The following is a 50,396-nucleotide window of genomic DNA, read 5'->3' as shown; positions in this document are numbered from 1 at the left end:
ACGCCCGGTCCCATTCCGAACCCGGAAGCTAAGCCCTCCAGCGCCGATGGTACTGCACTCGACAGGGTGTGGGAGAGTAGGACACCGCCGTACATAACATCCGAAAGGGGACCCAGTCACTGGGTCCCCTTTCGTGTTTTCATGGACAGTGCCAGTGTTGTCTTCGAAGGAGAAGTCGTGGCGGACAACAACGAAGACCGTCGTTCGTATGGAAGCGACGATCGGGATCGGCGTCGCGGTGGCGGCTCGCAGGGCGGGAACGCTCGCGGCGGCCACGCTCAGGACGGGCACCGGCGAGACAGGAACACCGGCGAGAGCCGGGACGGCGGCGGCCACCGCGGCCAGGAACGCCGATCCGAGGGCGGGTTCCGCGGCGGCGACCGCAGGCCGGACCGGCGCGCAGGTGACGACCGCCGTTCCGGCGGTGACCGATCGACCGGGCGCGGTGACACCCGCGGTGAGCGCCGGTCCGACGGCGGCTACCGCGCTGCAGGCGGCGACAACCGATCGGATCGCCGATCCGGTGGCGACCGGCGCGGTGGCGGGCCCCAGCGGCGCGGCGGCGAAGGCGCCTTCGCGCCCCGGCCCCGCGACGGCGGCGTCTACCCCGAGCGGCGGGCGGCGCGTCCGGACGAGCCGGAACTACCCGAGGACATTCAGGCGGGCGAGCTCGACCCCGCGGTCCGTCGTGACCTGCTCAGCCTCGACAAGTCGAATGCGAATACCGTCGCCCGTCATCTGGTGATGGCGAGCAAGCTGCTCGAGGACGACCCGCAGCAGGCTCTCGCCCATGTTCGCGCCGCCCGGCAGCGCGCAGGCCGGGTCGCGGTGGTCCGGGAGACCGCGGGCATCGTGGCCTACCACGCCGGCGAATGGGCGGAGGCGTTGTCGGAGTTGCGGGCGGCGCGGCGCATGGCCGGTGGGCCCGGCCTGCTCGCCGTCATGGCCGACTGCGAGCGCGGTCTCGGCCGCCCGGAACGCGCGATCGAACTCGGCCGCAGCGAGGAGGCCCGCGCACTCACGGGTGACGAGGCCACCGAGCTGCGGATCGTCGTTGCCGGGGCGCGGATGGACCTGGGACAGGCCGACCAGGCCGTGGTGACCCTCCAGACCCCGGAACTCGACGCGTCGAAGACCGGCCCGACCGCGGCCCGGCTCTTCTACGCGTACGCGGATGCGCTCGTCGCGGCTGGTCGGGTCGAGGACGGGTTGAAGTGGTTCCTCAACTCGGCCGCGGCGGACCTCGACGGCGACACCGATGCCGAGGAGCGGGTGGCCGACCTATCCGGCGACCAGTGAGCCGATCGGCACTCCGGGAGCACCATGACGTGCTGCTCCTCGATCTGGACGGAACCGTGTACGCGGGGCCCCATGCGATTCCTGGCGCCAGGGAGGCGCTGGTGGTCGACGGCGGGCCGAGGCTGTATTACGTCACCAACAACGCCAGTCGCAGTCCCGGCGAGGTCTCCGGACACCTGAACGAACTCGGTTTTCCCGCAACGGAATCCGAGGTCGTCACCAGCTCCCAGTCGGCAGCCCGGTTGTTGGCGCTGCGGGTTCCGCCCGGCTCCCCGGTGCTCGTCGTCGGGACCGAGGCGTTGGCCGAGGAGGTCCGCGTCGTCGGGCTGCGCCCGGTGCGCAGCTTCGACGACCACCCGGTCGCGGTGGTGCAGGGGCACTCACCCGACACGGCGTGGCGGATCCTCGCGGAGGCAACCCTCGCCATCAGGGCCGGGGCGTACTGGGTGGCGACCAACATCGACACCACGCTGCCGACCGAGCGTGGACTGTGCCTGGGCAACGGGTCGATGGTGGCGGCACTGCGGACCGCGTCGGGTCGCGAACCGGAGGTCGCGGGGAAGCCTGCGCGCCCACTGATGGACGACGCCGTGCGGCGCAGCGGCGCACAACGGCCACTGGTGGTCGGGGACCGCATCGACACCGACATCGCGGGGGCGAACGAGGCGGGCCTTGAGTCGCTGCTCGTGCTGACCGGCGTCAGCACCCCGGCCGACCTGCTGGCCGCGCCCCCCGCGCAGCGCCCGACCTACCTCGCGATGTCCCTCGCGGCGCTGGCCGAGGCTCCGGATGCGCTGCGCATCGCGCCGCACCCGCAGGTGCGCACCGCCGTCGCAGGCACGGTGCTCACCGTGGACGCCGCTCGCACCGTCGACGCGGTATCGGTGTTGCGTGCCGCCCTCGCCGCCGCCTGGGCCGCCCCCGAGGTGACCGAGGTGCGCGGCGTCGATCAGCTCCGCTGACCGTGCGTGGTTTTCACCCCGACCGGGGTGAAAATCACGCACGGGCGCCGCAGGCGCGCGGGGCCGGGGCGATCGGCTAGCGTTGACCGCGATGAGTACGCCGACACCGAAGCCAGGACAGCACCTGCCGGGCCCGCCGCGGACGGTCGACCCCGCGGAGATCCACGCGGAGGTCGACGGCCTTCTCGCGGAGCTGACCACGGCCTCCCTCGACAGCCCCGACGGACACCGAGCCATACCGCGGCACGCCCACGTGCTTGAGCGTGCCCACGACGTCCTGGTGCAGGCCCTCGAGACAGTGGACAAGGTCTGAGGTGGCCAGGCGCGCACGAGTCGACGCCGAACTCGTTCGGCGAGGTCTGGCTCGCTCCAGGGAACACGCCGCACAGCTGATCGCGGACGGCCGGGTACTGATCAACGGGGCGGTCGCCGTCAAACCCGCGACCGGTGTGGAAACGGGAACCCCGCTGCTCGTCACCGAGGAAACCGACGAGGTGTCGTGGGCGTCGCGTGGCGCCCACAAACTCCTCGGCGCGCTCGAGGCATTCGAGCCGCACGGGCTGTCCGTCGCGGGCAAGCGCTGCCTCGACGCGGGCGCGTCCACCGGCGGATTCACCGACGTGCTGCTGAGCCGGGGCGCATCCCGCGTGGTGGCCGTCGACGTCGGATACGGGCAGTTGGTCTGGCGGCTGCAGTCCGACGACCGGGTCACCGTCGTCGACCGGACCAACGTGCGGTCCCTCGAACCGGACCAGATCGGTGGTCAGGTCGGCGTGGTCGTCGCGGACCTGTCGTTCATTTCGCTGAAGCTGGTGCTCGGTGCGTTCGTCGCCTGCGCGGCCGACGGCGCCGACCTGGTCCCTATGGTCAAGCCGCAGTTCGAGGTCGGCAAGGAGCGTGTCGGATCCGGTGGCGTGGTGCGGGATCCGGCGCTGCGCGCCGAGGCCGTGCTCGATGTTGCCCGGGCCGCCGACGCCCTGGGACTGCGCACACTCGGCGTCGTGGCCAGTCCGTTGCCGGGGCCCTCCGGCAACGTCGAATTCTTCCTGTGGCTCCGCAAGCAGGCCGAGCCCGGTGCCGACGACGTCGCGGAGCTCGTGCGGCGCGCCGTAGAGGACGGCCCGCAGTGACCCCGCAGCGGGGCGACCGCGAGATCCTCGTCGTCGCCCACACCGGCCGCGCCGAGATCACCGACATCACCTGCCGGATCGCCCGGGTCTTCGCCGACGCCGGTATCGGCCTGCGGGTCCTCGCGTCCGAAGCCGACCACACCAGCCCGCAGCCCGCGGACCGCCCCGACCTCGGGGGGCCGGACGGCCGCCCGCCGACCGTCGTCGAGCCCGGGCCCGCCGCCGCGGTGGGATGCGAGCTGGTTCTGGTCCTCGGCGGCGACGGCACCTTCCTCCGCGGCGCGGAACTGGCGCGGGCCGCAGACATTCCGGTGCTCGGCATTAACCTGGGCCGGATCGGGTTCCTCGCCGAGACCGAGGCTGAACACCTCGAGGAGGCGCTCGGACTTCTCGTTCGCCAGGACTACCGGGTCGAACGCCGGATGACGATCGACATCGTGATCCGGGTGGACGACGTGATCGTCGACCGCGGCTGGGCGTTGAACGAGGCCAGCATCGAGAACGTCTCCCGGCTGGGGGTGCTCGAGGTGGTGCTCGAGGTCGACGGCCGGCCGGTGTCGTCGTTCGGCTGCGACGGTGTCCTCGTGGCGACCCCGACCGGCTCCACCGCGTACGCGTTCTCCGCAGGAGGCCCCATCGTCTGGCCGGAACTTGAAGCGCTGCTGGTGATTCCGAGCAACGCGCATGCGCTGTTCGCGAGGCCCCTCGTCACCAGCCCGGAATCGCTGATCGCGATCGAGACCTTCGCGGGCGGCCACGACGGGGTGGTCTTCTGCGACGGCAGTCGCACCCTGGCCGTCCCTGCGGGCGGGCGCGTCGAGGTGGTCCGTGGCGCGGACCCGGTCAAGTGGATTCGACTGGACTCGGCACCGTTCGCGGACCGGATGGTGCGCAAGTTCGACCTGCCGGTGCGGGGGTGGCGCGGCCGAGGCGGTCGCGGGGAAGGAGACAGCAGGGGTGCTCACTGAAATCCGGATCGACTCCCTCGGCGCGATCGCCAGCGCAGGCGCCCGGTTCCACGAGGGGCTGACGGTCCTGACCGGTGAGACCGGCGCGGGCAAGACGATGGTGGTCACCAGCCTGCACCTGCTCAGCGGTGCGCGCGCGGATGCGGGCCGGGTCCGGGTCGGGGCCGAGCGCGCGGTCGTGGAGGGCCGGTTCTCCACCGCGAACGTCGCTCCCGCCGCCGCCGCGGAGGTGGACCGCCTGCTCGACTCCACGGGCGCCGAACGCGACGAGGACGGAACCCTCATCGCGGTGCGCACCGTCGGCGCCGACGGCAGGTCCCGCGCGCACCTCGGTGGGCGCAGTGTGCCCGCCGGGGCGCTCGCCGAGCTGACCACCCCGCTGCTCACCGTGCACGGGCAGAACGACCAGTTAAGGCTGCAGCGCCCCGATCAGCAGCGCGCGGCCCTTGACGAGTTCGGGGGCGTCGCAGTCGGTTCCCTCCTCGACAAGTACCGGGGCCTGCGGGCGCGGTGGCTCGAGGCGCGCGCCGAACTCGACGACCGCACCCGCAGCAGCCGGGAACTCGCGCAGGAGGTGGATCGGCTCGAGTTCGCGTTGAACGAGATCGACGCGGTCGACCCGGCCCCCGGTGAGGATGCCGCGATCGTCGCGGAGGTGCGTCGTCTCGGCGACCTGGACTCGCTGCGCTCGACCGCGGCGGACGCACAGGCCGCGCTGGTCGGCGCGGCCGACCTCGGCTCGGACGTCGGCCCCGACGCGTCCGGCGCGTTGGACCTGCTCGGCGACGCCCGCGCCCGTCTCGACTCGTCCGACGATCCGGCGCTGACCGCGCTGGCGCCGCGGCTGGCCGAGGCGATCACCGTCCTCACCGACGTGTCATCGGACCTGACCGGATACCTTGAGGACCTGCCCGCCGATCCGGGTGCCCTCGACACCCTGCTCGGGCGGCAGGCGGAACTGAAGTCGCTGACCCGCAAGTACGCGGCGGACGTCGACGGCGTCCTGGACTGGGCCGCGCAGGCGAGGGAGCGGCTCGGCCGGATCGACGTGTCCGCGGACGCACTCGCCGCGCTCGCGGCCCGCGTCGACGAGGCGGCAGGCGCGGTCGCTGCTGCCGCTGCGGCGCTGTCCAAGGCGCGGGCGAAGGCAGCGGTGAAGCTGGGCAAGGCGGTGTCCGCGGAACTCGCCGGTCTCGCGATGGGCAAGGCGACGCTCGAGATCACGGTGCGTCCGATCCCCGCGACCGCCGAGGACGCGGCACCGCTCGACGTGGCCGGGGTGCGGCTGCACGCGGGCGGCGCAGGCGTCGACGAGGTGGAGTTCCGGCTCGCCGCGCACTCCGGAGCTCCGGCGTTGGCGCTCGGGAAGAGCGCATCCGGCGGCGAACTGTCCCGGGTGATGCTGGCGCTGGAGGTCGTGCTCGCCGGTGCGCAGTCCGGCTCGACGATGGTCTTCGACGAGGTCGACGCCGGGGTCGGTGGCCGCGCCGCGGTCGAGATCGGGCGTCGTCTCGCCCGCCTGGCCCGGACCCATCAGGTCATCGTCGTCACCCACCTCCCGCAGGTCGCGGCCTTCGCGGACACCCACCTCGTCGTCGACAAGGTGGACGGAGCCCGCAGCGCGGATTCCGGTGTGCGGACGCTGACGGACAGCGAACGGGTGGGGGAGCTGGCCCGGATGCTCGCCGGCCTCGGCGACACCGAAACCGGCCGGGCGCATGCCGAGGAGCTGCTCGCGACGGCGAACGCCGAGCGCACCGCGTAGCCGGTGCTCGGGTCACCCGTTCGGGTCGCCGCCAGCGTGTCGCTGATGGTGATTGTGGGACGCGTGGGGTAGGAGATTCGGCGCGCCTCCCCGGCCGGAGACCTCGTCGGCGTCATCATCGTTGGCATGAAGATGCCCGCTCTGTTGTCACGAAACACCGAATCGCTGCCGGGCGTCACCGGCATCGCCAGGGTTGACCGCAACACGGCGAAGCTGCTTCGCCGCGTCGGCCCCGGCGACATCGTCGTCCTCGACGAGCTCGACCTGGACCGGCTGACCGCCGACGCGCTGGTCGAGGCGGGCGTCACCGCCGTCGTCAACGCGTCCCCGTCGATCTCCGGCCGCTACCCCAACCTCGGTCCCGAGGTGCTCGTCGCGAACGGGATCGTCCTCGTCGACTCGGTCGGGGAGGAGGCGTTCAAGAAGGTCAAGGACGGCGCGAAGATCCGCCTCCACGACGGCGACGTCTACACCGGTGAACGGCGCCTGGTCGGCGGTGTCGAACAGTCCGAGGCGGAGATCTCGGACCTGATGATCGAGGCCAAGACCGGTCTCGTCGACCACCTCGAGGCGTTCTCCGGCAACACGATCGAGTTCATCCGCACCGAGAGTCCGCTGCTGATCGACGGTGTCGGCGTTCCCGACGTCGCCGTCGACCTGCGGGACCGGCATGTCGTGGTGGTCGCGGACGGGCCGGACCACGCGGCGGACCTGAAGAACCTCAAGCCGTTCATCAAGGAGTACGCGCCGATCCTGATCGGTGTCGGTGCGGGCGCGGACACGCTGCGCGCCGCCGGGTACCGGCCCGACCTGATCGTCGGCGACCCGGACCACGTCAGCGCGGCCACCCTCAAGTCCGGCGCCGAGGTGGTGCTCCCCGCGGACCCGGACGGGCACGCCCCCGGCCTCGAACGCATCCAGGACCTGGGCATCGGTGCGATGACCTTTCCCGCCGCCTGCGCGCCAGCCGACCTGGCGTTGCTGCTCGCGGACCATCACGGTGCCTCGCTCATCGTCACCGTCGGCAGCACCGTCTCGCTCGACGAGTTCTTCGACCGGGGACGGCGCGACGCCAATCCGGCGGCGTTCATGACCCGGCTGAAGGTGGGGCCGAAACTGGTCGACGCCAAGGCGGTCGCCACCCTCTACCGCAGTCGGGTGTCCGGCGCCGCGATCGCGCTGCTCGTGCTGGCGGCGCTGACCGCGGTGATCGTCGCGCTGGTCGTGTCGAACATCGGCGGCGAGGCCCTGGACTGGGCGGTGAACACCTGGAACAGCTTCGCGCTGTGGATCCAGGGATTCTTCAAGTGATTTCTGCGCGTCAACACGCGATCTCCATCGCGGCGATCTTCCTGGCACTGGCGATCGGCGTCGTGCTCGGGTCGGGCACCCTGTCCGATTCGCTGCTGTCCGGGCTGCGCGACGACAAGTCGCAGATGCAGGACCAGATCAACGACCTGCATCAGTCGAACAATCAACTGGGGGAGCAACTCTCGGCCGCCAACGGGTTCGATGCCGCGGTCGGATCCCGGGTGGTCCGGGATGCGCTTGCCGGGCGCACGGTGGTCGTGGTGACCACCCCCGACGCGGACCCGGGCGACCTCGACGGGCTGACCCGGCTGATCGGGGCCGCTGGCGGCAGCGTCACCGGACGGGTCGCGGTGACGGAGGCCTTCGTCGACGCAGCCAACGGCGACCAGCTGCGCACCATCGTGACCAACGTGATCCCGGCGGGCATCCAGCTGCGCACCGGCGCCGTCGACCAGGGCAGCCTCGCGGGCGACCTGCTCGGGTCGGTGCTGCTGCTGAACGCGCAGTCGGCGCAACCGCAGAGCACCCCCGAGGAACTGGCGCTGGCCCTCGACGCGCTGCGCGCGGGCGGGTTCATCGCCTACGACAACGGCGCGGTGGCGCCAGCGCAACTCGCGGTGGTGCTGACCGGTTCCGGTGCCGATGCGGACGGCGGCAATCGGGGCTCGATCGTCGCGCGGTTTGCCGGGGCACTCGACAGTCGGGGAGCGGGTGCCGTCCTCGCGGGCCGCCCCGGCTCCGCGGCGGGCAACGGACCCGTCGCCGTGGTGCGATCGGACACCGCGCTGTCGGCAGGCGTGTCCACCGTCGACGATGTGGATCGCGAGTCGGGACGGATCACCACGGTGCTCGCGGTGCAGGAGCAACTCGGCGGCGGATCCGGACGGTACGGGACCGGTCCCAATGCGATGGCGGTCACGGTCGGGGCGCCGATCGGCTGAGCATCACACGGGCCCGCGGCCCGGTAACGGGTGCGGCGTGCAGAGGTTCGGCCGCACAGGTGTTACCGTGAAGTCCCGTGGGTCGGCAGGCCCCAGCTATACCCTTGGTCAAGTCCTGCAAGTCGTCACGGGAGTCCTTCTTGCCACTGTCACGCAGTCACACGCGTACCGCCACCAAGCACATCTTCGTCAGCGGGGGCGTCGCGTCCTCGCTCGGCAAGGGCCTGACGGCGTCCAGCCTCGGGCAGCTGCTCACTGCCCGTGGCCTGCGGGTGACGATGCAGAAACTCGACCCCTACCTCAACGTCGACCCGGGCACCATGAACCCGTTCCAGCACGGTGAGGTGTTCGTCACCGAGGACGGCGCGGAGACCGACCTCGACGTCGGCCACTACGAGCGGTTCCTCGACCGCGACCTCAACGCGTTCGCGAACGTGACCACCGGGCAGGTGTACTCCTCGGTGATCGCGAAGGAGCGGCGCGGCGAGTACCTCGGCGACACCGTCCAGGTCATCCCGCACATCACCGACGAGATCAAGTCCCGCATCCTCGCGATGGCTGGCGCGGACGCCGACGGCCAGGTGCCGGACGTCGTGATCACCGAGATCGGCGGCACCGTCGGCGATATCGAGTCGCAGCCCTTCCTCGAGGCGGCCCGCCAGGTGCGGCACGACGTCGGTCGCGACAACTGCTTCTTCCTGCACGTGTCGCTGGTGCCGTACCTCGGTCCGTCCGGGGAGCTCAAGACCAAGCCGACGCAGCATTCGGTGGCGGCGCTGCGCAACATCGGTATCCAGCCCGACGCGCTGATCCTGCGCTGCGACCGGGACGTGCCGCAGGCGCTGAAGGCGAAGATCGCGCTGATGTGCGACGTCGACGTCGATGCCTGCATCTCCACCCCCGACGCCCCGTCGATCTACGACATCCCGAAGGTGCTGCACAGCGAGGGCCTCGACGCCTACGTGGTGCGTCAGCTCGGCCTGCCGTTCCGGGATGTCGACTGGACCGTGTGGGGCGACCTGCTCGAGCGGGTGCACAACCCGCGCGAGACGCTGCGCGTCGCCCTCGTCGGCAAGTACGTGGACCTGCCCGACGCCTACCTGTCCGTCACCGAGGCGCTGCGCGCCGGCGGCTTCGCGCACCGCGCGAAGGTCGAGATCGACTGGGTGCCGTCCGACGTGTGCGAGACCGAGGCGGGCGCACAGCAGGCGCTCGGCGAGGCGGACGCGATCCTGATCCCCGGTGGGTTCGGCATCCGCGGCATCGAGGGCAAGCTCGGGGCCATCCGCTACGCCCGCACCCGCAAGCTCCCGCTACTGGGCCTGTGCCTCGGCCTGCAGGCCGTCGTCATCGAGGCCGCGCGGTCGGTCGGCCTCGACGACGCCAACTCCGCCGAGTTCGAGCCCGACACCACCCATCCCGTCATCTCCACGATGGCCGACCAGGAGGACATCGTCGCGGGCGAGGCCGACCTCGGTGGCACCATGCGTCTCGGCGCCTACCCGGCGGTGCTGGCGAAGGGGTCCGTCGTCGCGAAGGCGTACGGCAGCGAGACCGTCTCCGAGCGGCACCGGCACCGCTACGAGGTGAACAACGCCTACCGGGACCGGATCGCGAAGTCCGGCCTCAAGTTCAGCGGCACCTCCCCGGACGGGCACCTCGTCGAGTTCGTCGAGCTGCCCGCCGACAAGCACCCGTTCTTCGTTGCCACGCAGGCGCATCCGGAGCTCAAGAGCCGGCCGACCCGCCCGCACCCGCTGTTCGCCGCGTTCGTCGGGGCGGCCCTGAAGTACAAGGCGGCCGAGCGGCTAGAGGTCGACGTGCATCCCGAGGACTCGGCGGCGCAGGCCGACGGCGTCGACGCGCCGACCGCGGGCTGACCGTGCGATGAGCCGTCCGGGAGAGCACGACTTCGCCACCGTCAGCAGCCGCACCGTGTACGAGGGCGCGATCGTCGCGTTGCGGGTCGACGAGGTGGCGATGCCGGGCGGCACGACCGCGCACCGCGAGGTGGTCGAGCACCACGGCGCGGTCGCGGTGGTCGCGGTCGACGAGCGGGACCGCCTGGTGCTGATCAACCAGTACCGGCACCCGCTCGGGCGGCGGCTGTGGGAACTGCCCGCCGGGCTCCTCGACGCGGCAGGCGAGGACCCGGTGGACGCCGCCCGCCGGGAACTCGTCGAGGAGACGGGTCTGACCGCCGACCGGTGGTCGGTGCTCGTCGACGTCGCCGCGTCGCCCGGCTTCACCGATGAGGTGATCCGGGTGTACCTGGCGACCGGACTCACCGAGGTGGACCGGCCGGACCCCGAACACGAGGAGGCCGACCTCGAGATCGTGCGGCTCCCGGTCGCCGAGGCCGTCGACCGGGCGCTGGCGGGGGACATCGTGAACGCGACCGCGCTGTCCGGGATCCTGGCGTTGGCCGCGTCCCGTGCCCGCGGGGACGGCCGCGGCCGGCCGGTCGACGCAGACTGGATCGACCGGCCCACCGCGTTCGACCGGCGAGGGCACGGCGCCTGAGGTGCTCGGGACGCAGGTGTCGAGTTACCTGGCGCACCTCGCCGTCGAGCGGGGCGTCGCCGCGAACACGCTGTCGTCCTATCGCCGGGACCTGGAGCGGTACAGCGAGTACCTCACCTCGCGGGGGATCGACGACCTCGACCGGGTCGCGGAACGACACATCACCGACTTCGTGGTCGTGCTGCGCCGCGGCGACACCGGCAACGGGGTGCGTCCGCTGGCGCCCGCGTCGGCGGCCCGTGCCCTGATCGCGGTCCGTGGGCTGCACAAGTTCGCGACCGCGGAGGGTTTCACCCGCGCCGACGTCGCGCACGCCGTGAAGCCACCTGCGCCGAGCCGACGGCTCCCGAAGGCGCTACCGGTCGACCAGGTGATCGCCCTGATCGAGTCGACTGGCGGCGAGGATGCGGCCGATCAGCCGCGGGCACTGCGGGATCGGGCGCTGCTCGAGGTGCTGTACTCGACCGGCGCCCGGATCTCCGAGGCCGTCGGGCTGGACCTCGACGACGTCGACGTCGTCGACCGCGCGGTGCTGCTGAGAGGCAAGGGCGGCAAGGATCGCGTCGTCCCGATCGGCCGCCCCGCCCTCGCCGCGCTTGAGGCGTACCTGGTGCGCGGCAGGCCCGCGCTCGTGGTCCGCGGAGGCCCCGCCGTCTTCCTCAACTCCCGCGGCGGCAGGCTGACCCGGCAGAGTGCCTGGCAGGTGCTGCGCTCGGCGGCCGACCGGGTCGGACTCGCCGACGGGGTGTCCCCGCACACCCTGCGGCACTCGTTCGCCACCCACCTACTCGACGGCGGCGCCGACGTGCGCGTCGTGCAGGAACTGCTCGGCCACGCCTCGGTCACCACCACACAGATCTACACCCTGGTCACGATCGGCTCGCTGCGGGAAGTGTGGGCGGGCGCACACCCCCGCGCGTAATCACAGGCCGCGCTGGCGATCCCGCGCAGCAGTAACGTCGCATCGCACCCGAACGACAGGTGGGGTAGCTGCTACTGGAGGGGAACTCAATGGGAAGCACACTTCTCGCGGCTGCCCGCGCGACGGCCGTTGCCGTGTCAGGGTTGGCGTTCGCGGGTGTCGTCGGCTCCGGCACCGCCCAGGCCGACCCCGCCCCGTGTGTCGTGCAATGGGACGCATTCACCGCGGCGGCCACCTGCCATGACACCGGTGCCCCGCCCGGCAGGGAGTATGCCCTGGTCGTCGACTGCTGGGGTCTGCACGGGATCCCCAACGCCTTTCCGCTCTATGCGATCGGCCCCTACAGCCAGTCCAGTCCCTCCTTCGCGCCGACAGGCCAGGCGACGGGGGCATGCGGCACGAACTGGGGCGCCCCTTCGATGAACCTCGGTGTGATCACCGGCGCCCACGTGGCGACCTATCGCTGATCGTTGGCCGCTACCGGTCCACGACCGCCGCGAGGAGTCGGTGCCCGGCGTCCGCGATGTAGGCCGCGAACTCGTCCGATTCCTCGATGGTGAAGCCGAGGCCGGAGAGGACTAGCACGGTGGCGAGCCACTCGCAGGAATCGACGTGGGCGGTGTACCGACAGCGCGAACCGTCGATCGGTTCGAGAGACCCGTCGATGCGGTGGAGACGTGTCGCGGCATCGCGCGCGTCCGTGTGCAGGGTCAGCACGACCCGCAGGGACGCCGGCCCGCGGTACCGATCGCCGACGTGACCCGCGACATCGTCGGTCGGTAGCGGCCGGGGGCGGAACGTGGCGTTCGCCGGAATCGGCGACGAGATCCGGTCGAGTCGGAAGCTTCGCCAGTCGGCACGGGTGGTGTCCCAACCGAACAGGTACCAGCGTCCCCTGACGCGCACGATCCGATAGGGCTCGACGGTCCGGCTGCTGCTTCGTCCGCCGCGCGCGTGGTCGAAGGTGACGCAGGTGTGCGTCGTGATGCTGTCGGCGAGCCGGCGCACGGTGTCCGAGCTGGGCTGCGGGTGGCGGGTGGCCTCGATGTCGATGGCGGCGAGCAGGTGGTCCGTTCTCAGCCGCAGGGCCCTGGGCAGGAGGCGGCGAAGCTTCGTGATCGCGCGGTCGGCGGCGTCGGACTCAAGGTCGACGCCTGCCCCGCCCGCCGTGACGAGCCTGAGCCCGAGCACCACGGCGACGGCCTCGTCGTCGTCGAGCATGAGGGGCGGGAGCGCCGCTCCGGCGACGAGCCGGTAGTGGCCACCCGGTCCGCGGGTGCTCACCACCGGATAGCCCTGTTCCCGCACGTGCTCGATGTCGCGGCGCAGGGTGCGCGGGGTTGTCTCCATCGCGGCGGCCAGGTCGGCGGCGGACCAGTGGCGGCCCGACTGCAGTAGGGACAGCAAGCGCAGCATCCGTTCCCGCGTGGTCCCCATCATCGGCCTCCTGATCTGACAGCCCCCGTAATTGTGGTCAGAATACGACCACAATGGATTGTAGCGTCGAGAGCATGAATCGGGATGCGGGTGATGGTCCGGGCCGTGATCGAGGATTGTGGATCACGGCCCTGGGTGCGCGGACGAACAACCTTCGTGACCTGTCGGTGCGCGTGCCCAAGCACGTCCTGACGGTGTTCACTGGCGTGTCCGGGTCGGGGAAGTCGTCCCTCGCGTTTGACACGATCGCGGCAGAAGCGCAACGGTTGGCCGCCGAGAGCTACCCGGTGTTCGTGCGCAACCGGCTCCCACAGCATCCGCCGGCCGATGTCGACCTCGTGGACGGGTTGACGTTCACCACGATTGTCGACCAGCGCCGCTTCACCGGTAACGCCCGTTCGACCGTCGGCACCGCCAGCGACATCGCACCCCTGCTGCGTCTGCTGTTCTCCCGGCTCGGGGAGCCCTCGGCAGGATTCTCGCCCTCGTACTCGTTCAACGATCCGAGCGGAATGTGCCGGACCTGCGAGGGCATCGGCACTGTGGACGACATCGATCTGACGCGACTGCTCGACACCTCGCGGAGTCTGCGGGAGGGTGCGGTGCGGTTCCCGTCCTTTGCGCCGGGCACCTATCGGTGGAAGCGATTGGTCCATGCCGGCCTCGTTGACCCGGACCTCCCGCTCACCTCTCTGCCGTCGGCGGAGCTGGACAGCCTGCTGAACGCGCAGGGACTGCGCCTGACGAATCCGCATCCCGAGTACCCGGAATCGCGGATCTTCGACGGAATCCTGCCGAGGCTACGGAACTCGTATCTCCGCAAGCGGCCAGCGCGGCTCACCGACGAGGAGAAGGCCGCACTGGACCACATCGTCACCCGGCGTACCTGCCTCGACTGCGGCGGCACGCGACTGAACGCCCGCGCCCGCGCGAGCCTGATCGACGGTCGTTCGATCAGTGACTGGTCGGCTCTGCCGGTCAGCGACCTGCGTGAGGTAGCCGCGGGGGTGCGGTCGACCGCGGTCGCCCCGCTGCTCCGGGCCGTCGGAGACCGGCTCGCCGCCCTCGACACGGTCGGCCTCGGCTACCTCAGCCTTGACCGGGACTCGAGTTCACTCTCTGGCGGTGAGGCGCAGCGCGTGAAGATCGTCCGTCACCTCGGCAGCGCGCTCAGCGACGTGACCTACGTCTTCGACGAGCCAAGCACCGGTCTGCACCCGCATGACGTGCACCGACTGCTCGAACTGCTCGCGCGGCTCCGCGACGCGCACAACACGGTCCTGGTGGTCGAGCACCATCCCAGTGTCATCGCTGCCGCCGATCACATCATCGACCTCGGGCCGGGCGCGGGCACGAACGGCGGCACCATCCAATACGAGGGCGACCCCACCGGGCTGCTGCAGGCGGACACCGACACCGGCCGCATGCTGGTCTCGCTGATCCGCGTGCGGGACCGGATCAGAACGGTCCGTGGGTCGGTGACGATCGAGAATGCCCGCACCCACAACCTGCGTGACGTCACGGTCGAGGTTCCCCTCGGTGTGCTCACCGCCGCCTCCGGCGTTGCGGGCTCCGGGAAGAGCACACTGTTCGCTACCGAGCTGCCCCGGCAGCATCCGGGCTTCCTGGTCGTGGACCAGGCGCCGTTGAGGGGTGGCGTTCGCTCGACGCCCATCACCGTTCTCGGTGTCGCCGAGTCCATTCGTAGCGTCTTCAGTGCTGCCACAGGTCTTCATCCATCCTGGTTCAGCGCGAATGGGCGCGGGGCCTGTCCGGTTTGCAAGGGCAAGGGCAGCATCGTCACCGACCTCGCGTTCCTCGACGACGTGCAGACCGCGTGTGACGCCTGTGGCGGGTCACGCTTCAACACCACCACGTTGGCCGCAACCTTCCACGGCCACACGGTGGCGGACCTCCTCGCGATGAATCCGGCCCGGGCGATCGAACTGCTTGCCGAGCGCCCCGACATCGCCGACCGGCTCCGCTGGATCGAACGCGTTGGGCTCGGCTATCTCTCGATCGGCCAGAGTCTCGACACCTTCTCCGGTGGTGAGCGTCAACGGCTGTTGCTTGCCCGGCACCTCGGGGACGGCACGGACGTCAGCGAGCTGAGAATCGTGCTGGATGAGCCGACCGCCGGCCTGCACGGCACCGATGTCGACCGCCTGCTTCATCTCTTCGACGAACTCGTCGACGCCGGAGCAACGATCGTCGTCATCGAGCACAACCTGCGGGTCATCGCGCACGCCGATCACGTCATCGACATCGGCCCCGGTGCAGGCCACCACGGTCGCGTTGTCGTGTTCCAGGGCAGCCCTCACGAGCTGATCCGCTCCACCGCATCGGTCACCGGCCGCTACCTCAGGCAAGCCGCAACTCGATCCTCCGGGGCATCCGAACGGATCGGGTCGTGAAACACCTTCGTGCCCAGCATCATCCGGCGCTCGCGTGCACGGCGAACGCATCGTCTCCGGGAGCCGCCCCGACACGACCGACCGATCACTGCTCCGTCAGTGTCGCGGAGTCAGGTAGCCGCGGGAGAACGCCGTGGCAACGGCGGCCGCACGGTCATTGACACCGAGCTTCGCGTAGACGTGCAGCAGGTGTGTCTTGACCGTCGCCTCGCTGATGAACAGTTGCCTCGCCGTGTCCCGGTTCGTCGAGCCGCCAGCGATCAGCTCGAGCACCTCGAGTTCACGCCGCGACAGCGGCTCCCGTGCCGGTTGCCGCAGCTGGCCGACGAGCCGGGTCGCGACGGCTGGAGAGAGCATCGCCTGACCCTGGGCCGTCGCCTGCACCGCCCGGAACAGTTCTTCCCTCGGCGCGTCCTTCAGCAGGTAGCCCGTCGCGCCGGCCTCGATTGCGGGCAGCACGTCGCTGTCGGTGTCATACGTGGTGAGCACCAACACCCTGGCGGGCACCCCCCGCTCGGCGAGCTCCCTGATGGCGGTGACGCCGTCGGTCCCGGCCATCCGCAGATCCATCAGAATCACGTCCGGTCGGATCCTGGTCGCGGCGGCGACGGCCTCCGCGCCGTCGGCGGCTTCGCCGAGAACCTCGAATCGGGGGTCCGCGCTGAACATGCTCCGCAGCCCGTCCCGCACGACCGGGTGATCGTCGACGATCAGCAGGGAGATCACTGCCCGCCGCCAGCCGGGATCGCCGGTACGGAGGCCGAGATCGCGGTGCCCGCGCCAGGCTCGGACTCGATGTCGAGTCGGCCGCTGAGGCGCTGCACGCGTTGCCGCATGCCTGCGAGCCCGAATCCGCCGTTCGCGGCGCCGTTCACGCGGGCGGCGCGGGGATCGAAACCGACACCGTCGTCACGCACGTCGAGGGTCACCAGGTCCTCCATGTAGGACAGGGTCAGGCCGACCCTGGCGGCGTCGGCGTGCTTGGCGACGTTGGCGAGGGCCTCCTGCGCGGCCCGCAGCAGTGTCACCTCCACATCGGTGTGCAGGGGTCTGGGGTCACCGGTGACCGTCAGGACCGCGCGGATGTCGTTGGTCTCCGACCAGCCCCGGGCCACGTCGCCGATCGCGTCCGGGAGCCGGGAGTCCGCGAGCACCTGCGGTTCCACCGCGTGGACCGTCCGACGCGCGTCGATCATTCCACCTCGCGCCAGGTCCATCGCTTTCGCAACACGTCGACGCGACGCCGACGGGCCGTCCATCGTCTGCTCGGCAGCCTGGAGTTGGGTGACGATGCCCGCGAGGCTTTGGGCCAGCGTGTCGTGGATCTCGCGCGCCATCCGCTGCCGCTCGTCCAGGACGCCTGCCTCGCGTGCCTGCGTCACCAACCGGGCGTGCAGCGCGGCGTTCTCGTCCAGTGCCGCCTCCAGCCTGGCGTTGGCGTCATGCAGGTCGGCGAGTGCCCGCGCCTGCCGGTGACCGTGCTGCTCGGTCGTGTCGGCGAAGTAGAAGAAGGTTCCGGCCAGCACGATGCTGACCACGCTGATCGCGACCCACACCCCCAGGTCGTCGGGGGTGATCCTGGACAGTCCGCCCAGGTAGGTCACCGTCATGATCAGGGACGTGGCGACAACACCGACGTACCGCCACGGGCCGGTCAGGAACAGGAACGCATGGACGTATCCGATGAAGGCGAAGATGCCGTACCAGGGCGCGAGTGCCACCAGGCAGGCGCACAGCACCATGAGCCCGGCGTAGTACACGCCGATCACCGGCCCGGCGGAGCGCGATCGGTTTAGGAGGCGAGGCCAGAGCAGCCAGACGGCGGCCACGAACGTGAGACCCAGAGCGGCCGACAGGTGCACCGAACCCGTGTGCAGCACAGTGATTGCGGTGCTCGATGCCAGGAGAAGGTACGGAAGAACCACGATGACCACGGTCTCCCGGCGCTCCGCCCGCTCGCGCCCTGCCCGCGGCGCCACCTCGTTGCTCATGATCTACTCCCACCGGAAGTACCGCGCGGCCAGTCCGCCGGCCACGATCGTCCATCCCACCATGACCGCGAGATGGAGCGGTTGCGGCCAGTGCCCGGCGGTGGCGTCCTGAAGGGACTGTACGCCCGAGCCCAACGGGGTGAAGTCGCTGATCGTGCGGAGGACGTCGTTCATCGCCTCGCGCGGTATCCACAGGCCGGCGAAGAATATCAGCGGGAAGAACAGCACCAGCCCGATCGCGCCTGCGCTCGTGGCACTGGGCGCCAGCGACGCGACGAGGAGCCCGATCGTCAGCATCGCCGATGCCGTCAGCGCGAACGCGACCGGATAGGCCAGCAGGTTCCGTGGCAGGGTCACGGCGAACACCAGTCGGCCGATGACGAGCACGAGCATCGTTGTCGCAGTTGCCATGATCGTGGACATCAGTAGTTGCGCGGCAAGCATGACGGTGGGCTTGACCGGCGTGATCCGCATCCGCCGCAGGACGCCCTTCTCCCGGTAGGCGGCGAACTGTTGGGGCAGGCTGCTGGTCGCCAGCGTCGTGACGGCCAAGGCGACGACGATGGGCGAGTACAGGTCGATGATCCGTAGGCCGCCGAGGACCGGGTCGGGCTCCCGGAATGACGGGATCGCACCGAGGACGACGAGCAGGAGTGGTGGGAGCACGAGCGCGAAGATCACGCTGATCGGCTCGCGGAAGAAGAGCCTGGTTTCGGTGGCGGTGAGCCGCAGCAGGGCTGGCATGTCGGCCTCCTCAGTTCTCGACGCGGTGGCCGGTCAGCGCGACGAACGCATCGTCCAGGGAGGTCTGCTCGACCCGCAGGTCGGCTGCGGTGATGTGATGGCCGGCGAGCGCGGTGACCACGGCCGACAGGACATTTCCGGTGCCCGTCACCACGACCTGATGTCCGGCCAGCCCCACCGAGACGACCTCGGGCAGTGTGGTCAGCACCGCGGGGTCCAGTGGTTCGGACGGCCGGAACCGGATCCGCTGACGGTCCTCGACCTTCGCGACCAACCCGGCCGGGGTGTCGAGCGCGACGAGCCGGCCGGCATCGATCACGGCGATCCGGTCGCAGAGCCGCTCGGCCTCCTCCATGAAGTGGGTGACCAGCAGAACGGTGACGCCTCGGTCACGGATGCGCTCGACGAGCTCCCACGCGTCGCGACGGGCCTGCGGGTCCAGGCCGGTCGTGAGTTCGTCGAGCACAGCCACCCGTGGGTTGCCGATGAGCGCGAGCGCGATCGACAGCCGTTGCTGCTGTCCGCCGGACAGTCGCCGGTGCTGCGTGTTCAGTTTGTCGGTGAGCTTCAGTGCCCCTGCCAGCTCCCGCCAGTCGGCGGGTTCACGGTAGAAGGAGCTGTACAGATCCATCGCCTCACCGACGGTCAGCTTGCCGGGCAGCCCGCTCTGCTGCAGTTGCGCGCCGAGCAGTTGCCGCAGCTCGTCGGAGTCGTCCCGCGGGTCGATACCGCAGACGCGAATGGTTCCGCCGTCCGGGGTGCGTAGCCCCTCGATGCACTCGACGGTGGTGGTCTTGCCTGCCCCGTTGGGGCCCAGGATGCCGAAGATCTCGCCGCGCTCGACGGCGAAGCCGACACCGTTCACGACGGTGTGGTCACCGTAACGCTTGACGAGGTCGTCTACCTCGATGATTGCCATGACTCGAGCCTGCCCGTCCGCGCACCGTCGCCGAATCGACTGTGCAGCCAGCGTTGGCGCGCGATCCGGTTGATACCGCAGTCAACCGATCGGTTGATGCCGGGTGCGCCGACACCCTCGCCATGTAGCCCCGGTTCGGTGTCCATCCGAGCCGCCCCGGCCGGGGCACTCCGACGCGACGTCCGATTCCCGCCAGCGCGCACTGCCGTCAGGCAGCAGCCTGATGGAGGCGCCGATCCCGTACCCACCCCGAAAGGACTCAACGATGTCTGCACGACTGGAATCCAAGGTCTTCGTCGTCACCGGCGGATCGTCCGGAATCGGCCTCGCGGTGGCTCGTCGCCTCACCGCCGACGGCGCCAGCGTCGTCATCGGCAGCCGACGCAAGGATGTCGGTGAGCAGGCGGTCGAGAGTCTGCGGGACGCAGGCGGCACGGCGATCTTCGTCCCCGCCGACGTGTCCGTCGAGGACGATGCCGCGCTGCTCGTCACGACCGCCATCGCCGAATTCGGTCGCCTGGACGGCGCTTTCAACAATGCAGGCGGGGTGAACGCGTCGGGCCCGGTCTCGACGATCGAGGCGGACGCCTGGAACGCCGAACTGGCGCAGAACGTGACGAGTGTTTTCAACTGCCTCAAGCACCAGATTCCGGCGGTACTCGAGGCCGGTGGCGCGATCGTCAACAACGCGTCCAACCTGGGTGTTGTTGCGCTGCCGGAGGTCGCACCCTACGTCGCCGCCAAGCACGCGGTCGTCGGGCTGACCCGCTCGGTGGCGCTCGAGGTGGCCGCACGGGGCGTGCGGGTCAACGCCATCACGACGGGCGGCGTGGACACCCCGCTGCAGCGGAGTTCGATGTCCACCACCGACGAGGCGCTCGCCTACGTCGAGTCGCTGCACCCGGTGAACCGCATCGCGCAGCCCGCCGAGATCGCGCCGCTCGTCGCCTTCCTCCTCAGCGACGAGGCGTCGTTCATCACGGGTGCCGCGCTCGCCATCGATGGCGGATTCACCGCCCGTTGACCCTGGTTCGACGATCGCGGCCGGGCGGGGTCCGCCGCGGTGCCCGCGAGGGCCGCGTCCGGGATCCCACCGGTCCGCGGCCGGTACGCGGGTGGCGCCGCGCGTGTCCGTGGCGGCTTCGCGCGGCCAGACGGTAGCGTCTTGGTCGAGCAGCGCGAGCGAGAAAGGGGCCGTCGGATCGTGATGACACCTCAGCCACCCATCGGCGTGGTGGCCGCCGACACCGACCGGCCACTCGGCCCGACCGGGCGTCCCCTGCGCGAGATCCCCGATCCGTTGCCCGTCGCAGCGCACGGGCCCGCGAAGGTCATCGCGATGTGCAATCAGAAGGGCGGCGTCGGCAAGACCACCTCGACGATCAACCTCGGCGCCTCGCTTGCCGAGTACGGCCGCCGGGTGCTGCTCGTCGACCTCGACCCGCAGGGCGCGCTGTCCGCGGGTCTCGGCGTCGCGCACCACGACCTGGACCTGACCGTGCACAACCTGCTGGTGGATCGGAAGGTCTCCATCGACGACGTGCTGATGCGCACCCGCGTCGAGGGCATGGACCTGCTGCCGAGCAACATCGACCTGTCCGCCGCCGAGATCCAGTTGGTCACCGAGGTCGGCCGCGAGCAGACCCTCGGCCGGACGCTGTACCCGGTGCTCGACCGCTACGACTACATTCTGATCGACTGCCAGCCGTCGCTCGGGTTGCTCACCGTCAACGCGCTCGCCTGCGCGGAGGGGGTGATCATCCCGATGGAATGCGAGTACTTCAGCCTGCGCGGGCTGGCGCTGCTGAACGACACTGTCGAGAAGGTTCGGGACCGGCTCAACCCGCGGCTGCAGATGTCGGGCATCGTGGTCACCATGTTCGACGCCCGAACCCTGCACGCCCGTGAGGTGATGACCCGGGTCGTTGAGGTGTTCGGGGACCTCGTCTACGACACCGTCGTCAACCGGACGGTGCGGTTCCCGGAGACCAGCGTCGCCGGGGAGCCGATCACCACCTGGGCGCCGAAATCCGGTGGTGCGCAATCGTATCGGTCACTGGCCCGCGAGGTCATTGCGAGGTCCGGCAGGTAGATGGACGCGGAGCACACCGTCCGGACCGAGTCAGAGGAGGACGCAGGCGCCGGCGGATTCCGGGTTCGGCTGCGCAACTTCGAGGGACCGTTCGACCTGCTGCTGACCCTGATCAGCCAGCGCCGACTCGACGTCACCGAGGTGGCCCTGCATCAGGTCACCGACGACTTCATTGCGTACACGCGCGAGTTGGGCGCCGAGATGGAACTCGACCAGACCACCGAGTTCCTTGTCGTCGCGGCGACCCTGCTCGACCTCAAGGCCGCTCGGCTGCTGCCGTCCGGTGAGGTCGACGACCCGGAGGACCTGGCGTTGCTCGAGGCCCGCGACCTGCTGTTCGCGCGCCTGCTCCAGTACCGCGCCTACAAGCAGATCGCGCAGCTGTTCGCCGAACTCGAATCGGTCGCCCTGCGCCGGTATCCGCGGTCGGTGGCGCTCGAGGACCGCTACCTCGGTCTGCTTCCTGAGGTGACCCTCGGCGTCGACGCCGCCGCGTTCGCGGACATCGCGGCCGCCGCGTTCGCGCCGCGCCCGGTGCCCACCGTCGGGCTCGGTCACCTACACGCCCCGGTGGTGTCGGTGCCCGAGCAGGCCGCGCTGCTGCTCGACCTGCTGCGGGACCGCGGGCAGGGGGAGTGGGCCGGATTCGCCGACCTGATCACCGATTGCGAGATGACCGTGCAGATCGTGGCACGATTCCTGGCGCTGCTGGAGCTGTACCGGCAGCGCGCGGTCGCGTTCGACCAGCCCGAACCGCTCGGCATGCTGCGGGTCAGCTGGACCGGGGAGGGCGGAGTCGACGGACACGCCATGGCGAGTGCGGAGGATTACGGGTGAGCGACGTCGACACCACAGACTGCGACCTCAGCGAGAACGGGGACCTACCCGTCGACGACAGGGCCGACGACCGGCTCGACGATGCGGCCGACGACCGGCTCGACGACGACGAGCTCGCCTCCGCGCTGGAGGCGATGCTGCTGGTCACCGACGCCCCGGCGCAGGCGGCGTCGCTGGCATCCGCGGTCGGGGAGCCGCCGAAACGGGTGGAGGGGATGCTGCGCCGGATGTCGGCGGCCCTGACCGCGCGTCGCAGCGGAATCGACCTCCGCTACGCGGGCGACGGGTGGCGGATGTACACCCGCAACGAGTACGCGCCGTACGTCGAGCGACTGCTCCTCGACGGGGTCCGATCGAAGCTCACACGTGCCGCGTTGGAAACCTTGGCGGTTGTTGCGTACCGTCAACCTTTGACCCGTGCGCGGGTGAGCGCGGTGCGCGGAGTGAACGTCGACGGCGTCATGCGCACCCTGCTCGCCCGGGGTCTGATCGCGGAGGCCGGGCCCGACCCCGACACCAACGCGACCACCTATGCGACGACCGAGCTGTTCCTGGAGCGGCTCGGGCTGGCCTCGCTGGCGGACCTGCCCGCGCTGGCCCCGTTGCTGCCCGATGTCGACGTGATCGACGACATCAGCGACGACATGGAGTCCGATCCGCGGTTCGCGAAGCTGCGCAGGCGGGTGGACACCGGTCCCGTCGTCGACACCCGAGTCGACGACGAGGACACCTGACCGATCGACTGAACGGAACCGTTCAGTCGATCAGATCGACTGAACGGTTCCGTTCAGTCGGACGAGATGAAGTGACAAGGGAAGAAAAGTGAACAGATCCGCTCGCCGTGATGGCACACCGGACAGGGGCAGGGGAAACCCGGCCCGCAGTGCCTCAGACAAGAGGGCAACTGACAAGAGGGCAACTGACAAGAGGGCAACGGGCAAGAAGGACGCTCCCGGCGCGGGCCGGTCCGGCGGCGCACCCAAGAAGCCACACCGCGGCCAGGCGAACACCGCCGCAGTCGCCACCAACAAGCGCGGCAAGCCGAAGCAGGCGAAGCCGCAGCGCCAGCAGGTGGAGGCGAACCCGACGATCAGCAACGCCAAGCCGGCGCGGCACCAGTACGTCCAGAGCGCCGGGCCGGTCAAGCTCGCCGCGGGCGAGGGCATGCGACTGCAGAAGGTGCTCGCGCAGGCAGGTGTCGCCTCCCGACGGGCCGCCGAGGAGCTCATCGAGCAGGGCCGGGTCGAGGTCGACGGCCACATCGTGGTGGAGCAGGGCCTGCGCGTCGACCCCGAGAACGCGGTGGTCCGCGTCGACGGCGTCCGCGTCGTCGTCAAGAAGGACCTGGTGCACATCGCGCTGAATAAGCCGCGCGGCTGGCAGTCCACGATGTCCGACGACCTGGGCCGCCCGTGCATCGGTGACATCGTCTCCGAGCGGGTGTCCGCCGGGCAGCGCCTGTTCCACGTCGGCCGCCTCGACGCCGACACCGAGGGCCTGATCCTGCTGACCAACGACGGCGACCTGGCGCACCGGCTGATGCACCCCTCCTTCGAGGTGCCCAAGACGTACCTCGCGACGGTCAACGGGGTCGTCGAGCGCGGCCTCGGCAAGACCCTCAAGGCTGGTGTCGAACTCGAGGACGGACCCGCGAAGGTCGACGCGTTCACGTTGCTCGACGTCAACGGCAAGCAGTCCCTGGTCAAGGTCGTGCTGCACGAGGGTCGCAAGCACATCGTGCGCCGACTGCTCGAGGCCGTCGGGCATCCGGTGAAGCGGCTGGTCCGCACCGACATCGGCCCGGTGGCGCTCGGTGACGGGCGTCCCGGCACGCTTCGCGTGATCGGCCCGGGCGAGGTCGGCGCGCTGTACAAGGCGGTCGGCCTGTGACCGACACCGTGGCCGTGCCGCTGGTCGTCGCGATGGACGGCCCGTCCGGCACCGGCAAGTCCAGTGTGTCCCGGCGCCTGGCCGATGCCCTCGCCGCCCGCTACCTCGACACCGGTGCCATGTACCGGATCGCGACGCTGCACGTGCTGCGGTCCGCGGTCGACGTCGCCGACGTGGACGCCGTCGCCGCGGCAACCGAGGCGCTCGACCTGTCGATCGGCACCGACCCGGCGTCCGACCGGGTGCTGCTGGCCGGGGAGGACGTCACCGACGAAATCCGTGGCGCCGCCGTCACCGGGGCGGTGTCCGCGGTGTCTGCGGTGCCGCGGGTGCGGGAACTTCTCGTCGACAAGCAGCGGGCGTTCATCGCGCAGCACCCGCGGATCGTGGTCGAGGGCCGCGACATCGGCACCGTCGTGCTTCCCGACGCGGACGTGAAGATCTATCTCACCGCGTCCGCGGAGGCCCGCGCGCAGCGGCGCAACGCGCAGAACGTCGCGGAGGGCCGCGGCGACGACTACAGGGCGGTGCTCGCCGACGTGCAGCGCCGCGACCACCTCGACTCGACCCGCGCGGTGTCCCCGCTGCGGCCCGCCGAGGACGCGGTGATCGTGGACACCAGTGAGATCGGAATCGACGACGTGATCGGCCGGCTGCTGCTGGTGGTCCGCGACAGGACTGGAGTGGTGCAGTGAGCGACGCATTCGAATTCGGCGGCGACGCCTACGCCGGTGACGGCACCTGGAATGAGGAAACCGACTGGGAGCTCGCCGAATTCGCCGGGGAGGAGGGCGACGAGGAGCAGCTCGCCGTCCCGACGCTGGCGATCGTCGGCAGGCCCAATGTCGGCAAGTCGACGCTGGTGAACCGGATCATCGGCCGCCGCGAGGCCGTCGTCGAGGACATTCCCGGCGTCACCCGTGACCGTGTCTCCTACGACGCGACGTGGGCCGGCCGCCGGTTCCTGGTGCAGGACACCGGCGGCTGGGAACCGGACGCCAAGGGACTGCAGCAGTCCGTGGCCCGGCAGGCCGAGCTGGCGATGCGCACCGCGGACGCCATCATCCTCGTCGTCGACACGGTGGTCGGCGCGACCGCAACCGACGAGGCCGTCGCGAAGGTGCTGCGCCGCTCCAAGACCCCCGTCCTGCTGGTGGCCAACAAGGTCGACGGCGAACGGCTCGAGGCGGAGGCGGCCGCGTTGTGGTCACTCGGGCTCGGGCAGCCGTACCCGGTCTCCGCCATCCACGGCCGCGGCACCGGCGACCTGCTCGACGAGGTGCTCGCGGTGCTGCCGGAGACCCCGCGGGAGGGTACCGGCGGACAGGGGCCGCGTCGCGTCGCCCTGGTCGGCAAGCCGAACGTCGGCAAGTCCAGCCTGATCAACAAGCTCTCCGGCGACGAGCGGTCGGTCGTGCACGACGTCGCGGGCACCACCGTCGACCCGGTCGACTCGCTGGTCGAGCTCGGCGGCAAGGTGTGGAAGTTCGTCGACACCGCGGGCCTGCGGAAGAAGGTGAGCCACGCCAGCGGTCACGAGTTCTACGCGTCGCTGCGCACCAAGTCGGCGATCGAGGCCGCCGAGGTCGCGATCCTGCTGATCGACGCGTCCCTGCCGATCACCGAGCAGGACCTGCGGGTGCTGTCGATGGTCGCCGAGACCGGGCGGGCGCTGGTGCTGGCGTTCAACAAGTGGGACCTCGTCGACGAGGACCGCCGGTTGATGCTGGAGAAGGAGATCGACCGCGAACTGGTGCGGGTGCCGTGGGCGCAGCGGGTCAACATTTCCGCGCACACCGGCCGCGCGGTGCAGAAGCTGGTGCCCGCGCTGGAGACCGCGCTGGAGTCGTGGGACAAGCGGATCCCCACCGGCCGGCTCAACAACTGGCTCAAGGAGGTTGTCGCCGCGACCCCGCCGCCGATGCGGGGTGGCCGGCTGCCGCGCGTCATGTTCGCGACGCAGGCCGGGACGCGGCCGCCGACGTTCGTGCTGTTCACCACCGGCTTCCTCGAGGCGGGCTACCGCCGGTTCCTCGAGCGCAGGCTGCGCGAGGAGTTCGGATTCGATGGCAGCCCGGTCCGGATCTCGGTGCGGGTGCGGGAGAAGCGGGACCGCAAGAAGCGCTGATCACCTCCCCGTCGGGTGCCTGACCAGCCGATTCGCGGTAGCGAGTGCCACTGATGTAATCTCATCGAGCACTCGAAAGAGCGCGGGCGGGCTGTGGCGCAGCTTGGTAGCGCACCTGACTGGGGGTCAGGTGGTCGCAGGTTCAAATCCTGTCAGCCCGACAGTGGTCGAAGAAAAGGTGGTTCCTCGCTCGCGAGGAGCCACCTTTTCTCGTTTCACACCCCTGTCCCCGGGTACATCCAGGTATCCGATCCGCAAAGGAGTCACCGTGGTCGACCTCGCCTATGTCATCGCCGGTTCGGAAGCGACCGGCGGCGCCGGCCTGCAGGTGGACCTGAAGACCTTCCAGGAACTCGGCGTCTACGGCGTCGGCACCGTCACCTGCATCGTCTCGTTCGACCCCGCCGCGGGCTGGGGGCACCGCTTCGTCCCGATCGCGCCCGAGGTGATCGCCGACCAGATCGAGGCAGCGACCGCCGCCCACGACCTCGACGTCGTCAAGATCGGCATGCTCGGCACCCCGGCCACGATCGACGCCGTCGCCGCGGGCCTGCGCCGCCAGCCGTGGCGGCACGTCGTGCTCGACCCGGTCCTGATCTGCAAGGGGCAGGAGCCGGGCGCCGCGCTCGACACCGACACCGCGCTGCGTGCGCAGATCCTGCCGTTGGCCACCGTCGTGACCCCGAACCTGTTCGAGGCCCGGACCCTGTCCGGGATGGACGCGATCGACTCCGTCGACGACCTCGTCGAGGCGGCCCGCCGCATCCACGACCTCGGACCGCGGTACGTGATCGCCAAGGGGGGAGTCGAACTCGCTGGCGACGATGCCGTCGACGTGCTCTTCGACGGCACCGACGTGACCATCCTTCGGGCACCGAAGGTCGGCAGCGAACGGGTCTCCGGTGCGGGCTGCACCCTCGCCGCGGCGATCACCGCCGAACTGGCCAAGGGCGTCGACGTCGCGTCGGCGGCGGAGTTCGCGAAGGAGTTCGTCACCGCGGGCATCGCGGGCCGCGTCGCCGCGCACACCCCGTTCGACACCGTGTGGCAGGGCGCCTACGTCGACGCGCTCGGCTGACCGCGCCGGATCACCGGGTGACGGCGGCGATGACCTGGGTTGCCGCGTTGGCATGGCCCGCGGCGTTCGGGTGCAACGGAATCGGTGCCGTCAGCGAGGTCGGGACCGCCCCAACGATCCACCGGTCCGCAGGCGCCGCGCACGCGTCGTGGCCGCGGGTCGACGGCTCCAGGTCGACGAAGGTCGCGCCCGCGGTGCTCGCCGCGGTCGCGGCAACCGTGTTCAGTCGGGTGATCAAGCCCTGGACATGGTCCGCGTCGACCGGCCAGATCGGTTGCACGCCGGGGCATCCGCCGGGCCGGATCGCGTCCGGGTAGCCGACAAGGACGATGCGTGCATCCGGTGCCCGCCGCCGGATCTCCTCGACGATCCCCACGTAGGTCGGGGCGAGACCGTCGATCCGCTCGGCGTAGGCGGCGGTGTCGGTGGTGGCGGCACAGGACCGGCCCAGCGGCGGCGGCGCCACGTTCAGGCACTCGGTGGTCAGTGACACCAACCCGATGTCGTTGGCGCCGATGCCGACGGTCACCAGCGTGGTATCCGGGCTCAACGCGTCGAACTGCGGTGCGGTCTGGGGGAGTTGGCGGTCGGACAGGTTCGCGGTCGTGGCTCCGCTGCACGTGACGTCCCGGAAGGTGGTGGCGCGCACGGCCGCCGCGACGAGGTGCGGATAGTTCACCTCGGACCGGAGGCAGTCCCCGAGCGACCCGTTCGGTGCGATCCCGGCCCCGGAGGAAAACGAATCGCCCAGTGCGACGTACCCGACCGGCGGCGGGGACTCGGCCTGGGCGGCGGTCGACGCCCCCAGCGGGGCCGGGGCGGTGAGAACGAGTGCGGCAGCGACGGCCGCAACCGGTGACATGCGGTGCTCGGTTTCGTCGGGGTCGGGCGTGCATCAGCCAAACTACCCCCGATTCCCGGCCCGCGGAACGGGTGGATCGCGTGGGCAGGCGGCTACCCTCGAGCGATGGCGGCGGACACGGCGAGACCGACGACGGGGCAGGCCAGCCCGGAACTGACCCGGCAGCGCTGTGCGGCCGCGTTGACGGGATTCGCGGTCGAGGCGGCGCCGGAGGCGGGTGGCCGCCGCGCCGCGGTGGCGCTCGCGCTCGTCGAACGGGACGACGGGCCGGTGCTGCTGCTGACCCTGCGGCCCGGCCGAATGCGCGCCCACCCCGGGCAGTTCGCGTTGCCGGGAGGCGGCATCGACCCCGGCGAGACGCCCGCGCAGGCCGCGCTCCGGGAACTCGACGAGGAGGTCGGGGTGACGGCGCCCGACGACGCGGTGCTCGGGGTCCTCGACGACTTCGTCACCCGGTCCGGGTACGTCATCACCCCGGTCGTGGTCTGGGTGGGTTCACTGGCCGCGCCGCTGCGGCCCAACCCCGGCGAGGTGGCGATGATCTTCGAGGTCACGGTGCCGGAACTCGATGTCGACCCGGTGCTGCGCCCGCTGCCGGGTGGCACCGAACCGCTGCTGCGCTGGCCGTTTCGGGGCGAGCACCTGTTCGCCCCGACCGCCGCGATCATCCACCAGTTCCGGGAGGTGGTGCTGCACGGACGGGCCACCCGGGTCGCCGATTGTCCGCAACCGGACTTCGCGGCCCGCTGACCTCGCGGCGGATGCCCGCCTCCCGGCACCGGTCCGCCGCGTGTGACAGGCTGGACGCCGATCGCCGTGAGCAGGCGAACCGGCGAGCGATGTGGGAGTGAGATGGACAGCGGAGACCTGCCGCGCGCACAGGTCGGCGCGACGGCCGATCCGGTGCCGACCGATCGGGTGCTGACGGTGCCGAACGTGCTGAGCCTGGTGCGGTTGCTCGGGGTTCCGCTGTTCGCCTACCTGTTGCTCGGCCCGCAGGCGGACGGCTGGGCGCTGCTGATCCTGATGCTCAGCGGATTCACCGACTGGGCCGACGGGAAGCTCGCCCGGCTGCTGAACCAGACGTCGCGGCTCGGTGCGCTCCTCGATCCGTTCGTCGACCGCCTCTACGTGGTCACCACGCTGGTCGCGTTCTCGCTCCGCGGGATGATCCCGTGGTGGGTGACCGCGCTCCTGATCGGTCGCGATCTGCTGCTCGCCGCGACGCTCCAGGTGTACCGCCGCCGCGGGCTGCCGCCGCCGTCGGTGCTGTACCTCGGCAAGGCGGCGACGTTCGCGCTGATGATCGCGCTGCCGCTGGTGCTCGCCGCACAGCTGAACTGGGCGTACGCGAACGTCGCGCACGCGTTCGGGTACGCGCTGCTGGTGTGGGCGACCGGCCTGTACGTCTGGACCGGGCTGCTGTACCTGCTCGCTGCCCGCAACATCGCCCGCGCCGTCGCGCCCGTCGGTGCCGGTCGTGGGGCCGAATCACCGTGAGCGCCAACGATGTTCCCGCGTCCACCGGCGCGCCACGGGTGCGACGCAACCCGACGCCGTCGCTGCTGACCGCGCTGCTCGCGGAGGGCCTCGACCCCGGCTACGCCGCGGCAGCGGAGGATCGCGCCCGCGGACACTCCCTGCACCGACCGCTGCACGCGGGGGTGTGGTGTGCGGGGGGCGCGCTGGTGCTCGGGCTGATCTTCGGGATCGCGTTCGCGCAGGCGGCGGACCGCGCACCGGGCACCGAGCAGGTCCGTGCCGACATCCTCACCCAGGTCGACGCGGCGGAAGCGCGGGGCGCGGACCTGGCCCGCGCCCGCGACGACCTGAGCGATGGCATCGACCTCGCCCGCACCCGGGCGCTCGCCGGGGACGCGCAGGGCGCCGCGGTCCTCGACCGGATCGGCGTCCTCGAGCACGGCGCCGCGTTGGTTCCGGTGCACGGGCCCGGCATCACCGTCACCCTCACCGACCCGGCGGCCCGGCCGGACCTGTCCGATCGCTCGCGGCCCGGCGCCGCCGCCACCCCGGTGCTGATCGACCGCGACCTGCAGGCGGTGGTCAATGGCCTGTGGGGGGCCGGGGCGGAGGCCGTTGCCGTCGGGAACGTCCGGATCGGACCGGGGGTGACGATCCGGCAGGCCGGGGGTGCCATGCTGGTCGACAATCAGCCGGTCCCGTCGCCCTATGTGGTGTCGGCGATCGGCCAACCGGCCCGGCTGCAGACCGGGTTCGTCGTCAGCGACGCCTACCAGCGGATGTCCGGGGTGGCCCAGCTGTACGGCGCCGGATTCACCATCGCCGAGAACGACGACATCAGCCTCCCTGCCGCGACGGCACGGGAGATCCGCAGCGCACGAGAGGTGATGGGGCAGTGAAGTCGGTCAAGCCACTGCAGGCGGCACGGAACGGGTACGCGATCTACGGGGTGCTCGCGCTGATCGTGGGCATCGTCGCGGGTGTGGTGTTCCGCCCGGAGGTGCCGGACGCGATCCAGCCGTACCTGCCGATCGCGGTGGTCGCCGCCCTCGACGCCGTGTTCGGCGGTCTCCGCGCCTATCTCGACGAGATCTTCGACGCGAAGGTGTTCGTCGTCTCGTTCGTGTTCAACGTGCTCGTCGCCGCCCTCATCGTCTGGCTCGGCGACCAGCTCGGGGTCGGGACGCAGCTCTCGACCGCCATCGTCGTCGTCCTCGGAATCCGGATCTTCGGGAACGCGGCGGCGTTGCGCCGCAGGCTGTTCGGGGCGTGAGGAATGGCACAGGAAGGCAGGCACGAGTGGCACCGTGAGGCCCCGTCCGCGGCCCGTCGCTCGCGCGTGGTGTTCGGAGTGCTCGCGGTGCTGCTGATGGCGGCGCTCGGCGTCGCGATCGCCACCCAGGTCCGGGACACCGGGTCGGGCGACACCCTCGACTCCGCCCGTCCCGCAGACCTGTTGGTGATCCTCGACAACCTCAATCAGCGCGAGGCTGCGCTGCGCGCGGAGATCACCACCCTCCAGGACACCCTGGGGACCCTGCAGCGCAGCGGCGGCGGCTCCGACGCGGCGCTCGCGGAGGCGAACGCGCGACTGACCGCCCTGTCGATTCAGGTCGGTGCGGTTCCCGCGACCGGACCCGGCGTGCTGCTCACCGTCACCGACCCGGCCTCCGGGGTCGGTTCCGACGTGATGTTGGACATGATCCAGGAACTGCGCGCCGCCGGGGCCGAGGCGATCGAGGTCCGGGGCGGCGACGGCCAACCCGTCCGGATCGGGGTGAACTCGTGGGTGCGCGGCACCGCCGGAAAACTGCAGCTGGACGGGACGGACCTGGCCGCGCCGTACACCGTCACCGCGATCGGTGACCCGCCGACGCTGGCCGCAGCGTTGAACATTCCCGGTGGTGTCGTCGACACCGTCGCGCGCAGCGGCGGTCGGGTCACGGTCGAACAATCGGGGCAGGTCACGATCGCCGCCTTGCGAGAGGTGAAACCACGCCAATACGCTCAGCCGGGAAACTGAAATTCCGCCGCCGCACAGAAATTCCTGTGAGCGGCGTCGGAGGTCGTCGAAAGGACCACACGGTGAGCGAGACCAACATCCCGGCCGAACTGCACTACACGGCCGAGCACGAGTGGGTGCAGCGGACGGGATCGACGACCGTGCGGGTGGGCATCACCGATTTCGCACAGTCACAGCTTGGTGACGTCGTGTTCGTGCAACTGCCGTCCGTCGGCGACGAGATCGCGGCCGGTGACTCGTTCGGTGAGGTCGAGTCGACGAAGAGCGTCTCCGACATCTACGCACCGCTCACCGCGAAAGTTGTTGCGGCGAACGAGAACCTGGACGGCAGCCCGGAGCTCGTCAACTCCGCGCCCTACGGCGACGGCTGGTTGGTCGAACTCGAGATGGCCGACGAGGCAGCCCTCGACACCGCGCTCGCCGGAATGCTCGACGCGGGCGCATATCGAGAGGTAGCGGGGGGATAACCCCGACGCGCCCCGTTGCGTGAGCGCCTACGCGGACCGGCATCGGCAGGGTACGGTCGTGGGGAAGGGCATTCGCCGTGTCGGGGCGCAGATCCGGATCGGTTGTGATTGTCTCTACAGATTTGTTCGGGGGTTCCCGAATCGATCGGACTGAGGAGGAGAAACGGTGAGCGACAACGACAGCGACGCGGCCTACGGGGAGACGCCCGCGGAGACCACGTCGGTCTTCCGAGCGGATTTCCTCAGCGAACTGGACGGTGCCACGGCCGCGCCGACCGAGCAGCCCGTCTCCGGTGTCGAGGGCCTGCCCGCCGGTTCCGCGCTGTTGGTCGTCAAGCGGGGGCCGAACGCGGGCTCGCGATTCCTGCTCGATCACCCGACCACGTCGGCCGGCAGGCACCCCGACAGTGACATCTTCCTCGACGACGTCACCGTCTCCCGCAGGCACGCGGAGTTCCGCCGGGAGCAGCACGAGTTCCAGGTCGTCGACGTCGGCAGCCTCAACGGCACCTACGTCAACCGGGAGCCGGTCGACTCGGCGACCCTGGCCAACGGCGACGAGGTACAGATCGGGAAGTTCCGCCTCGTGTTCCTGACGGGTCCGCGCGGCGGTGCCGGCGACTCGCCTGCGGGTGCGGGTAGCTGATGACCGCGGTCGGGCAGCGGAGCCAGGGTGCGGGCGGGATGTCGATCGGCTCCGTCCTCGATCGGCTCCGCCCCGAGTTCCCGGACGTCACGATCTCGAAGATCCGCTTCCTCGAGGCGGAGGGACTGATCCGTCCGGAACGCACCCCGTCCGGATATCGGCGGTTCTCGGTCGCGGACTGCGAGCGGCTGCGGTACGTCCTCACCGCGCAGCGTGACCAGTACCTGCCGCTGAAGGTGATCAAGGAGCAGCTCGAGGCGATCGACAGCGGCGTCGCGGTCGTCGCCGCGCCCGACACCGCCCCGCGCCGCCCCCGGATGCTCGCGGTGGCGCCGGGTGAGGTGTCCCCGGAGGAGTTTCGCCCCGACCGGGAGATCCGGATCAGCCGCAGCGACCTGCTGGCCAGGTCCGGGGTCGACGAGGGGTTCCTTGCCGAGCTGATCCGGGCCGGGCTGATCGTGCCCGGCTCCGCCGGATTCTTCGACGAGGGCGCGATCACGCTCGCGCGCACCGCGAAGGCGATGTCCGGGTTCGGCCTCGAGGTGCGGCATCTGCGGGCGTTCAAGCTGGCCGCGGACCGCGAGGCCGGCCTCGTCGCGCAGATCGCCGGACCGGTCGCGAAGGGCCGCGACGCCGGCGCCCGCGATCGGGCCGAGGAGATGGTCCGGGAACTCGCGGCGCTGTCGCTGACCCTGCACACCTGCCTGGTGAAGTCGGCCGTCCGGGGCGCACTCGATCGGTGATCCACCGGGGACGGGTCCCGGCGCGGCGCGCCTTCGGAGGCATAGAATCGGTCGAAGCAACGGTTTTCACGGGAGGCGGGCGCGATGAGTGAGATGCGTGTGATCGGGATCCGTGTCGAGCAGCCGCAAAACTCGCCCGTGCTGTTGCTCAGGGAGGCCAGCGGAGACCGGTACCTGCCGATCTGGATCGGGCAGACGGAGGCGACCGCGATCGTCCTCGAACAGCAGGGGGTCGAGCCGGCCCGGCCGCTGACCCACGACCTGATCACCACCCTGATCGGGGCCCTCGGTCATCGCCTGCTTGAGGTGCGGATCGTGGATCTGCAGGAGGGCACGTTCTACGCCGATCTGGTGTTCGACCAGAACATCACCGTGTCGGCCCGGCCGTCGGATTCGGTGGCCATCGCGTTGCGGGCGGGTGTGCCGATCCACGCGGAGGAGTCGGTGCTCGCGGAGGCCGGGCTGGTGATGCCGGACGAGCGCGAGGACGAGGTGGAGAAGTTCAAGGAGTTCCTCGAGTCGGTGTCGCCGGATGACTTTAAGGCGACCGACGGCTAGCGACTGCCCGTGGGCATCGGAGGTCTCGATCGGGTCTCGTCTGGCCGGTTCTGCCGAATCTGGGGCTAAGCTCTGGTCGTTTTGGGCGTGTTGCGTTGACCGCACGACCGTCGGCCCATAACGTCTGGCCGTCATGAATACGCACCATGTGATTCATCGGGGCGTGCACCGGGCGCTACCGGCGTACCCTTCAAGTGAATCCCTGGTCTGGATTTGCGTGCGAGAGGGAGCAGTCAGTGGTAGATCAGCCGCAGGACGCGAATGTTCGTCAACGCGTCGATGGGCAGTCGCTGGCCGGTGAGGTTGCCGACGGCGAGGGCGTGCAGCCGGGGCTGTTCCCTGACGACTCCGTCCCCGACGAGCTGGTCGGCTACCGCGTCCCGATCGCCTGCCAGATCGCCGGAATCACCTACCGGCAACTCGACTACTGGGCGCGCACCTCGCTGGTCGTTCCGTCCATACGCGGCGCGGCGGGGTCGGGCAGTCAGCGCCTGTACTCCTTCAAGGACATCCTGGTCCTCAAGATCGTCAAGCGGCTTCTCGACACCGGCATCTCGCTGCAGAACATTCGGGTCGCGGTCGATCACCTGCGCAATCGCGGGGTCGCCGACCTGGCCAGGATCACGCTGTTTTCCGACGGCGCCACCGTCTACGAGTGCACCTCCCCGGAGGAGGTCGTCGACCTGCTACAGGGCGGCCAGGGCGTGTTCGGGATCGCGGTCAGTGGCGCGATGCGGGAACTGACCGGCACCATCGCGGACTTCCCCGCGGAGCGGGCCGACGGCGGCGAGAGCGAGCAGAGCCCCGAGGACGAGCTCGCGTCGAGGCGCCGCAGCCGGGGCAGCCGCAAGATCGGCTGACCGGCCCCGGCCCCGGTATCGGGGTGGTGCTGACCACAGTGCGGACGGCGGGCGCGGCATTGCCGGGAACGTCGCCTAGAATTCGAGGTGCGTCGTCGTCGCGCGGGAGAGTTCCGGACCGGGAGTGTTCGCCGGTCCGGGCGCCGAAGGAGCAGCACCTCCCCGTCAATCTCTCAGGCACCCGGGACCGTGCGGGCATCGGCGCCTCTGGAAAGCGGTGGGAGCACCCACCCGCCCACGGGGAAAGGGATCGGCCGACGCGTCCACGACGCGGGGGTCACCCCGAATCTCTCAGGCGCTCCGACGAGCAGGCGACAGAGGGGGAGGAACGCACCGCGATGTGAGCGCGGTGTGACCTCGAGAACCTTCAGCCGCGGGAGTTGCCTTGACCGATCACCCCTTCACCTTCGTCGATCGCCACATCGGACCCGACGCCGCCGAACTCGAACGGATCCTGCACGTCGTCGGTGTCGACGACCTGGAGATGCTCGCCACGAAGGCGGTCCCGGCGGCCATTCTGGATGCGGCGTCGGCGCCGAGTGGTGCGGGGGGGAAGGCGACCGTCGGCGTCGGCGCCGGGCTGGAGACGCTCCCCGAACCGCTGTCCGAGCACGACACGCTCGCCGAACTGACCGCGCTCGCGCGGCGCAACACGGTCGCCACGTCGATGATCGGCCTCGGCTACTACGACACCCTCACCCCGCCGGTGCTGGTGCGCAACCTCATCGAGAACCCGGCCTGGTACACCGCGTACACGCCCTACCAGCCGGAGATCAGCCAGGGCAGGCTCGAGGCGCTGCTGAACTTCCAGACGATGGTCTCCGACCTCACCGGGATGGAGGTCGCGAACTCGTCGATGCTCGACGAGGCCACCGCCGCCGCCGAGGCGATGACCCTGCTGCGCCGCGCAGGCCGGTCCAAGTCCGCGCGTTTTGTCGTCGACATCGACCTGTTCCCGCAGACCCGCGCGGTGATCGAGACCCGCGCGACGCCGCTCGGCATCGAGGTCGTCGAGGCGGACCTGGCGCAAGGGCTGCCCGACGGCGAGTTCTTCGGCGTCCTCGCGCAGGTGCCGGGCGCGTCCGGCCGGATCGTCGACCACTCCGCGCTGATCGCCGCCGCGCACGAGCGCGGTGCCCTGGTCGCGGTCGGCGCCGACCTGCTTGCGCTGACCCTGCTCACCCCGCCCGGCGAGCTGGGTGCCGACGCCTGCTTCGGCACCACGCAGCGGTTCGGCGTCCCGATGGGCTTCGGCGGCCCGCACGCCGGCTACCTGGCGGTGCACTCGAAGCTCGCCCGGCAGCTGCCCGGCCGCCTCGTCGGCGTCTCCGTCGACGCCGACGGCAACAAGGCGTACCGGCTCGCACTGCAGACCCGCGAGCAGCACATCCGCCGGGAGAAGGCGACCTCCAACATCTGCACCGCGCAGGTGCTGCTGGCCGTGCTCGCCGCGATGTACGCGAGCTACCACGGCGCCGAGGGCCTGACCGCGATCGCGCGGCGGGTCAACGCATCGGCCCGCACCCTGGCGGCCGGCCTGCGCGCGGGCGGCGTCGAGGTGGTGCACGCGGAGTTCTTCGACACCGTCCTCGCCCGGGTGCCGGGCCGGGCCGCCGACGTCGTCGCGACCGCGAAGGGCTGGAACGTGAACCTGCGCCTCGTCGACGCCGACCACGTCGCCGTGGCCTGCGACGAGGCCACCACCGACACCCATCTGCAGTCCGTGCTCGCGGCCTTCGGTGTGGCAGCAGCCGAGGTTGTCGACGCGGCGCCGTCGCTGCCCGCATCGCAGACGCGCACCTCGGCGTTCCTCACCCACCCGGCGTTCACCAGCCACCGCACCGAGACCGCGATGATGCGCTACCTGCGCAAGCTGTCCGACAAGGACATCGCCCTGGACCGCAGCATGATCCCGCTCGGCTCGTGCACGATGAAGCTGAACGCGGCCGCCGAGATGGAGGCCATCACCTGGCCGCAGTTCAACTCGCTGCACCCGTTTGCTCCGGCCGGTGACAGCGACGGCATCCGTGCGCTGATCGCCGACCTGGAGTCGTGGCTGTCGTCGATCACCGGCTACGACCGGGTCAGCCTGCAGCCGAACGCGGGCAGCCAGGGCGAGTACGCGGGCCTGCTCGCGATCCGCAACTACCACCTTTCCCGCGGCGACGACCACCGCGACACCTGCCTGATCCCGTCCAGCGCGCATGGCACCAACGCCGCGTCGGCGGTGATGGCGGGCATGCGCGTGGAGGTCGTCGCGTGCCGCCCGAACGGTGACGTCGACGTCGACGACCTGAAGGCGAAGATCGCCGACCACGCCGAGCGGCTCGCGGCGATCATGATCACCTACCCGTCCACGCACGGTGTGTACGAGCAGGAGGTCGGCGAGATCTGCGCGGCCGTGCACGACGCGGGCGGGCAGGTGTACGTGGACGGTGCGAACCTGAACGCGCTCGTCGGCCTTGCCCGGCCGGGCCGGTTCGGCGGCGACGTCAGCCACCTGAACCTGCACAAGACGTTCTGCATCCCGCACGGCGGCGGCGGCCCCGGCGTCGGCCCGGTCGCGGTGCGTGCGCACCTGGCGGCGTTCCTGCCCGGTCATCCCCTCGCCCCGGAGCTCGGGGACGGCCCGACCGTGTCCGCCGCCCCGTACGGCAGCGCCTCGATCCTGCCGATCACCTGGGCGTACATCCGGATGATGGGTGCGGCCGGGCTGCGGGCGGCGTCGCTGACCGCGATCGCCTCGGCCAACTACATCGCCCGCAGACTCGACGAGCACTTCCCGGTCCTGTACACCGGCGAAAACGGGATGGTCGCGCACGAGTGCATCATCGACCTGCGGCAGATCACCAAGGACACCGGCGTCACCGTCGACGATGTCGCGAAGCGGTTGGCGGACTACGGTTTCCACGCGCCGACGATGAGCTTCCCGGTCGCGGGCACCCTGATGATCGAGCCGACCGAGTCGGAGAACCTCGCCGAGATCGACCGCTTCTGCGACGCGATGGTCGCCATCCGCGGCGAGATCGACCGGGTCGGGTCCGGGGAGTGGCCGGTGGACGACAACCCGCTGCGCGGCGCCCCGCACACCGCGGCCTGCTTGGTCGGGGAGTGGACCCACCCGTACTCGCGGGAACTGGCCGTCTTCCCGGCGGGCACCGCGGACAAGATCTGGCCGCCCGTGCGCCGCATCGATGGCGCGCACGGCGACCGCAACCTGGTGTGCTCGTGCCCGCCGATCGAGGCGTTCAGCGGCTGATCCCGCTGCCCCGGGTTCCCTGATGTCACACCGGATATCGCCAAGTGAGCCGGTGTGACATTGGGGAACTAGCGGGTGAGCTCGAGGATCGTGATCTCCGGTGGGGCGCCGACCCGGACCGGGGGACCCCACGCCCCCGCGCCGCGGCTGGTGTAGAGGACGGTGTCGCCGAACCGGTCGAGGCCGGTCACCGACGGCTGCTGCAGCGGGACCACGTAGCCCAGCGGCCACATCTGCCCGCCGTGCGTGTGCCCGGACAACTGCAGGTCGACGCCCCACTCGGCGGCCTCGGTCACCTGCTTCGGCTGGTGGGCGAGCAGGATCACCGCGCGGTCGCGGTCCCGGCCCGCCAGTGCGGCGGGCAAATCGGGCTCGTACGGGGCGGGCGAGCGGTAGTCGTGCACGCCGGCGAGGTCGATGACCGCATCGCCGCGACGCAACTCCACCCGGGTGTTGCGCAGCGTGTGGATGCCGAGCCGCTCCCACAGATCGAGCCAGCGGCCGCCGTCCCCGGCATAGAACTCGTGGTTGCCGCTCACCCCGAACACGCCGAGCGGGGCGTCGAGGTCGGCGAGCGGCGCCAGGTCGGCGCCGACCTTCGCGACCGTGCCGTCGACGAGATCGCCGCCGAGCAGGATCAGGTCCGGCCGTTCGGCGCCGACGGCCGCGACGACCCGCCGGGTGAACGCCGCGCCGCGGGCGGGCCCGACGTGCAGGTCCGTCACGAGCGCGATGCGGGTCCCGGCAAACTCGGCGGGAAGCCGCCGCAACGGAACCCGCACCCGCACGATCCGCGGCGCGGCCGCCTCCGCAACGCCGTATCCGACCGCACCGACCGACGCCAGCACGACCGCCGCGGCCGCCCCGCGCAGCAACCGCCGCCGGGTCGGATCCGCCGGGCCGGGCGGTAGCGGATTGCCCGGGCCGGGCGGTGCCGGTCGGTCGGTCGCCCGCCGCGGTCCGCGTCGGACCCGGCGGGCGAGGGCGGCGAGCACCGTGAGGATCCCGAGACCGAGCGTCAGGTACAGCCCGGCCGCCAGCCAGACCCAGCCGACGACGGCGGGCCCCCGCGCCCAGGCCGGGTCGAACACCTCCCCGCTGCCGACCCCGATCAGCGCGGCGGCCCCGAGCAGGCCCAACCCCCACCCGAGGACGCGGCGGCCGACCGACGACAGTTCCAGCAGCCGGGTCATCCGGCGGTACAACCACCAGCTGAGCAGCGCGAGGAGGACGGCGAACAGCAGAATGCGCAGCACCGGTCAGCGCACCAGCGGGGTGAGCGACTCGGTGAGCGCGGGCCCGTCCGAGCCGGGGACCGCGACGAACGTGCCGCCCGTCCGGTCCGCCAACGCGGTCAGCGTCGCGGCGTCGGAGTTCTCGCCGATCGTCACGACATCCACCCGGACCGGGGTGCCCTCGGCGCCTGCCGAGGCGATCGACGCCAGGAACTGGCTGCTTCCGATGCTGGTGTCGTCGTTCGGGCCGTCGGTGACCAGGAGCACCGAGTTCGGCCGGTCCGGGTCGGCGCTGCGCGCCGCACTGTTGTACGCGGCCTGCACGGACGGGTAGGTGGACGTCGCGGTCGCCGGGCTCAGCGACGCGAGTGCGGTGCCGATCGCCTCCCGGCGGGGAACTCCGCCCACCGAGTCGGTGACCGGCCCGGTCGGGACGAGGACCCGGTACGCCTTCGACCCGTCCAGGCCCCGCGAGTACACCCACAGACCGACCTCGGACTCGTCGGGGACGGCCGCGACCGCGGCGGTCAGGGCGGCGACGGTGTTCGCGAGCCGGGTGTCCCCGCCCTCCACCGTGCGCATCGACCCCGACACGTCCACCAGCAGCGTCGTACGCCCCGGCCGGGTCGGCAGTGTGACGATCCGGTGCAGCTCCGCGGACACCTCCGGGGCGGGCGGGGCCAGTTCGGTCGCGATCGGGGCGTAGGGCACCGCCGGGGACGGGGCCGGGGTTCGGTCGCCGGCCCGGAACCCGGCGGCCACGAACGCGTCCGCCTGCTCGGGTTGGCGGAGGAAGTCGGCGAACTCGGCCGCCGCGCGGCGGTGCGTCTCGTCGGTCCAGTCCGTCGCGAGCACCACGCCGGGATGGTCGGCGACCGGGGTGGCCCCGGTCGGCGTCACCCCCCGCAGCTCGGCGCCCCCGGCGATCGCGGCGGCCAGCTGCTGCTCGGTGGCGGGCGCGGCGTGCAGAGTGCCGTCGCGGGGGTCGTCCTGCGCACCGAGCGCGCGCAACGCGTCGGCGGTGGTCGCCGGGGAGTGCGGGACGGCGGCGGATCCGCGAGCGAGGGTGGTCAGGGCCGCGTCGACCGCCGGATCGGAGACCTGCTCTGCGGTCACCGGTCCCGCGCCTGCGCCGGCGGTCGCGGCCGCAACGGCCTCCGCCGCGGCGGTCGTCGCCGCCGAGTCCGGGGGCATCGCCAGCCGCAGCGTGCCCCAGTTCGGCAGCCCGCCCGCCGCCAATCCGTCCGGGTCGGTTTGCAGCCGCGGCAGGTCCTGCCATCCGACGAGGGGCCGGGACATCGCCTGCGCGACCACGGTCGGGGCGGCGATCACGATCGCCGCCGAGGCGAGGGAGCGGGGTTGCCCGTCGATCATCCCCGCGGTGGCGAGCAGGGCGGACAGCGCCCGGCTCGACTGCGGAATCCACAGGGCGGGGGCGGGTGTCGTGCCGGTCCACGCCCCGCCCGCGCTCGCGGTGAGGGCCTGGGCGGTCACCGCGGACGGCTCGTCGGTCACGGTGACGGTGATGCAGTGGTCGCGGACGACCGGCGCGGTCGCCGCGTAGCGGGCGCCGAGGTCGCGGATCACCGGCGCGATGTCGGGGTCCGCGGTCACCGCCAGCGCGGCCTCGCCCTCCACGCAGGTACGCGCCGCCTGGGTGCCCTGGTCGGAGATCCTGTCCCGCAACTGAACCCAGCCGAGCACGGCGAGGACGAGGACGATCACCGACGCGACGGCGATCACCGGGCCCTTGCTGACCCCCCGGAAACCCCCGTTGCCACTGCCGTTCGCTTCGCCGCGATGTTGACCCACGGCGGCCAGTCTACGGATCGGCCGGGACCGGCCCCGGCATGCACGACGCCGCCCTGCCTCGCGGGCCGGGCGGCGTCGTCGCGGTGTGCCTGCCGGTCAGGCGTTCGCGGCCTTGTACTCCCGGCGGCGGCGGTGCAGGATCGGCTCGGTGTAGCCGCTCGGCTGGGTGCCGCCCTCGAGGATGAGTTCCTTGGCTGCCTGCCAGGCGATGTTGGTGTCGAAGTCCGGTGCCATGTTCCGGTAGGTGGCGTCACCGGCGTTCTGCCGGTCCACGACCGGGGCCATCCGCTCCAGGCTGGCGACGACGTCGGCCTCGGTGACGACGCCGTGCCGGATCCAGTTGGCGAGCAGCTGGCTCGAGATCCGCAGGGTCGCACGGTCTTCCATCAGGGCAACGTCGTGGATGTCGGGAACCTTGGAGCAGCCGACGCCCGCGTCGATCCACCGCACCACATAGCCGAGGATGGACTGGCAGTTGTTGTCCAGTTCCTCCCGCTTCTCGGCGTCCGACCAGTCGGTCGACGGGGCGAGGGGGATGGTGAGGATGTCGTCGACGGTGGCGCGGGGCGTGCCCTTGAGCGCGTCCTGCACCGCGAACACGTCCACCTGGTGGTAGTGGGTGGCGTGCAGGGTGGCGCCGGTCGGGGACGGCACCCACGCGGTGTTCGCCCCGGCCTTCGGGTGACCGATCTTCTGCTCGAGCATGTCGGCCATCAGGTCCGTCATCGCCCACATGCCCTTGCCGATCTGCGCCCGGCCCTGCAGGCCCGCCGCGAGGCCGGTGTCAACGTTCCAGTCCTCGTACGCGGCGATCCAGCGCTGCTTCTTCATCTCGGCCTTGCGCACCATCGCGCCCGCCTCCATGGAGGTGTGGATCTCGTCGCCGGTGCGGTCGAGGAAGCCGGTGTTGATGAACACGACCCGCTCGGACGCCTCCTTAATGCAGGCGGCGAGGTTGACGGTGGTGCGGCGCTCCTCGTCCATGATGCCGACCTTGATGGTGTTCGCGGGCAGGCCGAGGACCTGCTCGACGCGGCCGAACAGTTCGGAGGTGAACGCGACCTCGTCGGGGCCGTGCTGCTTCGGCTTGACGATGTAGATCGAGCCGGTGCGGCTGTTGTCCAGCGGGCCGTTGTCGTCGCTGCGGGTCAGGCCGTGCACGGCGCACAGGCTGGTGATCAGGGCGTCGAGGATGCCCTCGGGGACCTCGTTGCCGTCGGCGTCGAGGATCGCCGGGTTGGTCATCAGGTGGCCGACGTTGCGGACGAACAGCAGCGAGCGGCCGTGCAGGGTCAGGTCGGAGCCGTCGACCGCGGTGTAGCTGCGGTCGGCGTTCAGCGTGCGGGTCAGGGTCGCGCCGCCCTTGTCGAACGACTCGGACAGGTCGCCGCGGTTCAGGCCCAGCCAGTTGCGGTAGCCGACGACCTTGTCATCGGCGTCGACGGCGGCGACCGAGTCCTCGAAGTCCATGATCGTGGTGATCGCCGATTCGAGGACGACATCCTTGACGCCCGCCGCGTCGGTGGAGCCGATCGGGGACGTCGCATCGATCTGGATTTCGGCGTGCAGGCCGTTGTTGCGCAACAGAATCGAGGTGGGGGCGTCCTGCTCGCCGAGGTAGCCGACGAACTTCTCCGGCTGCGCCAGGGTGGTGACAACCTCGGAGCCGAGTTCGACCTTGAGGTCGGTGCCGTCGATGAAGTAGCGGCTGGCGTCGGCGTGGGTGCCCTTGGCGAGCGGTGCGGCGGTGTCGAGGAAGTCGCGGGCCCAGGCGATGACCTTGTCGCCGCGGACCTTGTTGTAGCCGGGCTTTCCTCCGGGCGCCTTCTCGGCGCCACCGGCCTCGGAGATCGCATCGGTGCCGTACAGCGCGTCGTACAGCGAGCCCCAGCGGGCATTCGACGCGTTGAGCGCAAAACGGGCGTTGAGCACGGGCACCACCAGCTGCGGTCCCGCGGTGGTTGCGATCTCGGCGTCCACGTTGGCGGTGGTCACCTCGAACGGTGCCGGGGTCGGCAGCAGGTAGCCGATCTCCTGCAGGAACGCCTTGTACGCGGCGGCGTCGTGCTGCTGGCCCGCGTGCTCGCGGTGCCAGCCGTCGACCTGAGCCTGCAGTTCGTCGCGGCGGGCGAGCAGGGCCTTGTTCTTGGGGGCCAGGTCCTCGATCACCGTGACGGCGCCCGCCCAGAAAGCGTCGGCGTCGATGCCGGTGCCGGGCAGGGCCTCGGTGTTCACGAAATCGTGGAGCACCTTGGCGACCTGAAGACCACCGACCTGCACGCGTTCAGTCATGAACTGCCTCATTTCTCTGGGTTTGCGCACTTTCAGACCGCACCAATGTTACTCGCAGGTAATCAGCTAGCGGATTGTCGAGGTGGCGGGCGCGGCGGGGGAGATGAAGATGCCCTCGGCCTCGATGGTGACGCCGTCCCGGTCGGAGAGGGTGCCGCGGACCGTCGCCTTCCGGCCCTCCACGCTCACGACCCGGGCCTCCGCGTACAGCGGCCCGAGCGGCGTCCCGCGCCGATAGCGCAGCGTCAGCGTGCCGGTCAGGCGGCGCTCGGCGGCGCTGCCGGTGACGCCGAGCAGGTGGTCGAGCACCAGTGCCCCGATGCCGCCGTGCACGTGCCCGGGCGGGCCCTCGTATGCGGCGCCGAGGGTGACATGCGTCCAGTGCCTGCCCGTGTCGTCCCGCTCGATGACCAGCGGCGGCGCGACCGCGTTGCGCAGCCCGACCCCGGCGTTGCCCCAGGAGAACGTCTCCCCGGTCGTGGTCCGGCGCATCCCGAACCCGCCGTCGACCTGCCTGGCCCGCAGCTTCGCGGTCGCCGCCGCGACCTCGGCCTGCACCTCACGGATCACCTCGTCGTCGACCTCGGTGCGGATCGTCGCGTCGATCAGCTCCCGGACCGCGGCAGTGAGCGGCCCGTACAGCGCCTTGCGCCGCTCAAGCTCGTCGCGGTCGATGCCGGCGTCGGTGATGCGTTCGTGGGTGACCTTCATCGGCGCTGCCTCCACTGTCCGGGGTCTCGGGTGTCCGGCCCGATTATCGCGGACCGGGCCGCGCCGCCGCGCCCATCCGGCGTGCCAGCGCGTGATCCTCCGGGGCGGCCGAGGCGGCCAGCCGCTCGATCACCGCCCGCCGGTTCGGTTCGGGCTGATTCTGGCTGAGCTTCGCCTTGCCAACGACCCGGTCGATGGTGACCTCGACCCCGACGATCGCGCGCAGCATCGCCGCCACGCTCGCCTCGGCGACCTCGTCCGCCCGCCACGGCTGCTCGCGGCCGCCTTCGTGCTCGTCGGTCAGGGCCGTGACATGGCCGAGCAGCCAGTCGGTGTCGTCGTGGACGACGAGCCTGCCGTGCACCGTCAGCGTCTCGTAGTTCCAGGTCGGCGCCATCCGGGTGGTCGACGCGGTCGCCGGATACCAGCGCGGCGAGACGTACCCGTGCACCCCGGCGAAGATCGCGACGGACGGCGCGCCGTCCCCGGCCCGCCAGTGCGGGTTGGCCCGCGCCACGTGCCCGACCAACGAGTGCCGCTCCGGGTGGTACAGCAGCGGCAGCGAGGTGCTGTGCAGGTCGGCGTCGCCGCCGGTGACCAGGTGCGCGAACCCGCCGCGGCGCAGGGCGGCGGCGGTCTCGTCGTCGGTCAGGGCGAACGCGGCGGGAACGTACACGCGGTGAACCCTAGCGGCCGAGCAGGTCGCGGCAGCGGGCAAGGAGTTCGGCGCGCAGCGGCGCCGCACGGTCGGCGAGCGCGGACTGGGCGCGGACGTAGTCGGCCCGCCCCGCAGGCGTCTCGATCGGGACCGGGTCGTAGCCGAGTGCCCGCAGATCGTAGGGGCTGGCCCGCATGTCCAGCTCCCGTGCCGCCATCGCGGACTCGAAACAGCGCAGCAGCAGGTCCGAATCGACCAGCGGCAGCAGTTTGTAACACCACTTGTACAAGTCCATGCCCGCGTGCAGGCAGCCCGGCTGCTCGCGTCGCGGCTGCTCGTCCCGGCTCAGCGGTGTCTCGTTGCGGCCCACCGCGTCCGCGGTGAAGAACCGGAACGCGTCGTAGTGGGTGCAGCGCAGGCTCATCGACTCGACGACGGCGTCGGTGCCCGCCGGGCCGAGCCGCAGCGGGGTCCCGGCATGCCGGACCGCCTCCGCGCCGCCGCGATAAACCATCGCCCACTCGTGCAACCCGAAGCAGCCCAGCTGCGCGGGGCGTGACGCGGTGCCGGCGAGCACCGCCGCGGTGAACTCCAGCATCGACCGCCGCTTCACCAACAGCGCCGGGTCGGCGCCGACCCCGTCGCCGAGGTCCCGGTAGCCGGAGAACCGGGCGTACTCGCCGGCGCCGGGGCCGGTGAGCAGCACCCCGTAGCCGGGATGCCAGCGCCGCAGCTGCGCGGGCCGCAGGCTGTAGTAGGTGAACAGGAAGTCGACCACCGGATGCGGCACGCCGTGCGACTGCCGGTCCAGGTGCGAACCGAGCAGCGCGTCGACGCGCGCCTGGTGGGCGTCGCGGCGCGCGCCCCACTCGTCCCCGGCGAGGACGAGGGGGGCGCCGCCGGTCGCGGGTGCCGTCGTCACGGCGTGCGCTGGCCGGGGACGGCGTCGGTGATCCGGTGCGTGCCGTCGCGGACGGTGCCGACGAACTCCTCGACGAGGTCCTCGAGCGCGACGATGCCCAGGCATCGCCCGTCGTCGTCGACGACCTCGGCGAGGTGACTGCTCGCCCGCCGCAGCACCGCAAGCGCCTCGTCCAGCGGCGTCTGCACCTGCACCCGCGGCCACGGCCGCACATCGGCGCGGGGCACCACCGTGTCCGGGCCAGCGGCGTCGTCGAGCACCTCGTCGAGCACGTCCTTCAGGTGCAGGTAGCCGACCAGGGTGCCGTCCGGCAGCGCCGCCGGATACCGCGAGTACCCGGTTTCGACGACCGCCCGTTCGATCGCCCCGAGCGTGGTGCCGCGGTCCGTCAGCGGGACCGTGCGGACCTTGTCCAGGGGGATCAGCACATCCGAGACGGTCCGTCCGGTGGTGTGCAGCGCCTGCGTCAGCCTGCGATGCTCCTCGGCGTCGATCAGGCCCTCCGAACGGGACTCGCCGATCATCTCCGTCAGCTCGATCTCGGAGACGGTGGTGTCGAGCTCGTCCTTCGGTTCGACCCGCAGCATCCGCAGCACCGAGTTCGCGCACCAGTTGTAGAACGCGATCAGCGGCTTCGCCAGGGTGATGAACCGGAGGTGGATCGGCACCAGCAGCATCGCGGCCCGCTCCGGTCCGGCGATCGCGATGTTCTTCGGGACCATCTCGCCGAGCAGGATGTGCAGCACCACCACCAGTGCCAACGCGATCGTGAACGCGATCGGGTGCAGCAGCTGGTCGGGCAGGCCCACCAGGTCGAGTGGCCGCTCGATCAGGTGCGCGATGGCGGGCTCGCCGACCCGGCCGAGCAGGATCGAACAGATCGTGATCCCGAGCTGCGCGGCCGCCAGCATCAGCGACAGGTTCTCGCCGGCCCGGATCACCGTCCGTGCCCGGTCCTTGCCCTGCGCGACGAGGGCCTCGAGCCGGTCCCTGCGCGCGGAGATCAGGGCGAACTCGGCCGCGACGAAGAACGCGTTACCGGCCAGCAGGGCGACCGTGAGGACGACACCGAACAGGTCACTCATTGCCGGCCTCCTCGCGGGCGCGGTGGGCGTGTTCGGCGATCGCCGCCGCCGGGACCGGGGTCAACACGACCCGGTCGATGCGGCGGCCGTCCATCCCGGCGACCCGGGCGATCCAGCCGCCGTGCGCGCCGTCGAGCCCGGACGACCGTCGCTCATCGGCGCCGTCCGGGTCGGGAAGGACCACCTCGTCGCCCACCTCCGGGATCCGGCCGAGCCGGGCCAACACCAGCCCGCCGAGCGTGTCGTACTCGCCCTCGGGGGCCGCGTATCCGGTCGCCTGCCGCACCTCGTCGATGCGCAGCAGGCCCGCGCAGATCCAGCTGTCCCCGCTGCGCTGCACGTCGATCTCGGGGGCATCGTGTTCGTCGCGGACATCGCCGACGATCTCCTCGATCAGATCCTCCATCGTGACCAGGCCCGCGGTGCCGCCGTATTCGTCGACGACCAGCGCGACCTGCATGCCGTCGGAGCGGACCTGCTCCATCAGCGCGTCGCCGTCCAGGCTGGACGGCACAACGGGCACCCGCTGCGCGAGCACCATCAGTTGGGTGGTCGCGCGGGATGCGGCGGGCACCGTGAATGCGTGCTTGACGTGCACGACGCCGACCGTGTCGTCGAGGTCGCCATCGACGACCGGGAAGCGGGAGTACCCGGTGCGGGACGCGGCATCGATCAGGTCGGCGACCGTGGCGTGCAGGTCCAGGGTTTCGATCTTCACCCGCGGGGTCATCAGCTCCTCCGCGGTGCGCTCCCCGAACCGCAGCGAGCGGTCCACCAGCAGCGCGGTGCCCGCGTCGAGGGTGCCGCTGCGGGCGCTGATCCGGACCAGCGACCCGAGTTCCTGTGGGGAGCGCGCCGACCGCAGCTCCTCCGCGGGTTCGACGCCGAGCCGGCGCACCACCCAGTTCGCGGTCCCGTTGAGCCCGTTGATCGCCCACCGGAAGGCGGTCGAGAACCAGGCCTGCGGACCGGCCGTCGCGCGGGCCGTCGCCAGCGGGCGGGAGATCGCCAAGTTCTTCGGCACCAGCTCGCCGAACACCATCGACAGGCTCGTCGCGATGATCAGCGCGAGGGCAAGGGAGATGCCCGCGGACACCGACTCGGAGGCGCCGACGGCCCGCAGGCCGGGGGTGATCAGCTGCGCGAGCACGGGTTCGGCGATGTAGCCGGTGATCAGTGTGGTGATGGTGATGCCGAGCTGCGCGCCGGACAGCTGGAAGGAGAGGGTGCGGTGTGCGTGCTGCACCTGGCGGGCGCGTCGGTCGCCGCCGCGGGCGTGGGCGTCGACGGTGCTGCGTTCCAGTGCGGTCAGCGAGAATTCCGCCGCAACGAACACCGCGGTTCCCGCGGTCAACGCGAGGAACCCGAGCAGGCTGACGATCGTCACTGCGATCTGCATGAGCTATCGCCCCCGAACAGGGGACGGGGCGGGGGCGCCGGGTTTGTCACCCGGCTCGGTAGAGGAGCCCTCCGTAGTGGAACTGTCGTCGCCGGACTCGGCGTCGTGCGTCGCTATGGGTGCCTCGGGCACCTTGGTCCTTTCGTCGTGCCCGGACGAGACCGCCGGGCGCAGAGTGGTCGAAACAATCATTCTACCGACCGTCGCCGAAATGTCCGGTCCGAGCCGGGCGGCATCGCGGTCACCACCCGGCGGGCAGGGGCCTGCCCTCGGCGAACCCGGCCGCCGACTGCACCCCGAGCACCGCCTTCTCGTGCAGTTCCTCGATCGTGCCTGCTCCCGCGTACGTGCAGGTGCTGCGGACCCCCGAGCAGATCCGGTCGATCAGGTCCTCGACGCCCGGGTGCAGCGGGTCCAGACGCATCCGGGAACTGGAGATGCCCTCCTCGAACAGGGCCTTGCGGGCCCGGTCGAAACCGCTGTCGGTCGCGGTGCGGGCGGCGACGGCCCGCTTGCTCGCCATCCCGAAGCTCTCCTTGTACGCGTTGCCGTCCTCGTCGAATCGCAGGTCGCCCGGCGACTCGTGGGTGCCTGCGAACCAGGACCCGATCATCACGTTCGACGCACCCGCCGCCAGTGCCAGCGCGACATCGCGGGGATGCCGCACGCCGCCGTCCGCCCACACGTGCGCGCCGAGTCGCCTTGCCGTGTCGGCGCATTCGGCGACCGCGGAGAACTGCGGGCGCCCGACACCGGTCATCATCCGGGTCGTGCACATCGCGCCGGGACCGACCCCGACCTTGACGATCGTCGCGCCCGCCGCGATCAGGTCCCTGGTCCCGGCGGCGGAGACCACGTTGCCCGCCGCCAACGGCACGCCGAGGCCCTGCGCGGCGACCGCGGACAGCGCCTCGAGCATCTTCTCCTGGTGCCCGTGCGCGGTGTCCATCACCAACAGATCGGCGCCAGCGTCGGCGAGGGCGCGGGCCTTCGCGGCGACGTCCCCGTTGATGCCGACCGCGGCCGCGACCCGCAGTCGCCCGTCCGCGTCGAGCGCGGGCGTGTAGATCCCCGCCCGGATCGCGCCGGTCCGGGTCAGCACCCCGGCGAGCCTGCCGTCCGCGTCGACGACAACCGCGAGCGGGTCGTGCCGGGACTCGAGCAGCTCGAACACCTCCCGCGCCGACGCGGACACCGGCGCCGTCGCGAAGTCGGAGACCAGGACCGCGCTGAGCCGGGTGAACCGGTCCACGTCCGCGCACGCCGCCTCGGTCACCACCCCGATCGGCCTGCGCTCCCCGTCGACGACCACCACCGCGCCGTGCGCCCGCTTCGGCAGCAGCGCCAGCGCATCGGACACCGACGCATCCGGGCCGAGCGTCACCGGGGTGTCCGCGACGAGATGCCTGCTCTTGACGAACGCCACCGTCTCCGCCACCGCGGACGCGGGCACGTCCTGCGGGATGACGACGAGCCCGCCGCGGCGGGCGACCGTCTCGGCCATCCGGCGGCCCGCGACCGCGGTCATGTTCGCGACCACGATCGGGATGGTGGTGCCGGAGCCGTCCCTGGATGCCAGGTCGACGTCGAACCGGGAGGTGACGTCGGTGCGGTTCGGCACCAGGAACACGTCGTCGTAGGTCAGGTCGTAGGGCGGGGTCTGCCCGTCGAGGAAGCGCACACCGGCGACGCTACAACCCGGCCCGGCCGCTGTCCGGGTACCGCGACGTCGCGTCCGGCGTGTTCGGCCCCCGCTGCGCCTGGGCGCGGGACAGCGCGACCGTCGCCACCACCATCACGGCCACCGCCGCGGCGACGACGACCCCACCCGCCGCATCGACCCGCAGCCGCTCGCCGAGCACCGCGAACCCGAGGAACGCGGCAACCAGCGGTTCCCCGATGGTGATCGCGGGCAGCGACGCCGCGAGCGACCCGGCCTGGAACGCCCGCTGCTGCAGGTAGAAGCCGGTGCCGCCCGCCGCAACCAGCGCCACCGGCTCCCACCCGGCGAGCGCCGCGACCGGTCCGTGC

The 50,396-nt window shown here is 71.1% G+C and carries 48 protein-coding genes, 1 tRNA gene, 1 rRNA gene and 1 riboswitch (1 of these 51 cut by a window edge); of the genes, 34 read left to right on the top strand and 16 right to left on the bottom strand.

All coding sequences use genetic code 11. From position 1 onward, the window contains the following. From rrf to ACFWQG_RS09060, 13 genes are all read left to right on the top strand, one after another. Positions 1 to 93, top strand: a 5S ribosomal RNA gene (gene rrf / locus ACFWQG_RS09120); the annotation flags it as partial. Between the two features lie 84 nt (positions 94 to 177). Continuing rightward, positions 178 to 1,299, top strand: coding sequence for a hypothetical protein (locus ACFWQG_RS09115; protein WP_378507270.1), 1,122 nt, complete (start codon positions 178 to 180; stop codon positions 1,297 to 1,299). Next, positions 1,296 to 2,261: an HAD-IIA family hydrolase gene (locus ACFWQG_RS09110; RefSeq protein WP_378507269.1), complete on the top strand. Its 966-nt coding sequence runs from the start codon at positions 1,296 to 1,298 to the stop codon at positions 2,259 to 2,261. Before ACFWQG_RS09115 ends, ACFWQG_RS09110 begins: the two co-directional genes overlap by 4 nt. Positions 2,262 to 2,352: 91 nt before the next feature. Beyond that, positions 2,353 to 2,574: a hypothetical protein gene (locus ACFWQG_RS09105; RefSeq protein WP_378507268.1), complete on the top strand. Its 222-nt coding sequence runs from the start codon at positions 2,353 to 2,355 to the stop codon at positions 2,572 to 2,574. 1 nt (position 2,575) lies between these two features. Continuing rightward, positions 2,576 to 3,391, top strand: a complete 816-nt coding sequence (locus ACFWQG_RS09100; protein WP_378507267.1) for a TlyA family RNA methyltransferase — start codon at positions 2,576 to 2,578, stop codon at positions 3,389 to 3,391. Then, entirely contained in the window at positions 3,388 to 4,359 is a 972-nt protein-coding gene (locus ACFWQG_RS09095; RefSeq protein WP_378507266.1) for an NAD kinase, read from the top strand. Before ACFWQG_RS09100 ends, ACFWQG_RS09095 begins: the two co-directional genes overlap by 4 nt. Beyond that, a complete protein-coding gene (recN, locus tag ACFWQG_RS09090; protein WP_378507265.1) occupies positions 4,349 to 6,124 on the top strand; it encodes a DNA repair protein RecN in 1,776 nt (591 codons plus the stop codon). The genes ACFWQG_RS09095 and recN overlap by 11 nt, the downstream gene beginning before the upstream one ends. 126 nt (positions 6,125 to 6,250) lie before the next feature. Next, entirely contained in the window at positions 6,251 to 7,435 is a 1,185-nt protein-coding gene (gene steA / locus ACFWQG_RS09085; protein ID WP_378507264.1) for a putative cytokinetic ring protein SteA, read from the top strand. Continuing rightward, a complete protein-coding gene (locus tag ACFWQG_RS09080; RefSeq protein ID WP_378507263.1) occupies positions 7,432 to 8,376 on the top strand; it encodes a copper transporter in 945 nt (314 codons plus the stop codon). The genes steA and ACFWQG_RS09080 overlap by 4 nt, the downstream gene beginning before the upstream one ends. A 140-nt stretch (positions 8,377 to 8,516) precedes the next feature. Next, on the top strand, positions 8,517 to 10,256 hold the full coding sequence (locus ACFWQG_RS09075; protein WP_378507262.1) for a CTP synthase: 1,740 nt from the start codon (positions 8,517 to 8,519) through the stop codon (positions 10,254 to 10,256). Positions 10,257 to 10,263: 7 nt separating this feature from the next. Next, complete coding sequence (locus ACFWQG_RS09070) at positions 10,264 to 10,899, top strand: NUDIX domain-containing protein (protein ID WP_378507261.1); 636 nt, start codon at positions 10,264 to 10,266, stop codon at positions 10,897 to 10,899. A 1-nt stretch (position 10,900) separates the two neighbouring features. Next, positions 10,901 to 11,821, top strand: a complete 921-nt coding sequence (gene xerD, locus ACFWQG_RS09065; protein ID WP_378507260.1) for a site-specific tyrosine recombinase XerD — start codon at positions 10,901 to 10,903, stop codon at positions 11,819 to 11,821. Between the two features lie 89 nt (positions 11,822 to 11,910). Further along, positions 11,911 to 12,288: a hypothetical protein gene (locus tag ACFWQG_RS09060; protein WP_378507259.1), complete on the top strand. Its 378-nt coding sequence runs from the start codon at positions 11,911 to 11,913 to the stop codon at positions 12,286 to 12,288. Positions 12,289 to 12,298: 10 nt separating this feature from the next. Here the strand turns inward: ACFWQG_RS09060 and ACFWQG_RS09055 are convergent, their stop codons facing one another. Then, positions 12,299 to 13,261 carry a helix-turn-helix transcriptional regulator gene (locus tag ACFWQG_RS09055; RefSeq protein WP_378507258.1) on the bottom strand — a complete coding sequence of 321 codons (963 nt, stop codon included), beginning with the start codon at positions 13,259 to 13,261 and terminating at the stop codon, positions 12,299 to 12,301. Positions 13,262 to 13,332: 71 nt separating this feature from the next. Between ACFWQG_RS09055 and ACFWQG_RS09050 the strand changes: the two genes are divergently transcribed. Continuing rightward, positions 13,333 to 15,672 carry an ATP-binding cassette domain-containing protein gene (locus ACFWQG_RS09050; protein ID WP_378507257.1) on the top strand — a complete coding sequence of 780 codons (2,340 nt, stop codon included), beginning with the start codon at positions 13,333 to 13,335 and terminating at the stop codon, positions 15,670 to 15,672. Between the two features lie 96 nt (positions 15,673 to 15,768). On the opposite strand, the gene ACFWQG_RS09045 is transcribed toward ACFWQG_RS09050, so the two are convergent. Genes ACFWQG_RS09045 through ACFWQG_RS09030 form a run of 4 tightly spaced genes read right to left on the bottom strand, consistent with a single transcriptional unit; the run spans position 15,769 to position 19,326 of the window. Next, a complete protein-coding gene (locus ACFWQG_RS09045) occupies positions 15,769 to 16,398 on the bottom strand; it encodes a response regulator (RefSeq protein ID WP_378507256.1) in 630 nt (209 codons plus the stop codon). Next, complete coding sequence (locus ACFWQG_RS09040; protein ID WP_378507255.1) at positions 16,395 to 17,663, bottom strand: sensor histidine kinase; 1,269 nt, start codon at positions 17,661 to 17,663, stop codon at positions 16,395 to 16,397. The genes ACFWQG_RS09045 and ACFWQG_RS09040 overlap by 4 nt, the downstream gene beginning before the upstream one ends. Positions 17,664 to 17,666: 3 nt before the next feature. Further along, the gene (locus ACFWQG_RS09035; RefSeq protein ID WP_378507254.1) at positions 17,667 to 18,407 is read right to left on the bottom strand and encodes an ABC transporter permease; all 741 of its coding nucleotides are present in this window, start codon (positions 18,405 to 18,407) and stop codon (positions 17,667 to 17,669) included. 10 nt (positions 18,408 to 18,417) lie between these two features. Next, positions 18,418 to 19,326 (bottom strand): ABC transporter ATP-binding protein, encoded by a 909-nt coding sequence (locus ACFWQG_RS09030; RefSeq protein WP_378507253.1) that lies wholly within the window; start codon positions 19,324 to 19,326, stop codon positions 18,418 to 18,420. Between the two features lie 265 nt (positions 19,327 to 19,591). Here ACFWQG_RS09030 and ACFWQG_RS09025 point away from each other — a divergent pair, with 265 nt between their 5' ends. The 9 genes from ACFWQG_RS09025 to thiD all read left to right on the top strand — a co-directional run bounded on the left by ACFWQG_RS09025 (position 19,592) and on the right by thiD (position 27,351). Then, a complete protein-coding gene (locus ACFWQG_RS09025) occupies positions 19,592 to 20,350 on the top strand; it encodes an SDR family NAD(P)-dependent oxidoreductase (RefSeq protein ID WP_378507252.1) in 759 nt (252 codons plus the stop codon). Between the two features lie 183 nt (positions 20,351 to 20,533). Beyond that, entirely contained in the window at positions 20,534 to 21,418 is an 885-nt protein-coding gene (locus tag ACFWQG_RS09020) for a ParA family protein (RefSeq protein WP_378507288.1), read from the top strand. Beyond that, on the top strand, positions 21,419 to 22,255 hold the full coding sequence (locus tag ACFWQG_RS09015; RefSeq protein ID WP_378507251.1) for a segregation and condensation protein A: 837 nt from the start codon (positions 21,419 to 21,421) through the stop codon (positions 22,253 to 22,255). Next, positions 22,252 to 22,989: an SMC-Scp complex subunit ScpB gene (gene scpB, locus ACFWQG_RS09010; RefSeq protein ID WP_378507250.1), complete on the top strand. Its 738-nt coding sequence runs from the start codon at positions 22,252 to 22,254 to the stop codon at positions 22,987 to 22,989. Before ACFWQG_RS09015 ends, scpB begins: the two co-directional genes overlap by 4 nt. 88 nt (positions 22,990 to 23,077) lie before the next feature. Further along, complete coding sequence (locus tag ACFWQG_RS09005; RefSeq protein ID WP_378507249.1) at positions 23,078 to 24,145, top strand: pseudouridine synthase; 1,068 nt, start codon at positions 23,078 to 23,080, stop codon at positions 24,143 to 24,145. A gap of 32 nt (positions 24,146 to 24,177) precedes the next feature. After that, complete coding sequence (gene cmk, locus ACFWQG_RS09000) at positions 24,178 to 24,840, top strand: (d)CMP kinase (RefSeq protein ID WP_378507287.1); 663 nt, start codon at positions 24,178 to 24,180, stop codon at positions 24,838 to 24,840. Then, on the top strand, positions 24,837 to 26,273 hold the full coding sequence (der, locus tag ACFWQG_RS08995) for a ribosome biogenesis GTPase Der (protein WP_378507248.1): 1,437 nt from the start codon (positions 24,837 to 24,839) through the stop codon (positions 26,271 to 26,273). The genes cmk and der overlap by 4 nt, the downstream gene beginning before the upstream one ends. Positions 26,274 to 26,360: 87 nt before the next feature. After that, positions 26,361 to 26,434: transfer RNA gene (locus ACFWQG_RS08990), tRNA-Pro, on the top strand. A gap of 107 nt (positions 26,435 to 26,541) precedes the next feature. Continuing rightward, on the top strand, positions 26,542 to 27,351 hold the full coding sequence (thiD, locus tag ACFWQG_RS08985; protein ID WP_378507247.1) for a bifunctional hydroxymethylpyrimidine kinase/phosphomethylpyrimidine kinase: 810 nt from the start codon (positions 26,542 to 26,544) through the stop codon (positions 27,349 to 27,351). Between the two features lie 10 nt (positions 27,352 to 27,361). Here the strand turns inward: thiD and ACFWQG_RS08980 are convergent, their stop codons facing one another. Continuing rightward, entirely contained in the window at positions 27,362 to 28,213 is an 852-nt protein-coding gene (locus ACFWQG_RS08980; RefSeq protein WP_378507246.1) for an SGNH/GDSL hydrolase family protein, read from the bottom strand. Between the two features lie 105 nt (positions 28,214 to 28,318). On the opposite strand from ACFWQG_RS08980, the gene ACFWQG_RS08975 reads away from it, so the two are divergent. The 11 genes from ACFWQG_RS08975 to gcvP all read left to right on the top strand — a co-directional run bounded on the left by ACFWQG_RS08975 (position 28,319) and on the right by gcvP (position 38,251). After that, on the top strand, positions 28,319 to 28,963 hold the full coding sequence (locus ACFWQG_RS08975) for an NUDIX hydrolase (protein WP_378507245.1): 645 nt from the start codon (positions 28,319 to 28,321) through the stop codon (positions 28,961 to 28,963). A 102-nt stretch (positions 28,964 to 29,065) separates the two neighbouring features. Next, positions 29,066 to 29,713: a CDP-alcohol phosphatidyltransferase family protein gene (locus tag ACFWQG_RS08970; protein WP_378507244.1), complete on the top strand. Its 648-nt coding sequence runs from the start codon at positions 29,066 to 29,068 to the stop codon at positions 29,711 to 29,713. Beyond that, on the top strand, positions 29,710 to 30,594 hold the full coding sequence (locus ACFWQG_RS08965) for a DUF881 domain-containing protein (RefSeq protein WP_378507243.1): 885 nt from the start codon (positions 29,710 to 29,712) through the stop codon (positions 30,592 to 30,594). Before ACFWQG_RS08970 ends, ACFWQG_RS08965 begins: the two co-directional genes overlap by 4 nt. Then, positions 30,591 to 30,968, top strand: coding sequence for a small basic family protein (locus ACFWQG_RS08960; RefSeq protein ID WP_378507242.1), 378 nt, complete (start codon positions 30,591 to 30,593; stop codon positions 30,966 to 30,968). Before ACFWQG_RS08965 ends, ACFWQG_RS08960 begins: the two co-directional genes overlap by 4 nt. A gap of 3 nt (positions 30,969 to 30,971) precedes the next feature. After that, positions 30,972 to 31,718 (top strand): DUF881 domain-containing protein, encoded by a 747-nt coding sequence (locus ACFWQG_RS08955; protein ID WP_378507241.1) that lies wholly within the window; start codon positions 30,972 to 30,974, stop codon positions 31,716 to 31,718. A 62-nt stretch (positions 31,719 to 31,780) separates the two neighbouring features. Then, positions 31,781 to 32,185 carry a glycine cleavage system protein GcvH gene (gene gcvH / locus ACFWQG_RS08950; RefSeq protein WP_378507240.1) on the top strand — a complete coding sequence of 135 codons (405 nt, stop codon included), beginning with the start codon at positions 31,781 to 31,783 and terminating at the stop codon, positions 32,183 to 32,185. A gap of 166 nt (positions 32,186 to 32,351) precedes the next feature. Next, positions 32,352 to 32,831 (top strand): glycogen accumulation regulator GarA, encoded by a 480-nt coding sequence (gene garA / locus ACFWQG_RS08945; protein WP_378507239.1) that lies wholly within the window; start codon positions 32,352 to 32,354, stop codon positions 32,829 to 32,831. Next, on the top strand, positions 32,831 to 33,574 hold the full coding sequence (locus ACFWQG_RS08940; protein WP_378507238.1) for a MerR family transcriptional regulator: 744 nt from the start codon (positions 32,831 to 32,833) through the stop codon (positions 33,572 to 33,574). Before garA ends, ACFWQG_RS08940 begins: the two co-directional genes overlap by 1 nt. Positions 33,575 to 33,658: 84 nt before the next feature. Beyond that, on the top strand, positions 33,659 to 34,132 hold the full coding sequence (locus tag ACFWQG_RS08935) for a bifunctional nuclease family protein (RefSeq protein ID WP_378507237.1): 474 nt from the start codon (positions 33,659 to 33,661) through the stop codon (positions 34,130 to 34,132). Between the two features lie 236 nt (positions 34,133 to 34,368). Then, positions 34,369 to 34,992, top strand: a complete 624-nt coding sequence (locus ACFWQG_RS08930) for a MerR family transcriptional regulator (protein ID WP_378507236.1) — start codon at positions 34,369 to 34,371, stop codon at positions 34,990 to 34,992. Between the two features lie 93 nt (positions 34,993 to 35,085). Then, positions 35,086 to 35,192: riboswitch (glycine riboswitch) on the top strand. A 185-nt stretch (positions 35,193 to 35,377) separates the two neighbouring features. Beyond that, the gene (gene gcvP, locus ACFWQG_RS08925) at positions 35,378 to 38,251 is read left to right on the top strand and encodes an aminomethyl-transferring glycine dehydrogenase (RefSeq protein ID WP_378507235.1); all 2,874 of its coding nucleotides are present in this window, start codon (positions 35,378 to 35,380) and stop codon (positions 38,249 to 38,251) included. A gap of 68 nt (positions 38,252 to 38,319) precedes the next feature. Here gcvP and ACFWQG_RS08920 read toward each other — a convergent pair whose 3' ends face one another. From ACFWQG_RS08920 to ACFWQG_RS08875, 10 genes are all read right to left on the bottom strand, one after another. Next, entirely contained in the window at positions 38,320 to 39,507 is a 1,188-nt protein-coding gene (locus ACFWQG_RS08920) for a metallophosphoesterase (RefSeq protein WP_378507234.1), read from the bottom strand. 3 nt (positions 39,508 to 39,510) lie between these two features. Next, the gene (locus ACFWQG_RS08915; protein ID WP_378507233.1) at positions 39,511 to 41,298 is read right to left on the bottom strand and encodes a substrate-binding domain-containing protein; all 1,788 of its coding nucleotides are present in this window, start codon (positions 41,296 to 41,298) and stop codon (positions 39,511 to 39,513) included. Positions 41,299 to 41,394: 96 nt separating this feature from the next. After that, on the bottom strand, positions 41,395 to 43,590 hold the full coding sequence (locus tag ACFWQG_RS08910) for a malate synthase G (RefSeq protein ID WP_378507232.1): 2,196 nt from the start codon (positions 43,588 to 43,590) through the stop codon (positions 41,395 to 41,397). 66 nt (positions 43,591 to 43,656) lie between these two features. Beyond that, positions 43,657 to 44,301 carry a PaaI family thioesterase gene (locus tag ACFWQG_RS08905; protein ID WP_378507231.1) on the bottom strand — a complete coding sequence of 215 codons (645 nt, stop codon included), beginning with the start codon at positions 44,299 to 44,301 and terminating at the stop codon, positions 43,657 to 43,659. Positions 44,302 to 44,344: 43 nt separating this feature from the next. Continuing rightward, positions 44,345 to 44,977 carry an FMN-binding negative transcriptional regulator gene (locus ACFWQG_RS08900; protein ID WP_378507230.1) on the bottom strand — a complete coding sequence of 211 codons (633 nt, stop codon included), beginning with the start codon at positions 44,975 to 44,977 and terminating at the stop codon, positions 44,345 to 44,347. Positions 44,978 to 44,987: 10 nt separating this feature from the next. Further along, positions 44,988 to 45,881, bottom strand: coding sequence for a 3-methyladenine DNA glycosylase (locus ACFWQG_RS08895; protein WP_378507229.1), 894 nt, complete (start codon positions 45,879 to 45,881; stop codon positions 44,988 to 44,990). Beyond that, the gene (locus tag ACFWQG_RS08890) at positions 45,878 to 46,966 is read right to left on the bottom strand and encodes a hemolysin family protein (protein WP_378507228.1); all 1,089 of its coding nucleotides are present in this window, start codon (positions 46,964 to 46,966) and stop codon (positions 45,878 to 45,880) included. Before ACFWQG_RS08890 ends, ACFWQG_RS08895 begins: the two co-directional genes overlap by 4 nt. Beyond that, positions 46,959 to 48,365, bottom strand: a complete 1,407-nt coding sequence (locus ACFWQG_RS08885) for a hemolysin family protein (protein ID WP_378507227.1) — start codon at positions 48,363 to 48,365, stop codon at positions 46,959 to 46,961. Before ACFWQG_RS08885 ends, ACFWQG_RS08890 begins: the two co-directional genes overlap by 8 nt. A 241-nt stretch (positions 48,366 to 48,606) precedes the next feature. Continuing rightward, positions 48,607 to 50,046, bottom strand: coding sequence for a GuaB1 family IMP dehydrogenase-related protein (locus tag ACFWQG_RS08880; protein WP_378507226.1), 1,440 nt, complete (start codon positions 50,044 to 50,046; stop codon positions 48,607 to 48,609). 10 nt (positions 50,047 to 50,056) lie between these two features. Then, positions 50,057 to 50,396, bottom strand: partial view of a DMT family transporter gene (locus ACFWQG_RS08875; RefSeq protein ID WP_378507225.1) — the 3' portion only. The gene runs 563 nt beyond the window's last position; 340 of the gene's 903 nt are visible here — the last part of the coding sequence; its start codon lies beyond the right edge, outside the window; the stop codon is at positions 50,057 to 50,059.

Source organism: Rhodococcus sp. NPDC058532 (assembly GCF_042719255.1).
Lineage (GTDB): Bacteria > Actinomycetota > Actinomycetes > Mycobacteriales > Mycobacteriaceae > Rhodococcus_G.
This window is presented reverse-complemented; position numbering and strand designations above follow the sequence as displayed.

Excerpts from the sequence above, each read along its gene's own strand:
- ACFWQG_RS09025 (WP_378507252.1), top strand. The coding sequence starts at position 19,592 with ATGTCTGCACGACTGGAATCCAAGGTCTTCGTCGTCACCGGCGGATCG.
- ACFWQG_RS08890 (WP_378507228.1), bottom strand. The coding sequence starts at position 46,966 with ATGAGTGACCTGTTCGGTGTCGTCCTCACGGTCGCCCTGCTGGCCGGT.
- ACFWQG_RS08980 (WP_378507246.1), bottom strand. The coding sequence starts at position 28,213 with ATGTCACCGGTTGCGGCCGTCGCTGCCGCACTCGTTCTCACCGCCCCG.
- ACFWQG_RS09015 (WP_378507251.1), top strand. The coding sequence starts at position 21,419 with ATGGACGCGGAGCACACCGTCCGGACCGAGTCAGAGGAGGACGCAGGC.
- ACFWQG_RS09040 (WP_378507255.1), bottom strand. The coding sequence starts at position 17,663 with ATGAGCAACGAGGTGGCGCCGCGGGCAGGGCGCGAGCGGGCGGAGCGC.
- steA (WP_378507264.1), top strand. The coding sequence starts at position 6,251 with ATGAAGATGCCCGCTCTGTTGTCACGAAACACCGAATCGCTGCCGGGC.
- ACFWQG_RS09070 (WP_378507261.1), top strand. The coding sequence starts at position 10,264 with ATGAGCCGTCCGGGAGAGCACGACTTCGCCACCGTCAGCAGCCGCACC.
- cmk (WP_378507287.1), top strand. The coding sequence starts at position 24,178 with ATGGACGGCCCGTCCGGCACCGGCAAGTCCAGTGTGTCCCGGCGCCTG.
- ACFWQG_RS09035 (WP_378507254.1), bottom strand. The coding sequence starts at position 18,407 with ATGCCAGCCCTGCTGCGGCTCACCGCCACCGAAACCAGGCTCTTCTTC.
- ACFWQG_RS08975 (WP_378507245.1), top strand. The coding sequence starts at position 28,319 with ATGGCGGCGGACACGGCGAGACCGACGACGGGGCAGGCCAGCCCGGAA.
- ACFWQG_RS08970 (WP_378507244.1), top strand. The coding sequence starts at position 29,066 with ATGGACAGCGGAGACCTGCCGCGCGCACAGGTCGGCGCGACGGCCGAT.
- ACFWQG_RS08910 (WP_378507232.1), bottom strand. The coding sequence starts at position 43,590 with ATGACTGAACGCGTGCAGGTCGGTGGTCTTCAGGTCGCCAAGGTGCTC.
- ACFWQG_RS09060 (WP_378507259.1), top strand. The coding sequence starts at position 11,911 with ATGGGAAGCACACTTCTCGCGGCTGCCCGCGCGACGGCCGTTGCCGTG.
- ACFWQG_RS09105 (WP_378507268.1), top strand. The coding sequence starts at position 2,353 with ATGAGTACGCCGACACCGAAGCCAGGACAGCACCTGCCGGGCCCGCCG.
- ACFWQG_RS08905 (WP_378507231.1), bottom strand. The coding sequence starts at position 44,301 with ATGAAGGTCACCCACGAACGCATCACCGACGCCGGCATCGACCGCGAC.
- ACFWQG_RS09030 (WP_378507253.1), bottom strand. The coding sequence starts at position 19,326 with ATGGCAATCATCGAGGTAGACGACCTCGTCAAGCGTTACGGTGACCAC.
- ACFWQG_RS09055 (WP_378507258.1), bottom strand. The coding sequence starts at position 13,261 with ATGATGGGGACCACGCGGGAACGGATGCTGCGCTTGCTGTCCCTACTG.
- ACFWQG_RS09020 (WP_378507288.1), top strand. The coding sequence starts at position 20,534 with ATGACACCTCAGCCACCCATCGGCGTGGTGGCCGCCGACACCGACCGG.
- ACFWQG_RS09050 (WP_378507257.1), top strand. The coding sequence starts at position 13,333 with ATGAATCGGGATGCGGGTGATGGTCCGGGCCGTGATCGAGGATTGTGG.
- ACFWQG_RS08940 (WP_378507238.1), top strand. The coding sequence starts at position 32,831 with ATGACCGCGGTCGGGCAGCGGAGCCAGGGTGCGGGCGGGATGTCGATC.
- ACFWQG_RS08885 (WP_378507227.1), bottom strand. The coding sequence starts at position 48,365 with ATGCAGATCGCAGTGACGATCGTCAGCCTGCTCGGGTTCCTCGCGTTG.
- ACFWQG_RS08955 (WP_378507241.1), top strand. The coding sequence starts at position 30,972 with ATGGCACAGGAAGGCAGGCACGAGTGGCACCGTGAGGCCCCGTCCGCG.
- ACFWQG_RS08935 (WP_378507237.1), top strand. The coding sequence starts at position 33,659 with ATGAGTGAGATGCGTGTGATCGGGATCCGTGTCGAGCAGCCGCAAAAC.